This is a genomic window from Lysinibacillus sp. PWR01, assembly GCF_043359455.1.
Lineage (GTDB): Bacteria > Bacillota > Bacilli > Bacillales_A > Planococcaceae > Lysinibacillus > Lysinibacillus fusiformis_F.
This window is the reverse complement of record NZ_JBHERJ010000054.1, coordinates 1-57,671: the sequence shown is the minus strand read 5'-3', so window position 1 is coordinate 57,671 and position 57,671 is coordinate 1. Positions and strand designations below refer to the sequence as shown.

Here is a 57,671-nt window from a genome sequence, read left to right as displayed (position 1 = left end):
CAATTCATTAAAATATACGGATTCGTACCATAGGCGCCTGATGAATAGGCTCCGCTACGCTTCCCTTTATTCTCTAAAACATCGACCCAACGGTTATCCAGTCCATTTTGGACGATGTTTTGATATTCTTCCCCTAATGGAGCTAAAGCTTTTACTAAAATATCTTTCGCTTCATCATAAGTGACCTTCATTTCCACCTCTTTAACAAGTGGCGCAAATAAATCCCACATATGCAATTCGTCTACACCTAATAATTTCTTACGCAACGAAATATAACGCTGCATAGCTGGTAAATGCTTATGAATTGTTTCCACCAGTTGATCATAGACATTTTCTGGAATAAAATTATTAGACATGGCTGCGTGTCGTGCAGATTCATAATGACGAATACGTGCACTCACATTATGCTTCTTCACGTTACCTGTTAGCGTTGCCGAGAACGTATTTTTAAACTTGCCATATGTTTCGTACATAGCTTTAAATGCGCCTTCACGTACTGAGCGATCCTTGCTCTCTAAAAACTTGATATAGTTACCATGCGTAAGTTGTACCTCTTCCCCCTCTTCATTTTTCACATGAGGGAAAACCATATCCGCATTGTTTAACATGCTGAATGTATTCGAAGCTGAACCTGTTACCTCAGACATTTGCGCTAGCAATGCCTCCTGTTCGGCTGGTAATACATGTGGACGTGCCATCGTAATTTCTTTTAATGATTGCTTATATAGTTGTAGGTCTTGATTTTCTGTTAAGTAGCCTTCAATCGTTTCTTCACTTAATGATAAAATTTCTGGCGTTAAATAGGAAAGGCCAGCTGAGATACTCGTTGCCAATGTTTGAATACGGCTGTTCATATCTTGATAAAAGCTATTTGTCGTATCTTGATCATAGCGCATATGAGCATATGTGTAGAGCTTCATTGCACGTTCATATATATGATCATGATACTGCAAAGCTGCTAATAATGCCTCTGCCCCGTTATTTAAAGTACCTGCATAGCTAGGTGCTTGTTTAGCAAGCTCTGCAACCTCCTTCAATTCCTTTTCCCAAGCTGCATCTGTTGCGAAGATATCCTCTAAACGCCATGTTAATTCTTCTGGTACTTCTTTTCTAACCAAAACCTGATTACTGTTACTAGCCATGTATGCCAGCCCCCTTTATATGTGCTTTTTTCCTTTTACTCTCATATTTTCTCAGTATATTGTGGCAATTGCAAATAAATGTACATAGACTTGCTCACAATTATCTAGTGAACCATCTTCATGATTCATTCGCTGAAGAAGTTGTCCATAATTTTGAATAGCTCTTACTGCTTGTTCGGTTATTTCTAGCTGATGCTGACATAAAAAATTTTTAATCTGATGCTTGGTTAATTCAAATGGTTGACGTCCTAATTGTTTACTAAAATACAACAGCATCGTTTGCCATTCACTCGTGAATAAAGAGATAGACGCTCCTTCTTGCACTGGAATACCAATGTATGGCGGCATAGCAGTAAGAGAAAGATTTAATTCATAGCAATTGCGTAAAAATGGATCTTGTGCCCCCTTCTTGTTATGTAAAAGACGACTATACGCAAATTGCCTACAAGTCTGTTTATAGAGCTGCCAATAGCATTGAAATTCTTCTTTGGTAATACGCTTTGGTATATAAAAAGGAAAATGCTGTTGATTGACCGGAATTTTTTGTACTTTGCCTATGAAAGTATGCCCGTGAACATGAAGAAGATTCGTCCAATAAATAAAATGGGCTGTCACCGCGTTGTACGTCAGTAAATAAGGCAAATCTGTTGTCGTTGTTATAAATGCTTTTTGCAGCAATGGGGAGATTCTAATTTTTCTGATGCCGTTGATTGCTTCTTTGCTTTGAGGAGTTTGAAAAAGCCAAATTGCTTGTATATCGTTTTTTTCATAGCCCATTGTTCGTTGATGCCATTTTTCATGAGAGATTGTGCTACATTGAAATTCAACTGCGAAATGCCCCTCATCGATTGTAACGAGCAAATCAGGGCGCTGAGAAAGCTGCTTTAAAAATGGCTCTAGTTCCACCTGATGTCCATTTTTTTTGAACCACTCATATAATTGCATTTTACCTTGTAAATGTAGTTTAGATTCACCTTCTGCGAATAGCTGTGAACATTGATTTTTAGTGAAGTGTGCAAAGTGGGGAATATTATAGTTACCTATTTTCAATTGAACTTGTTCCAAACATTGAGGACAAAAAAATTTCATCTGCCGCCTATATCGCTGTAAAGCTTTCCTCGTATATTGATATGGGAGAAATAGCTGCTGTTGATTGTTATAGGCAATAAGCATATAATCAGCTCCTTTTTAGCCAACTATAATAGAATTGGGTTGCATGAACAAAAATAAAGCCGTTTTTTCTTGAAATTTTAAAAATGCGACCTTATTCAGAAATCCGTGATGTTGAACGCATAAAAAAGGACTGTAGCAAAACTCGATTCTTTTACGAGTTTCACTACAGTCTAAAATAATTAGGTGATTCATTGCTTATGCAAAGTATTTTCGAACTGTTTCAAAGCAATTGAATTCCATAATTTTTTCACCGTACTCCTCTAGACGATGAATTGTAAAATTGGATGGTGTTAAAAATTCCTTGATAACTGCATTTCTATCATGACGATTTAAATCCTCATCTGCGTTTCCGAAATCAACAACTAGATAGTACCAATTTTCATATTTGAATAATGAGGAATCCACTAATTCGTCTGTCATTCGTTTTGCGACAGGGATTAACTCATCAATATCTTTAAATTTATAAACATAAATGTCTGTATCCATAAATAATTCTGACTCATCCATGTCACCAAATTGAGTTAGTTGGCTAAGAAGATCCTCTCCAACTTCATCGAATGGTGCAAACATATCTTTGTGTTCATCAAAATTCGAATGACCATCTAATGTTTCACCGTCTTTTAAAATATGTGCACGTGTGACAATGATTTCTAAGCCAACTTCAGATGCATTGATATGAATCCAAATCGGACCCTCTACATCAAAATAATCCTCCGTGTTTACTTCATCAATCATATCCCAAAAAAGTTGCTCACCCTTTGCTCGATTGTACCAAATTTCTTCACGACTATAGCCGCGATCCTCTATATCATTGTACGTAATAAAGAGCTTGAGTGTATTTTCATTTACACGTTCGATGTCCACTAGACCTCATCTCCCTTCACTGTCATATGTCGAAAAACAGTTTTGTTTCATTAGTATGCTTTTATTCTTTGTTTTTAACCTTCATACTGCATTTGTTTTTCAACCTTTGACCACACTACAGTAAAACCATCGAGTAACCGTAAACATGAATTTTTGTATTCACAGTTGTCTCTAACTCTATTGTATGCTGTTCTGTCATAAAATGAAAAGGATATACACCGTTTCACAGAAGATATTTGAATTATTGAAATTGTAGTAAACTATTTAACTTAAATCAAGTTTAACATACTTTTACGGAAATATATGACTTTTCCCTATTAATTATTATACTTCATATAGAAGGTTTTACAGAAGTAAAACATAAAAAAAAGATGTCACAACATGCATTCCACATCTGTAACATCTATTACATATATTATTCAGAATAGAAAGGTTTAATTCACCATTCGTTGCGCTTCTTGTAATTGATATGCTCGAACTTTTCGAGGTAAGAAACGACGAATTTCATCTTCATTGTAGCCAACCTGTAGACGTTTTTCATCTAAAATGATTGGTCTACGTAATAAGCCAGGATATTCCTGAATTAATTCATATAAACGTTGTAATGGTAAACTTTCAACATCCACATTTAATTTTTGGAATATTTTTGAACGAGTAGAAATAATTTCATCAGTTCCGTCTTCTGTCATACGTAAAATTTTTTTTATTTCACTAATGCTGAGCGGTTCAGAAAATATATTACGTTCTGTATATGGAATTTCGTGCTCCTCTAACCAAGCTTTCGCTTTACGACAAGAGGTACAACTTGGTGATGTAAATAGGGTTACGATCATTCTGACACATCCTTTCATTTCGAATCATTATCTATAAACCAGAACCAGTGTGTTAAATTAGAATTAATGTAATGTAAAATACACAGTACCATTATACAGTACTCCGCTGTATTTGAATATAGTTCCAATAAAAAAAGTCTGAACCTATCCCTAAATATTCTGTCTATTTATACAGCTTTTTAATGTAGTGTATTTTCTTCAAACTTATGTGCTACTACTACCATTCCCACTTTTCAAGCATTTTAAACATCCAAACATCTATCTTACTTGTTCTCATTTAAGAAAAATAAACGAGAAAATTGTCAATTCGACGTGTACACCTCAACAATATTTTAATAAAAAAATTTATATTTATAACAAAATTACATAACAAAAAAAGCATATAATTTTTTCTCGAAAAAAAACACCGTCAAAAGTCTGACTTTACATAAAGAAATCTTTATAATATAATTCTTTGCAATCAAATCAATTTGAACAATTTAAATTGAGAAAAACGCTGACGAAGAGTAGTACATATGCTAATCCACGTATAGAGAGTCTGTGGTTGCTGCAAACAGATCGTGGAGGCATGTGGAATGGACTTCCGAGTTAGCTTTGTGAACGCTTCTTAAAGCTAATAGCAAAGCTCGTCCCTTCACGTTACGAAGCTGAGTGGCCTTTTTAGGCAAGCTGGGTGGTACCGCGGATTCAAACATCATTCGTCCCTTCATTAGAAAAAATCTAATGAGGACGCATGATGTTTTTTTATCTTCATCAAACAGATTAAAAGATGAAGGTAACGCTGCTGACAAATGTCACAGAATTTGAATTCGAGGAGGAAATTTTAATGACAACTATTTTTTCTGGCGTACAGCCTACAGGTATCGTAACTTTAGGGAACTATTTAGGAGCATTCAAGCAATTCCCTGCACTACAAGATGAAGGAAATGCGATTTATTGTATCGTTGATCAACATGCCATAACTGTTGCACAGGACCCAAAAGAATTACGAGAAAGTATTCGTAAGCTAGCTGCTACCTATATTGCTACGGGCATTGACCCTAAAAAATCTACGTTATTCATCCAATCAGAGGTGCCAGCGCATGCTCAGGCAGGATGGATGTTACAATGTGTTGCGTCTATCGGAGAGCTAGAACGCATGACACAATTTAAAGATAAATCACACGGTAAAGAAAGCGTATCTGCTGCTCTTTTAACATACCCACCTTTAATGGCTGCAGACATACTACTTTATAACACAAATATTGTTCCTGTCGGCGATGATCAGAAGCAACATATCGAGCTGACTCGTGACCTAGCAGAACGCTTTAACAAACGCTTTGGTGATGTTTTAACGATTCCAGAAATTCAACTACCAAAAGCAGGCGCTCGTATTAAATCCTTACAAGAGCCAACAAAGAAAATGAGTAAATCAGATCCAAATACGAAAGCGACAATCCGTTTATTAGATACGGCGAAAGAAATTGAGAAAAAAATAAAATCAGCCGTTACAGACTCTGACGGTATCGTTGCATTTGATGTGGAAAATAAACCAGGCGTTTCAAATTTATTGACAATCGAATCGGCTATTTCAGGTATAGCGATTGAAGATTTAGTCAAAAAATATGAGGGAATTGGGTATGGTGGATTCAAGCAAGGTGTAGCAACAGCAGTGATTGAACACCTAACACCTATTCAAGAAAAATTCTATCATTTAGTAGAATCATCCGAATTAGATGTCATTCTAGATGAGGGTGCTGAAAAAGCGAATGCGATTGCCAGTGCTACATTAAAACGTATGGAAGATGCCATGGGTCTTGGTCGCGCACGTCGCTAAACTTACGGCTTGTCTGAGGAGCGATCAAAGCCTAGATCAAGCACAACTGCACAGATGATAATACAGGCTCCTACCGCCATATAAAATTCTGTTGTTTGAAAAATAAACTTGAAAACAACCTTCCATGAATAACCTAGTGTGCGGTAATTTAAATACAATATGAGATTCCCTACTGAGAGGATCATTAAGCCATAACTTACTAAAAATAAAAAGAGACGAAACATCGTAGTGGCATCCTTTCTATTTCTTCTTACTTATCATTTATTCACAAAACTATAAAAAAAGACGTCAGCCATTTAAATTCGGCTGACGTTTTTTATGTTTACATATTAGGCTTCATATTTTTTGAATAGAAGACTTGCGTTGTGACCACCAAAACCAAGAGAATTACTCATTGCGTATTGAATACTTGCTTCTCTTGCTTCGTTTGGAACATAATCTAAATCACATTCAGGATCAGGATCTTTTAAATTAATTGTAGGTGGTAAAATCCCTTCTTTAAGGGCTAATGCTGTGAAAATCGCTTCCACACCACCAGCTGCTCCTAATAAGTGACCCGTCATCGATTTTGTAGAGCTCATTGCAAGCTTATACGCATGCTCACCAAAAGCAGTTTTAACAGCTTGTGTTTCAAATAAATCATTGTATGGCGTACTCGTACCATGAGCATTAATATAATCAACTTGTGATGGCTCTACGCCACCATCTGTTAATGCTTGCGTCATCGCACGTGCTGCACCTTCACCCTCTGGAGCTGGAGCCGTAATGTGATGTGCATCACCTGTTGCACCATAACCTAAAACTTCAGCATAGATTTTGGCACCACGAGCTTTTGCATGTTCATATTCTTCTAAAATAACGATACCTGCACCTTCTCCGATAATAAAGCCATCGCGGTTTTTATCGAATGGGCGACATGCTGCTTGTGGGTCTTGATTTAATGATAAAGCTGTATTGGCACAGAAGCCTGCCACAGCCATTGTTACGATTGGTGATTCAGCACCACCCGAAATCATGACATCTGCATCCCCACGTTCAATTACTTTAAAGGCATCCCCAATAGAGTTTGTACCCGAAGCACATGCCGTTACAGAGCAAGAGTTAATCCCCTTTGCACCAAAGTGAATAGAAACTTGACCCGAAGCCATATCAGGAATCATCATTGGAATAAAGAATGGACTGACACGTCTTGCACCACGCTCTTGGAATGTTAAAAATTGTTGTTCATATGTTTCCATTCCACCGATACCAGAGCCAATCCATACACCTGCACGTGGAGCTAGCTCTTCATCAATTGTTAGCTGTGCATCTTCCATTGCCATAATGGAAGCAGCTAATGCGTATTGTGTGAAACGATCCATTTTACGTGCTTCTTTACGATCAATATATTTTTCAATATCGAAGTCCTTCACTTCTGCTGCGATTTTTGCTGCAAAAAGATCTTTATTTAAACGTGTCAGCTCACCTATGCCAGATTTACCAGCTTTAATGTTTGCCCATGTTTCTTCGATGTTATTTCCTAGTGGTGTAACTGCGCCAATTCCTGTAATTACTACTCGTCGTTTACTCATTGTCTTACTCCCCTCAAGCATTTTTCCTACTTATTTTCCCCATCTCATGGCTACGGCACCCCATGTTAAGCCGCCACCAAAACCTACAAGGACTAATAAATCATCCTCTTTAATCTTACCTGCTTCGAGCTCATCTACCAAGGAAATCCCAATAGATGCTGCTGAAGTATTTCCGTATTTATGAATCGTTTTTGACATTTTTTCTGGTGGTAGCTCTAATCGTTCACGAGCAGATTCCATAATTCGTATATTTGCCTGATGCGGCACTAAAAAATCAACATCTTCTTTTGTTAATCCCGCTTTTTCTAATACATTAACAGCCGATTCACCCATTTGACGCACAGCAAACTTAAACACTTCACGACCATTCATCGCAATTGTGTCTTGCTTCGATAAGTAAAGATTCTTTCCGCCTGTACCGTCTGCACCAAGTTCGAATGATAAAATACCTCTACCTTCAGATACTGGCCCAACGATAGCTGCACTAGCACCATCGCCAAATAATACAGCTGTATTACGATCTTCCCAATCAACGACTTTCGACAGCTTTTCTACACCTACTACTAAGACATATTTATAAGCATTTGCCTCAACAAAATGCTTTGCTGTCACTAAGCTATATATAAATCCTGCACATGCTGCTGCTTGATCCATCGCTGCAGCATTCACTGCTCCGAGTTGTTCCTGAACCATACAAGCTACACTTGGAAAATTTTGATCCTGTGTGACAGTTGCTACAAGAATTAAACCAATTTCCTCAGGCGTAATCCCCGCATTTGCAATAGCTTCTTTTGCAGCAGCTACTGCTAAATCTGAAGTTTCCTGATCATCTGCCGCAAAATGACGTTCTTCAATGCCTGTTCGAGTACGAATCCATTCATCCGAAGTATCCATTATTTTTTCCAAATCAAAATTTGTAACGACCTTCTCAGGAACATATTTGCCTATTCCTATAATACCAGCGTTCATATAGCAACCCCTCAGCTTTCTTACTATCAATTATTAGTAACTGGTCATAATTATAACGCATACAAAAGGAAAGACGCAAGATGATTTAAATTTTATGTGTATGAGGGTGGTGTTGTTTGATTATCGAGGTGAAGGAATTTGATGAAATGAGGGCCTTCTATTTTAGAGGGTTTATTATCCTTGTTGAGCAGTTTCTTTAGTTTTTGGAGCGCTTTTAGTGAACCTAGAGCGGGGTTCACCTATTTTGGAGCGGTTTCTCTCCATTTAGGAGCGGGGCCCTTCTTTTTTGGAGCGCTTTTTATCCTACTTTGAGCGGGGTTCTCCCTTTTTGGAGCGCTTTCTCTCCATCTTTGAGCGGGGTTCTCTCTTTTTAGAGCGCTTTCCATCCATCTTTGAGCGGGGTTCTCCCTTTTTAGAGCGCTTTCTCTCCACCTTTGAGCGGGGTTCTCCCTTTTTAGAGCGCTTTCTCTCCACCTTTGAGCGGGGTTCTCCCTTTTTGGAGCGCTTTCTATCCGTTTAGGAGCGGATTTCCACTATTTCTGAGCGCTTTTCACCAGCTTAGGAGCGCATTCCCCTATTTCAGAACCATTCCTAAATACTTTAACACCACCAAATATAAAATACAAAAACTCATATTTGTTGTGACAAAATCGCCATGTTTCACATAAATGGTTCATTTTTTTTTGATTTATGTTATGATATGATAATGAATATGAGTAAAACCTTATGATGAAAAAAGTTCGGTTGAGGTGAAATTAATGCAATATATCGTAACGTTCATATGGTCATTCCTACTAGTTTCTATGTTAAACTACGTAGTCAGCTCTGTACTTGGTGTACCATTTGATTTCAAAACTGGGGCAATCGTTTCGGTTGTATTCTCCATCCTTATCTTTATTATTGGAGCAATCATTCCAAACGACCCTACACCAGAAGCTGCAGACCATCATTAATTCAGCTAGAAAAAACCTGTTCAGCTTCATGCCGAACAGGTTTTTTCTGTTATTTCTCCACAACACATTGGCCATCACGCATTTTTACATGCAATATCTCCCCTGGTAAAACTTCTCCGCGTAAGAGTTCTTTAGCAACGGCTGTTTCGATATGTCGCTGTACAAAGCGTTTTAGTGGTCTTGCTCCAAACTGGGCATCTGCGCCTTGCTGTACTACCCAATCAATGACTTCTTGCTCGACAGATAAAGTAATTTCTTGCTCTGCCACACGTTGAATCAATTGCTCCACATACTTCCAAGCAATCGCTGTAAAATGTTTAGTAGATAAAGCATGGAAGAAGATGATATCATCCATTCGGTTTAATAGCTCTGGTTTAAAATGTTGTCGTAAGGCCGTCATAACTAAGTCCTCCACAGCGGCATCATTTTCTTTTGCTTCCATTAAATAGCTAGAACCAATATTCGAAGTTAAAATGACCACTGTATTTGTAAAATTCACCATACGTCCCTGACTATCTGTAATGCGACCATCATCTAAAATTTGCAGTAAAATATTCGCCACATCAGGATGAGCTTTTTCAATCTCATCTAGTAGCACCACAGAATAAGGATTTCGGCGAACGGCTTCTGTTAGTTGTCCACCTTCCTCATAGCCTACATAACCTGGAGGAGCACCAACAAGACGGGACACACTATGTTTCTCCATGTATTCACTCATATCAATACGAATAAAGTGATCCTCTGAATCAAATAACTGTGCAGCAAGTGCCTTGGCAAGTTCTGTTTTACCTACACCAGTTGGGCCTAAGAATAAAAAGCTACCAATAGGTCGGTGTGGATCTTTGATGCCTGCACGTGCACGCCATACGGCTTCTGTCACTAATTGAACAGCTGTATCTTGCCCAACCACACGTTCATGCAATGTATCCTTTAAACGTAAGAGTTTTTCACGCTCACCCTCCACTAATTTTGTAACAGGAATTCCTGTCCAACGTGAAACGATCGCAGCGATTTCATCTGCTGTTACCTCTTCACGTAAAATGCGAGATTCTGCACCGTTCTCTAATTCCTTTTCAAGTGCCTGAATGTCTTTTTCAAGTGTCGGAATTTTACCATGACGTAATTCAGCAGCTTTATTTAAATCATATTTACTTTCCGCCTCATCTAAATCACGACGATATTTATCCAATTTTTCCCGTTTTTTCTGGATATCGTGAAGCTTTTCTTTTTCTGCTTCCCATTGTTGTCGCATGCCCTCAGAGGATTTTTTTAACTTTGTTAATTCCTCACGTAATTGCTCTAGACGCTTTTTACTTGCCTCGTCTTTCTCCTTACGTAATGCCTGTTCTTCAATTTCTAGCTGCATAATACGACGAGTGACTGCGTCTAACTCCTGTGGCATGGAATCAATTTCCGTACGTATCATTGCACAAGCCTCATCAATTAAATCAATCGCTTTATCAGGTAAAAAACGCTCTGTAATATATCGATTGGATAGTTCTGCTGCCGCAACAATGGCTCTGTCATGAATACGTACGGCATGATGCAACTCAAAGCGTTCTTTTAAGCCACGTAAAATGGATACTGTATCCTCTATAGAAGGCTCACGCACTAGTACTTGCTGGAATCGGCGTTCTAACGCGGGATCTTTTTCAATGTACATACGATATTCATCTAAAGTAGTAGCACCAATACAGTGTAATTCACCACGTGCTAGCATTGGCTTTAGCATATTTCCTGCATCCATAGCGCCATCTGTTTTTCCTGCGCCTACGATCGTATGAATTTCATCAATAAATAGAATAATTTGTCCTTCTGAATCTTTTACTTCTTTTAGCACACCTTTTAAGCGTTCTTCAAATTGTCCACGATAGCTTGCACCAGCGATTAGCGCACTCATATCCAGTTCATATAGCACACATTCTTTCAAGCCTTCTGGTACATCACCTTTTACAATACGCTGTGCTAAACCTTCAACAATCGCTGTTTTACCAACTCCTGGTTCACCTATTAATACAGGATTATTTTTCGTTTTACGTGTTAAAATACGAATGACATTTCGGATTTCTTCATCACGACCGATAACAGGGTCCATCTTGCCATTTTTCACTTCTTCAATTAAATTACGTCCAAATTGCTCTAATGGTTTTTTATTGTCTGTTTGTTGAAATTGCATAGCTAGCACTCCTTTACTTTCATGTTTCTCATTATTTATATACCCAATCTTATTCATTTAAAAAAGTTTGACCTTTTTTGACTAACTTTATTTTACATCACTCGACAATGCTTAGCAAAGAAATTGCACTAAAATTTTTTCACTTATTATGGAAATCTACGTTATAATAATGATATGTTTCTATGTTTTAGTATCGAAATCCACTATCCTTTTGTAATAATCGCCATTTATTACAAAAAGAAAGCGATGTGTTGGAGATATGGTTTTAATGGATAATATGTTTGAAAAAATTAAGGATCTTTTTCAAAAGCACGGTGTTTTTATCAAAGTGAATAAAGGAAATAAAATTTTTCTAGAGGGAGAACGGGCAAAAGAAATTTATTACATCCAATCAGGTGTTATTTCGATTAGCCAAGAATCCGAAACTGGCAAGGAATTAACCATTCGTATTTGTGGTCCTGACAGTATAATAGGAGAAGGTTCATTATTTTGTAATCTCGTCTATAATTCGATGACTGCCAAAGTTTTAGAACCCTCTACGCTGTATGTTTTGAGTCGTAAATCTTTGGAGCATTTACTAGAAGAGCAGCCGACAATTATGGTGGAATATATGAAGTGGTTGCAAACAGAAAACTTAAAGCATCAAAGTCGTTTGCGCGATTTAGTGTTAAACGGTAAAAAAGGTGCTCTATTTTCAACGCTCATTCGACTTTCCAATACGTATGGTAAACCTTTAGAAAATGGCTCCATTTTTATTGATTTTCAGCTAACCAATACAGAAATTGCGAATTTGTGTGCAACAAGTCGTGAAATGATCAATCGCATGCTGAATGATTTAAAAAAACATGAGATTATCACTTTTGATAAAGGATTTATTACCATTCATGATTTACAATTTTTAAAAAATGAAATTGCCTGTGAAAATTGTCCATTACAAATATGCCGTATCGATTAATTTCGTTACAAGCAAAAACCCTGCTTATTTTTGAATAAGCAGGGTTTAATATTACATTTTAACGTACACCTAATGCCATTTTTGCATAGCGTGACATTTTATCTTTTGACCAAGGTGGATTCCATACAATATTCACATTTGTACTTTTCACTTCAGGAAGTTCACCTAATGCTGTATTTACTTGATCCACAATGACTGGTCCAAGTGGACAGCCCATCGATGTCAAGGTCATTGTAACAGTTGCGACACCTTCATCATCTAAATCCACATCATATACTAAACCTAAGTTGACGATATCAATGCCAAGCTCAGGGTCAATTACATTTTCTAAAGCACCAAACATGCTGTCTTTCATATCTTGATCCATTCGTATTTCTCCTTCCATCATAGTGTTAACCTTATCATAGCAGATGCATCCTGTTATGCCAAATGCTGTGCAAGCCATTCTGTTGCTGCTAGCATACCGTCACGCGGTACGGCATGTCCAGCTCTTTTGTTCACCATGAACTTTAAATAATCAGGGTTTGCTTGATAGTATTCCCGTAATGTTTCATAAAATTTATACGTTTCGTTGAAAGGAACTGTTTTATCTAATTCACCATGCCAAAAGAATACAGGGCGACCTGCGAATTTTTCTGGTGTTAGACTGACATCATATTTAGCAAGGATATCATTAATTTTTTCTACATCTTCCTCTGACATAGGCCAGTTTACTCCGCTTTTAGCAAATTGCTGTAATTGATATTCACCCAATTTAATAAAACCAGGTGCGCCCATACATATTGCAGCTGTTTGTATCCAATCATAAAGCTTCAGACAGCCTGATGTCACGATGCCACCCATTGAAGTACCTGCTATGCCAATATTATGACTAGCTAATAATTTTTTATTCTTTAATTCATCATATAATTGTTGCACTTCATGAATAGAATTTAAAACAATGTCCCAAAAATTTAAGTTCATTTGCATTTCTGTTAGGCCTTCGCTACGCTCACCATGAAATTTTGCATCTGGCAATAGGACACGCACCCCTTTATGCACCAATTGGTATGCATAGTGTAAGTTATGTTCTTTTGCACTCATAAAGCCATGCAAAAAAATCACTACCGGGGTTTCTTCATTCATATTGTCTGTATGTATATGTAATAAAGGAATAGTTCCCCACACTTCTTTTTCTACAAACATTATTGTCACTCCCAACTCTTGTCTCATCTTTATGTTAGCAAACTTTTTTCACTGTGACAAAATTTTGACGAATGTAAGACAAAGAGATACTATTCAAACTATAGGAAAGGGGCAACGAGCTATGAAACCGCATTTAATCGTATTAGACTTAGATGGAACTTTATTAACAGATCAACAACAAATTACAGCAAAAACGAAAAAAACATTATTGCAGGCTAAGGAACAAGGGCATCAAGTGATGATTGCGACGGGGCGCCCATACCGTGCAAGCGATCTTTATTATCATGAGCTTGGGCTCACTACACCCATTGTCAATTTTAATGGCGCATATGTGCATCATCCTAAAAATATCTCTTGGCAACATATGCACACACCGATTGATTTAAGTGTTGTACATGATGTCGTTGATTCTATTAATAGCTATGAGTATGAAAATATTATCGCTGAGGTAAAAGATGATATTTATGTTCACACAGAAGATGATCGTATCTTAAATATTTTTAATATGGGAAATCCCAAAATTACACTTGGGGATTTATACACACATCTCTTAGAAAATCCCACAAGTTTGCTGATTCAGGCAAATGAAGCAAATTCGGTTATTATACGTGATCATTTACAGGCGGTGCATGCTGAAGTCATCGAGCATCGTCGATGGGGCGCACCTCTTCATATTATTGAAATTGTGCGTCGGGGCTTAAATAAAGCTGTTGGTATAGCGCATGTAGCAAAAGATTTAGGTATCCCACGTGAGCGCATCATCGCGTTTGGCGATGAAGACAATGATTTAGAAATGATTGAATATGCTGGACTTGGCGTAGCGATGGGGAACGGTATCTCAAGTCTTAAAAACATTGCTAATGAAATAACTGCAACGAATAATGATGATGGAATTGCAAAAATACTCATTGAACGCTTGAAATTATCATAGTTAAGTAGTAAGTTCAAGTTAACATTCCATTTTTACCAGTTTAACTTTATTCAGTGGTACCCCTTCCATTTATCTAAAGTGAGTATCTACTGAATAAAGTTAAAAAGCTTGAAAAGTAAGTTGAATTTAGGGGGACAAGAGAATGAAGATTTTTACAGATAGTGGATGTGATCTACCGAAGTCTTACTATGAAGAAAATGATGTCGTGCTACTCCCTTTACGAGTGCAATTGAACAACAAAGAATATGAAGATGTGATTTCAATTGATTCCAAAGAGATTTATGATGCGATACGTCAAGGTGCTCAGCCAAAAACATCACAAGTGTCACCTGAGCTGTTTTTGAAGTATTTTGAGGAACTAGCCAAAAATGATGAAGAAGGCATTTATATCGCGTTTTCATCGGAATTATCAGGCACATATAGTACTGCTCAAATGATTCGCAATCAAGTACTTGAGCAGTACCCTTCCTTAAAACTAGTCATTATCGACTCTAAATGCGCCTCATTAGGACATGGCCTTGTCGTGGAAGAAGCTGTTCGACTTCGAAATATGGGCGTATCCTTAGAAGATACGGCATCTAAAATAAATACCCTTGCACCTCAGGTCGAGCATTTATTTACAGTAGAGGATTTAGATTACCTTGCTAAAGGTGGTCGTGTATCCAAAGCCAGTGCATTTTTAGGTGGCCTACTTAGTATTAAACCTATTTTAAATGTAGAAGATGGCAAACTTGTACCGATTGAAAAGTCTCGCGGTCGAAAAAAGGCACTTAATCGTATGTTAGATTTAATGCAGGAGCGTGGCGGCAGCTTTACAAATAAAATCGTAGGTATTAGCCATAGTGATGATGCTGCCTTTGCAAATGAAGCAAAAGCCTCTATCCAGGAGCGTTTTTCACCTCAAGCTGTGCAAATTACTATGATTGGCTCCGCAATTGGTTCACATGTAGGTCCAGGGACTATTGCGATTTTCTTCACAAATAAAAGCTTTGAAGGCTAATAAAAAGCATGTTAGGATGGCTCCTAGCATGCTTTTTTCGTTGTGCTATTATTGTTGGACGTCTTGTTCCTGACGGCGAACTTTTCCTCGTTTAATGATGATGACTACAAAACCAATAAAGATCAACCATACTAAGCCTAAAGCCACCATATAGGGCGTGTTTAAGCCTTCATCATTGCGAACCTGATAAATCTCGACCATTTCTCGGTCTAAAATAACAGGATAAACTTCTTTTTCATTTATACGAACTTTTTCCTCATGTAAAATCCCGTTCAACATTTTCCCTTCACCAAGTTGTTCAGGCGTTAAGTCGACGCGTTGTGTTTTACCAGTATTATTAACCATGATTACCCACTTTTCTTCATCAGAAGTACGTGTAAAGACAAGAAGGCCATTTTCATTTGTAATGACTTCAAAATCACCATTACGCAAAGTAGCTGATTGATTACGTAAAGATTGAACATTTTTAATATAATCAATCAGTTCTTCATCTGTTTTAAAGTTGTAAAACTGGTGTGTATCTGGTTTGGCTTCCCCATTCATAGCAATTTCGGTACCATATTGTACGACAGGAATTCCTGGTAGCATAAATAAAGCACCCATCGCCATTTTTAAGCGTGTAGGTGGGAACATATTTTCATTAGCAGAGTCGAATGTAAAACGATGAGTTTCAAGCGAATCCACCATAATTTGTGTCGGTTTTTCTCCTGTAAAAGGTTCCATTAATTTAGAGGAATCCATATCCACGTTTTTAAACATATTACGATAGATATCTGCCGTTACAGGTGAGAAAGTTGCATCAAAGTCAGCATCACTTTCTTCATTAGCAATGACATAAAGGGACGATTTTGTCTCTTTTAATGCGGCTATCATTGCATTGATAAACGCTGTATCAGCCCCTGCAATATTTGTTAAACGAATACCACCGATGTCATATGTAGAAACAAATTCAGTTACTGCTTGAATAAGTGCCTCTTGCACATCTTTATTCGCTAAATCCCACTGTACTTGTCCATTATTCGTAGATGCAACCCAATCTGCTTTTGAAGCATCCTTTGCCCACTCATGATTTGGACTCACATTTGTAAGTGGAAAATCAACCATAATAGACATATTTTTAGCTTTATAGGCCTCTACAATACTTTGGAATTCTTCCGTTGTTCCAAAATGACGTTCGATTGTAGTATAGCTTGTTGGCATTGAACCATCGTATTTCTCTGTAGAAAAAATAGGTCCAATGGAAACAATCGTATAGCCCATCTCACCGATAAATTTCAGTTTATCCTGTAAACCTGTAAAATCGCCTCCCGCAAATTTCGAAGGGTCCTGCGTATTTGTATCAAAATCGTTTGTGCCCGAGCCATTAAAGAAACGGTCAACGAGTAAATCATAGATGCTCTCTTCTGCTATCGTTCTAGTCGCTGATTCATCCGCATGGGCTACTGGTATAGTAGTTACGAATGAAGTTGCTAATAAAAGTGATGCAGCCGTTGCACTTATCCACTTCTTAAATTTCACTGTTATTCCCTCTCTTTCAAACCAATCATCGTCATTTTACCAAATAACTCAGTCACGTCGCTATCTTTTCCAAAGATTTTGCGAAAATGCGAAATGAATTACGGCAAAAAGGTGTCAATTACGTCTTCATTTTCGGTTACAAAATAAAAGCCGTGAAGCAACTACTACTTCACGACTTTTAAATCATTATGCTAAGAAATCTTGACCCATTGGTAGTTTAAATCCTAGGAACAAAGTGATTAATAAGAATACTGCAAATAAAATCCAAAACATACCTGTTGGTTTATTTTTCTTTTGGCGCACTAATACCATTTCCATCATACCAATTACAAGTATGCCACCTAAGAATTTAAAACCGTAAAGCATACCTTGACCATAGTCCATTGCCTCGATAAATAATGCTCCACCTGTGATGATTATTAATACATAAAACAGACGTAATGTCATATGTAAGCCTTTTGATTGCTTACCCATTAGTGCCGCAATTAAAAAGATAACAATAGCCACTACCCACGTAGTAATATGCAAATGCGTTTGGCTAGTTAAAAAACTCATGTTTGTCCCACCTCATTCTTTTTCTATCAAACTCTATCCTACCATGCGATGGAAAGGGTTTCAAATATTACAATAGTGTTCACATAATTTACATCAATTAAGATTCTACATCGTTAGATCTAACAGCTTTAACTTCTGTTACCTTCCCTTAAAGAAGTAAAAAATCCGCGGAGTATGGACTCCCGCGGATTGATATCATCATTATTCAAAATGGTTGACTAATGTACCGATTCCTTGAATGGATACTTTTACTGTATCTCCAGCTTTTAAGAATTGTGGCGGGTTCATACCTTTGCCAACTCCTGCTGGCGTACCTGTTAAAATAACATCTCCTGGCTCTAATGTCACATGCTTTGATAGGATGGATACTAGTGTTTCAACAGTGAACATCATATCTTTCGTAGAGCCGTTTTGACGTACTTCATCATTAACCTTTGTAACAACTGTTAAGTCTTGTGGATTTGGAATTTCATCCTTTGTCACAAGGTATGGTCCAAGAGGGCAAGTACCGTCTAAGCTTTTACCCAAGAAGAATTGTTTATGTTTCTCTTGTAAATCACGAGCTGTTACATCGTTGGCAATTGTGTAGCCAAATACATAATCAAATGCTAAATTTTTAGGAATGTTTTTGCCACGTTTCCCAATAACGATAGCTAGCTCACCTTCATAATCCATTTTTGAAGAAAGATCAGCATGAATAGAAATTGTTTGTCCATCAGCGGCAATTGCAGTTGGTGATTTTGTAAATACCATTAAATCCGTTGGTGCTGCTTCTGCACCCATTTCCTTCGCATGTTCATCATAGTTTTTACCAATACACATAATATTTTTAGGTGTACGTGGAATTGGTGAAAGCCATTCAATCTCTGTAAATTCACGTTTAAAACTATTAGCATTATCTGATTTTTCTGCTGCCTCTACTAATTTACGAATCTGTTCCACAAAATCAAAGCCTAAAGCAATGCCATCCACGATTGAACTTGAAAAAGAAGGGAGAACTTGAAGTTCATTTTGAATAGCGAGTACGTCCCATACCGCTTCTTCTTTTTTTACTTTTGGTCCAAAGCTTACATGTCCACCTAATTTGAATGATAAAATTTTCATGATTGAAAGAGCTCCTTCTTTTTTCTACATAATACAACAATATGATAGAAATTACCTCATTTTTGCGACAACATTTTTATAAGTTGTTATATCTTCTTAAAATATGCATGTGAAGAGGAATATATTAACGTACTTCCACCTTTTGCTTATATGTTAATTTACGCCATATTGCCTCTAACGGCCCTTGTTTCCACTTAGATAGCCAAATTTCTGCTATGATCATTTGTACAACAATAATGCCAATAGCAATTAATACCCCAGTTTCCACACTTACTTTGCCATACCAGCCAAAACCAAATTGATAGAATAAACAAGTGCCTATAATCGATTGAAGGATATACATCGTTAATGACATGCGCCCAATTTTAGCAAAAGGACTAAGTAGCTTTGGCACAATTGGCATTAAGCAAAGTAACACAATAACCCCGATATAGCCCACCGATAGCATTGGACCCCCTATGTATACCTTTAAATAATCTAGTAAATAAGTTCTTGTAAACATAATAGATAAGCTTTTCATACCAATTCCGATGACCAATCCGGCAATTGCTAATGTCAGCCATAACCACTTCAATTCTTTAGCTCGTTCTACTAAACGCCATTTAGAGGCAGCGGCACCTATTAACATATACGGTAAAATGGTGAACAGTGCGACAAACCACATCTCGATGCCTGCCTGCGTCGATAAATCTGTTAAGCGTTGCATAAAGGCATCTACCCAGTCTCCTGTCCCATAAGCCGTGATGGCCTTCTCTACTGATACGATATCTAAGTAGTCATCTACTTTTGTATTAAAATTAACAATCCCTACCACAAAGAGCATAAAAACTTGCATCAAGCCATTAATGATCAAAGCACTAGCTAATAGCCAGATAGGACTCAAACGTAGTAAAAGCACTAAAAAAACGCCACAAAATGCATACATCATTAATATGTCGCCCCACCAAATTAGCACAGCATGGACAAAACCAAAGGCAAAAAGGATGGACAGTCTACGAAGCCCTAGCGTATAAAAGTTTTGTTCACGACTCTGAGCCTTCTGCCACTGCATAGCCAGTCCATAACCAAATAGCATGGCAAAGAGCGGGTAAAAGCTACCTTGCACATAAATATCTATATTTTTCTGCCACACAATATCCGATGGGGTTGTAAACCATGATGCCAAATCAATATGCGGCATTGGCAAATAAAAGGTATACATATTTACAAGTAAGATACCTACTAAACTAATACCTCGTAAAATATCTAATGTTGCCATTCGTTCCTGCAACATTGTCGGTTTTAACTCCACAAAATAGCCTCCTCTTGACTAGTAGCTATGGTGAAAGCAGGACAAATAAGCCCTACTTTTCCCATAACAAGCTCTTTATGCCTGTATGATCTGTTCATTATCGAATAAATATAATACTTTATCGCTCACCTTGATGTGTAAAATGGATTCAATGGCTTCACTATAAACACGAAGCTGTACGGCATAACGACCTAGTATTTCTTTTGACAGGGCAGGCTCCTGCGCAAAATGAGATTGTATACGATCCGTTTTATAATCCAACAAGACCCAATTACCGTATTCATCCTCAAATAAGCAGTCAATAATCCCTTGCACAATTTGAGCATCGCCATCTTCATCGATTCTACTAATGGTAAATGGCATTTCCCTACGTATTTGACTCGCCCGTTGAAAGCGTTGCCCTATTTCTGTCTCAAAGAAATGATAAATCTTCGCTTGTGGAACCACCATACCCTCTGCCTCTGTTAAAAGCTGCCTTGCGACTAAATCCTCTACAAAGCCCTTTACATCATTGATATGACCAAAACCAAACTGAGGGACATGCTGCATCACTGTGTGCACAGCGGTACCAATTTCAGCACCTGTTAACTGTTGTTCCTGTAAAAAAGCTGGTCGAGGTGCAATGGATGAAGCCTTTTGCTTGGTAGGGGAGGCAAAATAAAATTCGGGTTCCTCCTGACGCTGTAAATTTTCTAATCGCTTTATTTCACTAACAGATGTTTTGGAGCGCTTTCTTGTTGATTTTTGATAGGCATACTGTGCTTGAAAGCGGGTCGTGATTTCAGCCAGCAAGTCCTCATCCTCTGGCATCGCAAGCGCTTGCTGTACTTCATCGCCCATCGCCTGTAACTCATACGAGTAATGCTTTGTATCGATGGCTTGAACCCACCAATGTGATGGATCCTCTAATTTCTTATAAGAATTGGTTGCTACTGCTGCAAAGTCCGCATGCCTTGCCACTGCTGGGCCTATCCAGTCCAAATAGCTATTAGCTCTAGCACGTAAATAGTCTTGAAGCGGTGCATCCAACGGCAAACTTTGTGCGTCCTGCCAGTTGTCGCGTGTTTTCTCCCAGTTCTTCACTGAGCCTACTAAAATCAAACGCTCTTTCGCACGAGTCATCGCAACATATAAGACACGCATTTCTTCTGCGCGCATCTCTAGTTCTTTTTTCTCCTTCAATGCTAAAAACGGTAACGATGTATAGGTGATACGATTTTCGGGATCAATGGCCTTAACAGCTAGTCCAAAATCTTGATCGAATAAATAAGGTTGATGAAAATCCATTTTATTAAACGGACGTCCCATTCCTGCAACAAAGACGACTGGATATTCTAATCCCTTGGAAGAGTGAATTGTCACCAGGCGCACCACATCGTCCTTTTCGCCAATTGATTTGGCAGTGCCTAAATCATCACCACGCGTACGCATACGATCAATAAAACGTAAAAAACGGAATAGTCCACGAAATGCCGTTTTTTCATACATTAACGCACGATCATGTAAAACGCGTAAATTTGCCTGACGCTGTTTGCCATTCGGCATTGCCCCAACCATTTCATAATAATGTGTATCTAAATAAATTTTCCAAATTAAATCAGACAATGATCCACGACGTGCTAAATCTCGCCAATTTTCAAAGGCTAGCATAAAGCGTTGCAGCTTCTCAAATGTAGTGGTTTGCACACCATGTCCTTCACTGCGAATAAATTGTCGTAAAGCATCATAAAAAGGTACCTTTTGATCGGCTAAACGGATTTTCGCCAGCTCATTTTCCGTTAAACCAACAAATGGTGCGCGCAGTACAGAAGCTAATGGGATGTCCTGATAGGGATTATCGACTACCTTCAGGACATTTAACATAATCATCACTTCAAGCGCATCAAAATAGCCTTTAGACGATTCTGCATAGAGTGGAATCCCTGCCAGCTTAAATTCCTCCACTAAATCTGTCGACCATGTCATCGAACGCATTAAAATCACAATATCACTATACTTTAATGGTCGCTCTGTTTTTGTTTTCGTATCGTAAACGGTTGTTCCATCTTCCATCATCTGACGGATACGATCGATAATAAAGCGTGCCTCATATTGTGATTTTTTTAATTCCTCTAGCTCAGCAGCCTCGTTGTTTATTTCTTCCAGTTCTTCTGTTGTTTCCTCTTCCGGTGGTGGATGCATTACGACTAGCTCAACAGGTATTTCTTTATCATCATAAGGCGCAGCGGGCTTTAATGACGCATTGTCGTCATAAAGAATTTCACCAACACGCTCACCCATAATTTGTGCAAAAACGTAGTTTGTCGCATTCAACACTTCTTTTCGACTACGGAAGTTAGCATTTAAATCAATTCGCATCCCCGTTACCTCAGGTGTCTCCACATACTCACTATATTTTCGCATAAAGAGCTTTGGTTCAGCTAATCGGAAACGGTAAATACTTTGTTTTACGTCCCCAACCATAAAAAGGTTGCCATCCTGTTCTTCACCTGTTTTGACAAGTTGTAAGATGGTTTCCTGTAGCATATTGGTATCCTGGTATTCGTCCACCAGCACTTCTTTAAAGCGTTTTTTCATATCTAGTGCAACTGGTGACGGCTGAAGCTCGCCATCTACCTCCACCGTTAAAATTTGAAGTGCATAATGCTCCAAATCTGAAAAGTCAATGATTCCACGTTCTAGCTTGGCTAGTCGGAATTGTTCACTAAAAGTAGTGGTCAATTCCACTAACGTAGCAATCGTCGGTGCCATTAATCTTATTTCCTCAAGTAGGCGTGCAGGCGTACGAACAAAAAACGCCTCTTTGATTTTATTCATCATTTTTTTGGCTGCGTCTCGTTTTTTCTTCGCCAGCTCTTGTAGCTCTACATCTACTAATGCATCCTTTGATACTCGTTTTAATGTAGACCATTTGACCGTTGCAAAATAATCAAATAGCTCCTGCCATGTACCGCTTTGACTAATGCGAATCCCTTCCTGAATCATAGCAAAATCAATTTCTGCCGTTTCAGCATAGGGGGCAGGTCCGTCTGGCTGTAATGTAATCGCCCGCATTTCTGAAATTAATACAAACGCCTCTTCCAGACTATGGCGTACGGTCAATTTGACGTATTGAGATAGCTCTAAATCATCAATCGTCACTTCATCAGCTAAATCATATGCTTGTGGAAGGCTCCATAGCCATTTTTGAGGTTCTGCATGTACACGAGAAGTATCATAAAGTTTACTAATCAGCGTTTCGATGGCTTGATCATCACGATCTGAGGTAAAGCTATCAACAAGACGATAAATAGCCTGTACGTGAGCCTCATCCTCAGAATCGTAGGCATCTTCTAGAACTTCTGCTAAAACATCATCTCTTAATAATGCTATTTCTGCTTCATTGGCAATACGAAAGCCTGGATCTATCTCAAGTAAGTATGCGTATTGCTTCACAATGGCTAAACAGAAGGAATGCAGGGTGGAAATTTGTGCTTTATTCACAAGACTAAGCTGCCGTCTTAAATGGTTGGATGTTGGATTTTCTGCTATCGCCTTTTCTAATGCCTCAGACATACGATGGCGCATTTCAGCGGCTGAAGCATTCGTAAAGGTCACTACCAATAGTTCATCTACATTGATGGGATTTTCAGTAGCAATGACTTTTTCAATCATACGATTAATCAGGACTGCTGTTTTCCCAGACCCTGCCGCAGCCGATACAAGTGTATCTTGACCGCTAGCATAAATCGCCTTCCACTGATCGTCTGTCCATGTGACATCTGCTGGCTTAATAGGAATTGTTTGTACCATGCTATTCTACCTCCTTCCGAATTTTATCAACAATATCATTCGGCTTTGCTTGCATCAATTGACGATAGCTTTGTTTACCATCAGATGGATCAAATTGGCAAACTGCAGCAAATTGACAATAATCACATGCCGTTTTGGCTTTCAATTTATAGGGGCTAATGGCGGTATCACCAGATAAGATACCATTCCCTGCCTCCTGATGTTTACGACGAACGAAATGCTGTAACTTTTTCATATCATTGACAGGAACTATGCGGGATTGTGATTCAGAAGGTGTTCCATCTTTTTTCATATAGACAGGAATGATTTTTGAATGCCCGCTACTTTCCTCCAATTGTTCGTCCATCGATAATATCGCCTCAGCGTTTTCAGACAGTAAACCTTTCATTTTATACTGCTTTAAACGATCCTCTTCTATTTCACTGTCCGTCAAATCCTTATCCAGCTTTAGCATCGGATTATGGACATGGACATACAGTACCCCTGCTGGCTCTGCCTCACCTGATAGCCAGTAAGAGCTATTTTCCATTGCCACATCTAAATACGTTAGGACCTGTAAGGATAATCCGTAATAAACCTCATTTAAATCAAGGTCACGAGCTGAGGATTTATAGTCAACAATCCGCAAATAAGAGCGGTCATCTATCGTTGCACTATCCACTCTATCAATACGCCCACGCATAAACATTTTCTTGCCACCAGTCAAATCAATCTCTAGTGGTGGTAGCTGTTCATGTTGTCCAGGACCAAATGATGCCTCAATCGCAATTGGTTTGAAGTGAGATACATTAGCATGCCGTGTCAATGCCGTCATTGTGCGCTCGACAATTCGAATAAGCTTACGCTGAATATAGCGATAACGGGCACTAGATAATAGGATTTGATGGGAAAAGACTGGTACAATTTGTTCTACTGCTTGACGTGCTAATTGTTTAATTTGCTTTGTTGTTAAACGAATCCATGATAATTGCTGACGATGTGTTTCCTCTGTAATCCACTTTAACGCCTCATGGAATAAGTCACCCATTGCAAAGGTTTCTAGACGATACTCAGCACGTTCTTCTAGACGTAGACCGTATGTAGTGAAATGAGAAAAAGGACATCTGAAGTATTTCTCAATTCGCGACACACTGGATGTTAGCTTCTGACCATATAATTCCTGTGTAATATAGGTTTCAAGTGGTTCAGCCTCATTTTTATGGGTAATTGGATAAAGGACACGGTCGAAAATGAGCGCCCAATATGGATCTTGTTTATAAAATCTTTGTAAAGCTAGCCATTCTGGAGCTAGTTCACGGCTATGTTCAGCTTGACGTATCTGCACCATCAGATGTGCTAATGCGGTACGTGGATGGCGTAAATATGGCAAAACATCTCCGTCTAGTAATTCAATCGGATCGATTACCACTCGTTCTATGGAAACATCACTTAATAAACCCGTCTTTTTGTCATTCCCTATTATTTTCTTAATATAAAGTGAGGATAGCAGTGCCTTGCCTTCCTCATCCGCCGTAGGGTACGTCATATACAATTTGTTAGATGGCGTTGTAATAGCGCGATAGAACAAGAAATTTTCCTGTAATAAACGATTAGTAGAGGTAGGGGCAAGCTCATAGCCAATTTGACTAAACCATTCACGCTCGCTATCTGACAACAAGCCTTCATACTCCATACGAGTTGGATAAACACCATCATTCATCCCTATAACAAAGGCAACTTTGATATTGGATAAACGGGCTAAATCAACAGTAGCCACCATTACCTCATCAAGGGTTGGCGGAATTCTTGAAAATTCTAATGTATCAAAACCTTCATCAAGAATTTTGGCTGCTTCCTCTACAGTCATCTCCTGCTCACCAAACATATAAACGAATTGATCAAGAACAGCAACCCATTCATTCCAAGCTTGTTCATGTTCACTTGCTGCTAATGCGTCACCCCGCTCTAGCTCACGATCTTTCATTGCTTGCAGTTTATCATATACCTGTAATGACTCTATTAGCTCAAATAAAGCAGTCGCAATATCTCTGCCATTCTTCGCGCTATCAAGCTTGTCTTGTAAAAGTTTTAGAGGTTGGCGAATTTCATCCCGAATGGCCTCGATTTCTGCCTGCATTGCACGCTCTTCGTCTGTTTGTACATGCGAATGGAATTCTAGACCTCGATATTTTTTATAAAACCAACGTGCCTCCTCAAACCATCGTTCACCATAGATGCCTTGTGCCAAGCAATAATTTTCTAATCGATCTGCTCGCTCACGCCAAATCGTTAGCTCCGCTTGTAAAGGGAAAAACAAATCTGTTTTCACACTACGAAAAACAGGTTCATATTTCCAGTTCGAGGTCATAACCTCCAAGGCTGAGCGACTTAGCTCTATTAATGGATGATGTAACATCGTCTTTTTTGTATTTGTAAAAATAGGAATTTCATATTGTTGGAAAATACTTGTAATAAGTGGATCATAGAGATCTGCTTGTCTATACAAAAGTACGATATCCTGATAGCGAAAACCGTCTTCCCTTGTCAGTTTTGTTATTTCCCGGGCAATCGCATGTACTTCTGCTCGACGATTTGATGCTTCAAGCACGATTACATCTCCAGAAGTTTTTTTCGTTTGAGGCTCCAAATCAGCAAACTTTGCCTCCACATGCTGTAAATCTTCAGAATGAAATCTTTTAGTATTATAAAAATGGTATGGTAATTCAACATCAATGCCCTCTTCTTTTGCGATATCATGAAGTCGTTGATTCGTTAAAGCTGCTTCATGGAATAGAGCTTGTTCATCAAAGGCCTCATCTATATGATCAAACGGAAGAACAACGGTTACTTGCTGTGTTACCTTTAACAACTCACGAACCAGTTCTAACTCTCGCACAGTGAAAGCAGTGAATCCATCAATATAAATGGTCGCTTGCTTCATCGTTTCAGCATACTTCAATTGCTCCGTTAAAATCGGATAATAGCCCTCGCTGTCAACATATGTCGTACCCAGTCGTTCCTCTAATGCCTGCAAAACGACATGTAAATCGTTTGCTTTCGCTTGCAAGGTATTGGGTGCATCGATCGCCTTCAAAGATTCCGTTACCTCTGCCAAGACTGAGCTATTGACGCTATAGCGACTAAATTCTTTTAAAAGGGTTTCAATCTCCTCCGTAAAGCCACGTTTTCCTGCTGCTTGTCGAAATAAGGAAAACTCACTTTTTTGTTCCTCCAAAAGTTTACGAATAAGCATTCGATAGCCATAGCCATTCACTTCTTTACGAGCAATACCACCCGTTTCTTGTAACACCAACCATGCTAAACGTTTAAACGTCATCACTTGTGCTCGAATCAAGCCCTGTAAACCATGCTTATTCGTCAGCTCATATTCCGTAGAATAAGACATCTGGTCAGGCACTATAATGAAAATCGGATGCCCCAACGGATCTGTCTTAAGCTGCTCAACAATTTCCTGATGAATAAATGCCGATTTCCCTGTTCCCGAACGTCCTGAAACAATACGCAATGCCATATGCTTTCCCCTCCTCATTAACTTGCTGTTTTCGGGTGACTCTTTTAATGAATTAATTATTTTGTACTCTTATTTGAGCGGTTTTTTAATGGATTGATTTCTTCTTATCTGTTTTGGAGCGGTTTCTCCACTTCATTGATCACTTCTCAACTATTTTGGAGTGGTTTCTCCATACTATTGATCACTTCTCGCTTATTTTGGAGCGGTTTCTCCATACTATTGATCACTTCTCGCTTATTTTGGAGCGGTTTCTCTATACAATTGAGCACTTCTCACCTAGTTTGGAGCGGTTTCTCTATACAATTGAGCACTTCTCTCCTAGTTTGGAGCGGTTTCTCTATACAATTGAGCACTTCTCATCTATTTTGGAGCGGCTACTTCATCAAATTGATCGCTTCTCGCTTAACTTGGAGCGGCTTCTCCATACTATTGATCACTTCTCTCCTATTTTGGAGCGGCTTCTCCATCTCATTGATCACTTCTCACTTATTTTGGAGCGGCTTCTCCATACTATTGATCACTTCTCGCTTAATTTGGAGCGGCTTCTCCATACTATTGATCACTTCTCACTTATTTTGGAGCGGCTCCTTCACCTCATTGATCACTTCTCGCTTATTTTGGAGCGGCTTCTCCATACTATTGATCACTTCTCTCCTATTTTGGAGCGGCTTCTCTACCTCATTAATCACTTCTCACCTATTTTGAAGCGGCTTCTCCATCTCATTAATCACTTCTCACCTATTTTGAAGCGGCTTCTCCATCTCATTGATCACTTCTCACCTATTTTAGAGCGGCTTCTCCATCTCATTGATCACTTCTCACTTATTTTGGAGCGGCTTCTCCACTTCATTGATCACTTCTCACCTATTTTGGAGCGGCTCCTTCACCTCATTGATCATTTCTCGCTTATTTTGGAGCGGCTTCTCCATACTATTGATCACTTCTCACCTATTTTGGAGCAGTCCCCCAGCCCCACCAAAAACAACATAAATCATCTATCTTAAATTCTATCGAAAAAAACTAGTAAATACTATCTATCAACCTTCATCTACCTATAAAAAGGTTACACAAAAAAGCAGCCTCTTCAGGTAATGAAAGAGGCTACAGATAATTTACTTAACTGGCATGGTGATCCTGCTTTTTCGTCAAATTTCGCGCTTGCTTTAAATCTCTTTCTACACGTGCATTCAAACGCTTCTCTATCAACTTACCGACCCACCACAAAATAACAATGGCAACAGCTGCAATTATTAATCTGACTGGGCTTGTCAAGAGCGATTTTAAATCATAGCCCAATACACTCATGCCTAAAATCATGACAAACTTTCCTGCCAGCAAAACGATTAAATAAAACTTTTTATGGATATGTGACAACCCCGCTACAATATTGACAATAACAGATGGTGTAAAAGGGAAACAGAGGAGGACAAAAAGAGGGCTGATGCCATTCATATCCACCCATTTAATAAGCTTCTGTACTTTTTTACTACCTGTTAAAAATTGTAACCTTGGATGCTTGCCAAAATGTCGTACAAGTAAGAAAACCGCATAGGAGCCAGCTACAGAGCCTAACCAAGATAATAAAAATCCTAACCATAAGCCAAATGCACTTGCATTCGCCACAACGAATACGACTAAAGGCAGAAATGGTAAAAATGCCTCTAAAAATGGTAGCAGTAAACCAATGATTGGGCCAAACGTTCGATACTGTGCCGCAACCTGTTCAATATTTTCTACAGTAAACCATTCACTCAACTTCGACACCTCTATTTATACTGTAAAATTAAATGAAAAATTGTTAGCCCTTCTGAAGTATTGCGATATTCATGGGGCTGATGCCCTGAGAATACTAGTGTATCCCCTTCATCCAGTAATTCATGCATGTCTCCGGCAGAAATCACTGCTTGTCCTTTGATGACCATTACAGTTTCCTCTACCCCTTCTGTATGGGCTTCACTCCTACTCACTGCCCCTGGCTCCATTTCAACCTTATAAAACTCCCAGCCTCGCTCTGGATTATAGGGAATAATGGAGTAGACACGATAGCGTCCCTCATCTTCATCGACATGTGGTACATCTTTACTGCTATAACGCATGTAATGAGCAGTTGGCGGCTGTAATAATGAAGAGAACGACATACGCATACCAGCAGCGATTTTCCAAATTGTTGAAACAGTCGGATTGGCCTCACCCTTTTCAATTTGTGCAAGCTGTGCTTTACTGACGCCAGTCGCTTTGGCCACATCATCGAGACTTAAATGACGTTGCTGTCTAATTTTCTTTAATTGAAATGCTAAATTTCGACTCATTTGTTCCATTTTTACTCACCAATTTCTATTGTTTATTTTATCAGACATATGTATACTTTAATAAACATCAAGAACTATCAAACAATTCCATCAATAGTATACATGGAAATTATCAAGAAAGGATGACCTATTTATGACAAGTACAACAGAGCTTCATCATGATGATACAACAAGCTCTTCCAACGACAGTTTTTTACAAGGTGTGAAAGATTGCGTACCTACATTACTCGGTTATATTAGTATAGGACTTGCATTTGGGGTTGTAGGTTCCGCTTCAGGGTTGTCGGTCCTTGAAATCGCACTATTAACGATACTGATTTACGCAGGCTCTGCACAATTTATTTTTTGTGCACTGCTTTTAACAAGTAGCCCTGCCTCTGCTATCATTGTAACCATTTTTGTGGTGAATCTACGCCATTTATTAATGAGTTTAACATTAGCCCCTCATTTTACGCGCTACTCTATGCTTAGAAATGTTGGCTTCGGTACATTATTAACGGATGAAACCTTTGGTGTAGCTGTAACAAAGCAAATGCAAACAGGTAAATTATACGGTAAATGGATGGATGGATTAAACTTAACAGCCTACATCTTCTGGATCCTTTCTTGTGTTACGGGTGCCTTTTTAGGACAGTGGGTAGCAAATCCTGAAAAATGGGGTTTAGATTTTGCCTTAATTGCCATGTTTGTTGCACTTTTAGTTTTGCAATTGAGCAGTGTTGGCAAAAGTAAAATCATGCATTATATCAAGTTAATCGGCTATATGGCGGTTATTATGTACGGTCTTTCTTATATAGTTCCTTCCCATGTGGCTGTGCTACTGGCAACCGTGATTGTCGCAACAATTGGGGTGGTGACAGATAAATGACGACAACTTCTTATATGGTCTGGCTTATAATCGGCTGTGCACTTGTAACATGGCTACCGCGTGTCATTCCATTTATCTTTGTACGCAGTGTAACACTCCCTGATGTTGTGCTCAAATGGCTTAGTTTTATTCCTGTTTGTATATTAAGTGCTCTTGTCATTGAAAATTTAATAGATACTGAAAGTGGCAAAATAGTAACGCTTGATTGGCCAGTCTTTGTTACATTTGTTCCCACTCTAATTATTGCCCTTGTCACAAAAAGTTTATCGATTACCGTAGTTGCAGGCGTAATCATTATGGCAGCAGTACGATTTTTCATGTAAAAAGGTCAGTCCCATTGCTTGGACTGACCTTTCTTATTTATTCATTTTACTTGCTAACCAAAAACCTACCGTTAATGAAAACGCGTCGATTACGAAAATAATAGGTGGGGATGTATAGCCTGCATATACAGAGGCAGCGATTAGTGCAATGGCTAATAACAATGCAACATAGCGATTATAGGTAATTCTAGTGAATAATAACACCAGTATGGCTGGTATAAATAACGCCAACATCATTTTCCCAAAAACGTCCATTATACTTCCCTCGGCTCCGCAAGTAATAACCCAATACGGTAATGATCATTGCTATAAATCACATGCTGCGTTAAACGTAATTCATTGTTTCGGTCTAAAACCTCTAAACGACAATGAGCTGCATTTAATTGCAGCGCTTCATATAATTCATTTTCTGTAAAAATGGACACACCATTTACTTTGCGTATACATTCCCCTGCCAGTAAACCCATTTTCTCTGCAGGTGAATCAGGAAGAACCGCTGCGATAATAGCACCTTTCGTACTTGGCGCAACCGCATAATGATCTGTTTTGTCCTGCTGTGCAAAGTAAATAGCAATGATGATACGGATAATTGCACCAACAGCAAGTGTGATGAAACCAATCAATGGTTCAAAATATGCAGCCAGTCCTCCTACTAAAATAAGCTGTCCTAGTAAAAAGACAGGTCGCCCAATTTTAGCATACGTTAATGCTGGTAATTCCTTTCTAGTCAGCTTTGCAAAGCCAATGACAAGAGGAAATAACACGAATGCAAAGCTACTATGACCTATCGTAAACTGTGGCCAGTATGGGAATATAGCTGAAATAGCATCACCTGGAATGACAAAGAAAATAGGTAATACCCATACATTTCTTGAACGATAGACAATTGCCTGCATACCTCGCTTCGTTTTCTCAATGCAAGGTGTTGTAACCTTCATCGCCACACGTCGAATTAATAGTCCTTCTGCAATGACACAAAGGCCCGCAAGAATGGTAATTGTAACAATGGCACCATCCTCTAAATTGACACCAGCTAATGAAATTTTCCACCAAGAAAAGGTCCAATTGTAGTAGGACATTCCCCATATGGCCAGTGTGGCAATGCCCATTGTCACAATAGGTGACATTGCGTTCATGACATATAAGACAAGTGCTACTATAGAAACTGCTGTTAAAATGATTAAAAATTCTTTTGGTACAGTAAGCCCTGCTCCAATACCGATAAGAGAAATAATTAGTGCATAGAGCCACCCATCTTTCCATTGTCCGATTAACTCCGTCCAGCCCCAAATAATTCGTCTATTAAAGTATTTACGCTCCTGTTTTACACGACGATAACCTAACATAATAGCAAATATTATGACTATATACAGTAATGGGTTGAGTAAAAAGCGGCCAATCGCTGTTACAATTTCTATTAAAATCTCACTAACCATACGAACACCCGCCATTTCTATCTTGAATACTATGAATTTATTGTATCAAACGACTACACGCTTGCGTAGTACAAACTCATAGAAAGCTTTATATTATGGTATTTTTGTTCTCTCAGCCAGTTTTATTGTTCAATTGTGTGCAGTAAAAAACTAGTGGCCATTTGGAATTGCTGGTCATTTTGACGATCGGCTTTAAAATCTTTTAACGTTTCATTTAAACTATTAAAGAAAGTTGTATCCATATAAAATTCATCTTCTGCTAGCTTTAATTTTTTCTGTTTGCGATAAAGGTTCACAGCCTCTGCGGTTGTTTCATCCAAATAGCCATCTAAACGATCTATTTGATAGCCTAGCTTCTGTAAGGCATTTTGTGAATAGGAAATCTCCTCACTCATATCACCCACTTTAAACTTACCTGTTAGTGGATGAAGTTGAAAAGCAAATAATTCATTTTGTTCAATCATTAAACTTGCTTCAATGCCCTGCCCATGAATCCATTCGCGTTTTGGTGTTAGCCATTTATTGGTTGATAATTTAAGTTCACCACCATTGGAAAGCTCCCAAGATTCTTGTACAGTCCCTTTTCCAAAGCTTTTAACCCCAACAAGTGAAGCGCGTCCCCAGCCCTTTAAAGCACCGCTTAATACTTCACTAGCAGATGCACTACCTTGATTTTGTAACACCACAATGGGAATTTTATTCATCGTTTCTATATATTTTTCATCGAAGCCTTTTGTTTGTGTTTTTAATGGTTCCATAGCACCTTCCGCATTTTGCATATATGCAAATACTTTGCCATTGTCCAATACTGTGCTCAGTAGCGCTGCGACGCTATGTAAATAACCACCTGGATTATCCCGTACATCGATCACAATTCCTTCCACATCTTTACGAAGCAATTTACTCGTTTCTGCCACCCATTCATTGGCCGTTTTTTCACCGAATAATGAGATTACCACATAGCCAATGTCTGTATCCTCTACCTTCACAACCTCACTAGTAACCGTTTTATTAGAAATTGCTGCGCGCTCCATCGTCATCTTAATATGCTTATCTTCACTTGGACGATACACAACAATGGTTACTTTCGTTCCCTTTTCACCTTGAATTAAATGCATTAATTCACTCATCGTTTTTCCATCTATTCGTACCCCGTCAACTTGTACAATTTCATCAAGTGAACGCATCCCTGCTTTCTCTGCTGGTGATGAACGAACAGGTGACACAACGATAAACTTCCCTTTATTTTCCGTTAGTTCAATACCTATGCCTACTCGTTCCTCAGCCAACATTTGCCGATGTTGCTCAGCCTCTTCCTTGGAGTAATACGTGCTATAAGGATCTTTAATGGCATCAGCCATACCACGAAGAGCCCCCTCCACCAATGCATCCTTTTTTGTACTATATACTGATTTTTCTTCAATGATTGTCATTGCCTCACCAATAGTATCAACCTCCGTAACAGGCTCCTTTTTATCGCCAATATTAAACCAATCAAAGTAAATACCACTGCCCACCACCAAACTACTAAGTAGGACTCCGACACCGGCTGTTAATTTGCGCAAATCTTCCCTCCTCCGTCTCTTTTACTGTATGACTCTATTTTTTCAAACATACAAAATTACCTTTCAAATTTATGAAGAGAGAATATTGCATATTACTCACGCATGTTGTTGTTGTTGATTCGAGGGTATTCACTTTAGTTCCGCGGATATTCACCTTGACTTCGCGAGTATTCACCTTGGCTTCGCGGGTATTCACCTTGGCTTCGCAGGTATTCATCCTTGCTCCGCGGGTATTCATCCTTGCTCCGCGGGTATTCATCCTTGCTCCGCGGGTATTCACCTTGCTTCCGCGGGTATTTACCCTGCCTTCATGGAAAATAAAAAAATCTGCTCGTTTCTACTATAGAAAACGAGCAGATTTTTGATGAATCAATCTAGTGCATCTACATAATCATTTAACATATCCACGTCCATTGGTCCTCTGATTGCACGTTGGATATAGCCGTTGGAATCAATAAAATAAGTGGTTGGAATCGTGATGACTTGATAATTTAAGCCAGCCTCATTGTCTGGGTCCAATAAGATGGGAAACGTGAGCTCAAAGCTATCTCTAAATGTCATCACAGTGTCCACTTTGGCATCGGCGGTCACATCACGTTCGGCATCTGTTAAATTGACCGCTATGATTTCAACGTTTTTTTCTTTAGCATATTCATCGTAGAAGCTTTGCATATGCGGCATTTCAGCCTTACAAGGTGGGCACCATGTAGCCCAGAAATTTAGTACAACTTTTTTTCCACGCAAATCACTTAATGTGATATCTTCCCCGTCTAAGCTTGTTAAAGTAAAATCAGGCGGGATATCTCCTTTTCCTAAGCCCGTTTCTAGCTCCTCCATATCCTTACCAAGAGCTGATTTTTCAATGGCACGTTCTTCGTCAATTTGTTGTTTTACATATGTACCAATCATCGCAACCACTAATAACACAACAATCAGTAGCCCAATATTTTTTTTCATTCTTTACCTCCCACATTGATTCGTTCATGCTGAATGGTTAATCCCAAACAAAGTAGTATTACACTAACAGCCACAGCTGTTTGCCATATACCAAGTGGCTGTAAGATAGCCACTATTAAATAGCTAACTGTATAGAGGAATAAAGCTTGTTTCATCGCTGCTAATTTCCATAATATGACGAGCGTGACTACACTTAGCACAACTAATGTTATAACTTCACTCGATGTGTTATTGTCACTGAGTAGCACAACAAGCATTTGATAAATGGATTGCGTTAAAATAATGGCCCAGCTACAGGCTGTCATATCTTCTCCCTCAAGCTGTAGCCTATTTCTCCTTCTCCATATTTGCAAGGATGCTACGATGACGCCAAGATAAACACCAATTGTTCCGCCATTAAAATAAAGCACCGTAATTGGATTGCTTACAACAGTCTTGAAATCAGTTACAAGCAAGCTCAGCTTCCAAACAATGATAAACGTAAAAATGGCATCACTATATAGCTCAGACCACTTTTTAGAAAATTGTAGGCGCAAGATAAGCCATACAATAAAAAAGGTAATAAGTAAAGCGACTGCCGTAGCTGGTAAAGTTAATGTACGGATCGAGTACCACTCTGTATTGATCACCCCAACGAAACCTCCTCCGAAAGCATAGCATAGAACCTTTTTAAAATTAGAATATTTCACACTGTTTTAAGAAAATCTTCAGAAATAACAACAATTAAAATACCCCACTATGTATAGAATCATCATAACATCAAACAGAATCTTATAATAGCAATGAAACTTTTATTGGAATATTTCGTAAAATGATAAAAAGGGGGGAGGAATTATGCTTTCAAAGCGACTTATACTATGGATCGCCGCTATTTTTCTCGGCATAAGTATACTGATGCTGTATACAGAATATCGAACGAAGAATTTGCTACAAGATTTTTTACCTAATAAAGATCTTGAAGAAATATTAAATAAAATGACGATATGGGAAGTTGACAATGGTACCAATAAAACTTTAACCATTATCAATCGTGACGATCCACGATTAGATGATATGCGTTTAGCCTTAAGCACTTGGGAAGTAAAAAGAACCTTATTAAATAACAAACAAGCTGATGTTGTCTATCAATTGGATATTACTTATTATGACCATACATTAAAAATATTGTTCTTCCAAAATGGCTTATTGGCTATTGATGGGCAAACCTATAAGCTGGTGAATGGTGAAACACTAGATGAAATATTAAAAGCTATACACTAGAAAACGCTAGTGTATAGCTTTTTATTTTTACAATGGAATATATTTCAGTGGATTAACGCTGCCGACTGCTTGTCCTTTCCAAGCACCAATATGCACTTCAAAGTGTAAGTGTGGACCAGTAGAGCGACCTGTACTACCCATCGCTGCTATTTGATCACCTTGTGATACTTCTTGTCCTACACTAACATTAAACGCACTTAAATGTGCATAAACAGTTGTATAAATTTGTCCATCGATAGAATGCGTCAGAATGACAACATTACCATACGAACTAAGTGGTGCAGCGTAAGAAACAACGCCATCTGCTGCTGCCCATATTGGTGTTCCTGTTGCATTTGCAAGGTCAACACCATAATGGAATTCAGGGCCTGCTCCAAGATTTCGCCAACCATATGGTGATGTTAAGCGACCATTCGTCGGTTTAATCCAAGTCCCATTTGATTGAGGCGCATGGACTGTACCACCAGATGATCCGCCACCATTGTTGGCAGCAGCTGCCGCGGCCGCCGCTGCGGCTGCTTTACGTTTCGCCTCTTGCTGACGCGCAATTTCAGCCAAACGATTTTGTTCAGCAATAATTTGATCTTGTAATTCCTGACTTACTTCCAAAGCTTCTGAGTACTCTTTTTCAAGTAATACCTTTTCTGATTTCAGTTTTTCTTGCTCTTTTTCTAATTGGTCGACTAGTTTATTTTTCTCAGCTTTTTGGCTATCTAATGATGCTTTTAATCGTTCAAGCTCAGCTTTTTTGTCTTCCAAGTTTTTACGTTTTTCTTCTATAATTTGCTTTTGCTCTTCTAATTTTTGTTTATCATCTTTTTGATCTTGGATAATTTGTCGATCTGCTTCCAATAATGCATTAACTGCAGAGAAACGATCAATAAAGTCTACAAAACTATTAGAGCCTAGCAATACATCTAAATAACTAACAGAGCCTCCTGCTTGAATTGCACGTGCGCGTTCTTGTAACAATAAATCGCGCTCTTCAATTTTATGCAAAAGCTCTTCGATAGACGCTTCTAACTTTTTAATTTCCTCATTTGTTGCCCGAATATCTGCTTGTACCTTTTTAATATTACTATTGGTTTTGTCGATTTCAGCGTTCAATGCTTGAATTTGATCTAAGATTTTTTGTTGCTTATCTTGATTAGCTGTAATGGCATTTGATTTATTGCTAATAGATGAATTTAACTGGTTCTTCTTTGTTTCAACTTGTTTCTTTTCTTCTTTTAAATCCGATAAACTTGTTGCATATGCTGATGGAGTTTGGATAAAAAGAATTAGAGCAGACGCTGCTGCAAGTGTTTTCAATGTTTTTTTCGCCTTACTTTTCACCGATTGAACTCCCCTTCGACTATTCTTTTTCTTTTTCACAAATATCCGTTGTGACTAAATTTTTAAAAACTTACGAACTGACATGAAGCTTCCCCAAATACCAATAAGTACACCAATAAGTAACAGAAGACCGCTTACCTGATACACAAGTGGAGAAAAATCTAGTAATTGAATAAGCTCACCTTGTAAACGTGGTGCAATAATTTTATATATATTGTGGTAAAGGGTTGTGACAACCGCAATCGGAATAATTGAACCTAAAATTCCGAGCCACATACCTTCTAATAAGAATGGGATACGCACGAATGAATTCGTAGCCCCTACAAGTTTCATAATTTCTATTTCATCACGACGAGCAATAATCGTTATACGGATAGTATTCGAAATTAAGAAAATCGCTGTAAATAATAACCCTAAAATAAGTACGATTCCTACATTACGACTAATATTTAAGAAGTTAAATAGTTTTTCAACTTTTCCTTCGCCATACATCACGTCATATGTATATTCATATTTATCAATGGCTTTCGCAACTTTTGCTGTTTGCTGTGGATCAGCAGCTTTTACATAAATTACATTACGTAAAGGGTTACTTTGTTCAAATAGTTTAAAATCATCACCGAAGTCTTTTACTAGCTTGGATAACTCGTCTTCCTTAGTGGAATAAGTCATCTCGGAGACACCAGGCAATTTTTTGACTTTTTCAATGAGTGCTTTTTCTGCAGCTTCATCTGCTGTCTCATCAATTAACACTTTAATTTCGACATCGTTTTCTAAATCCGTTGCTACTTTATTTAAATTCATCATAATAAGCGCAAAAACGCCTACTAGTATGAGCGTAACAGTTACGGCACTGACGGACGCAATGGTCATCCAGCTATTTCGACCAAGTGATTTAATACTTTCACGGAAGTGGCGCTTTACTGTACTAAATTTCATAGCCGTAATCACCTCCGTGTTCATCACGGACAATTAAGCCGCCTTCAATTGCGATTACACGACGACGAATCGTATTCACAATTTCACGGTTGTGGGTCGCCATTACAATGGTTGTCCCACGTGCATTAATTTCCTCAAATAAATTCATGATTTCCCATGATGTTTCAGGATCAAGGTTCCCTGTAGGTTCGTCAGCAATCACCACTTTGGGAACATTGACGATCGAACGAGCAATCGATACCCGTTGCTGCTCTCCGCCTGAAAGCTCATTTGGAAACATTCTTGCTTTATGCTTCAATCCAACTAGTTCTAACACTTCCATAACCCGACGTCGGATTTCATCTGGCTTTTCCTCAATTACTTCAAGCGCAAACGCTACGTTCTCATAAACGTTCAAACGAGGTAGTAATTTGAAGTCTTGGAAAACTACGCCAAGTTGACGACGCAAAAAAGGGACCTTCTTATTTTTTAAAGTTGCTAAATCAATACCATTGACAATGATTTGTCCTGATGTTGCCTTTTCTTCACGGTACATCAATTTAATAAAAGTAGATTTACCTGCCCCACTTGGACCGACTACATACACAAATTCGCCTTGCTTTATATTAACGGAAATACCATTTGTCGCAACAACACCGTTTGGGTATTTCTTTGTCACATTTTTCATTTCTATCATGATTAAACCACCTAAAACTCTCATCTATGTAAGAGGTATTTCTTTTACTATTATAGCACTCTATTTCTGTTTTTTTATTACAGTTTCATTTCAATCCGTGGCAGTTCCTTCTATTTCGTTCTTTCCTTGCCATTATCCATAAGAAAATGACAAAAATAAAAACAAGATTCGCCTATATATGCAAGGTCGAATCCTGTTTGATAAGAAAAAAGCACTCAAGCCTAAATTAGCTTGAATGCTTCTCCTGTTAAATTTGTTGTTCATCCGTTGTTGTGTAACGCACTAAAACGGCACCTGTTTTCGATTCACCTTCGATAAATAGGCGATTCGCATTTTCTACTTCTTTGTCAAAACGGACTACTTTGGATAAGAATTGATCTTGTGACTCCATTTTGGAAACATCCTGAATACCCACATCCACTTTGCCAAAATTTGTTACCACTTTGCCGCTCAATGAAATTGTTCGCGGGACATATAATTCCACGGCTCCAGCAACTGTCTGAGCTTTAATTTTAGAGGAGTTTGTTGAGCATGTTGTTACGACTACATGTCCATTGACTGACTTAGCTTCAACTTCATCAAGAGCACCATCCAAATAAACACGTCCATTCAATGTTTCAGCCTCTAAATCCTTACCTCGAACATTCGTTAATTCAATGGAACCGTTAGAAGAATCCACTTCCGCTTTCCCGAAATTAAACTTCGTTCCTTTAATGGCGCCGTTTAACGTTTTTACTTTTAATTCTTCAAATCCTGTATCCTGTAATGAAACACTACCATTCATTAGACGCACAGATAATTTTTCAAGTTTATCCTTAGGTACTAACACCTTCACATTGACTTGAACAAGTTTTAATTGGCTCAAAATACGAAGAGATTGCGCTTCCTCTTTCACAACAAATTGCTCTAAAAAGTGATTGCGTGTTTCTTCTTCACTATCGTTCATCAAAGGTGCCTTCACCTTACAGATCACTTGAATAGTGTCGCCTTCACCAGATTCCAATGAGAAGTTACCATTTGGTAATTCAACGATAATATTGTCTACATCGGCGGCAGCAACTTCTTCTGTATGTGTAAACTCAATTTTATCTCCAAATGGAGAAGCTACATCAAATTCCTTCACTTTTTTAACAGCTGTATTCATCATATCCATAAAAAGAGAACCGATTTGCGTTAAATCCTTACGAAAATCTTGCATTTCATCTTGGAAGTATTTCATAAAATCATCTTTTTTCTTGTCACCATCTTTTTGTTTTTCTTCAAATAGTGACTCTTTTTCAGTTGAAAAGGATTGCGTCTCTTTCGACACATCATTCATAACATGTTGAGTAGACTTGCCAGGTTGCTCTAATGCTTCTAATAATGTAATCGCCTCTTGTGCCGAAATTGTTCCTTTTTCTACAAGTTCTAAAATTCGTTGACGTTCATTTTGCATAAATAAATAGCCTCCCTCAGTTCGTTATACTATTTATACGATTCATCATGTGAAAAGTTTCACTGCAAAATTGAATAAATTGGGTCTTTTCAAGACAAAATCATTGGTATTTTACCTATTTCAAATTATATCACTTGTTTATTAGATCGGTTTTTCTTTGAATAGAGCGGAGGCCGCACTTTTTGGATCACTTCCGAACTCTGTTTGAGCGGGTTCTTCTATTTTTAGATCACTTCCGGCCTCTGTTTGAGCGGGAACCTCACTTTTTAGATCGCTTCTGACCCCTGTTTGAGCGGGTTCTTCTCCTTTTAGATCACTTCCGACCTCTGTTTGAGCGGGGTCCTCACTTTTTAGATCACTTCTTACCTCTGTTTGAGCGGGTTCTTCTCCTTTTAGATCACTTCCGGCCTCTGTTTGAGCGGGAACCTCACCTTTTAGATCACTTCTTACCTCTGTTTGAGCGTGTTCCTCTACTTTTAGATCACTTCCGACCTCTGTTTGAGCGGGAACCTCACTTTTTAGATCACTTCTGACCCCTGATTGAGCGGATTCCTCCACTTTAAGATCATCTTTCAATCTGGATTGAGCGGCTTTCTCCACTTTAAGATCACCTTTCAATCCAGATCAATCATTTCCAAACGAATGTAAATCCATTAAGATTTAGAAGCTTCTGCTAGCAATGCATCCATTCTCATACGATCTCGTTCCAGAATTGGTTTTAAGTATTTTCCTGTGTAGGAGCCAGCAACTTCTACTACCTCTTCAGGTGTACCAGTTGCAACGATTGTGCCACCTTTGTCTCCACCTTCTGGACCTAAGTCGATGATATAATCAGCTGTTTTAATCACATCTAAGTTATGCTCAATAACTAACACAGAATCATCGTTTTCAACAAGACGCTGTAACACGACAAGTAATCGAGCAATATCATCGGCATGTAATCCTGTCGTTGGTTCATCCAAAATATAGAACGATTTCCCTGTAGAACGTCGATGTAATTCAGAGGCTAGTTTTACACGCTGTGCCTCCCCACCCGATAAGGTTGTCGCTGGTTGTCCTAATTTCATATAGCCCAAGCCCACATCGACAATCGTTTGTAGTTTACGTTGAATCTTTGGAATATTTTCAAAGAACACTACTGCATTTTCAATCGTCATATCGAGAATATCAGCAATACTCTTATCTTTATACTTCACTTCAAGTGTTTCACGGTTATAACGTTTGCCGTGACATACTTCACATGGTACATAAACATCTGGAAGGAAATGCATTTCAATCTTAATAATGCCATCCCCACGACATGCTTCACAGCGACCACCCTTGACATTAAAGCTAAAGCGTCCTTTTTTATAGCCTCGTACCTTGGCTTCATTTGTTGCCGCAAAAACATCACGAATATCATCAAAAACACCTGTATATGTTGCTGGGTTTGAACGAGGTGTACGCCCAATTGGTGATTGATCAATATCGATTACTTTTTCAAGCTCATCAATGCCCGTCACTTCTTTATGTTCGCCAGGTTTGACCTTTGAACGATTCAACTTCTGTGCCAATGATTTATATAAAATTTCATTAATCAATGTAGATTTCCCAGAACCAGACACCCCTGTCACTGCAACAAATAAGCCAAGTGGAACATCTACTTTGACATTACGTAAATTATTTTCCTTAGCACCTTTAATGGAGAGCTTTCGCCCATTTGGTTGGCGTCTTTCAATTGGCAATGGAATAAACTTTCTACCGCTTAAATATTGTCCTGTTAAGGATTTTTCATTATTCATAACTTCCTGTGGTGTACCGGCTGCCACAATTTGACCGCCATGGACACCTGCTCCAGGTCCTACATCGATAAGATAATCGGCAGCAAGCATTGTATCTTCATCGTGCTCTACGACAATCAACGTATTCCCAATATCACGCATATTTTGTAACGTGCTAATCAGACGGTCATTATCCCGTTGATGCAAACCAATCGAAGGCTCATCTAAAATATAAAGGACCCCCGTTAATCGTGAACCAATTTGCGTAGCAAGACGAATACGTTGCGCCTCCCCACCAGATAATGTACCTGCTGAACGACTCAATGTTAAATAGTCTAAACCAACATTAACAAGGAAGCCCAATCGTTCTTCAATTTCTCGTAAAACCAATCGTGCTATTTGCATATCCTTTTCAGTGAGATCAAGTTCTTTGAAGAATGTGTCCGCTTCCTGAATCGAATATTGTGTAACCTCACCAATATGCTTATCGGCTACTTTCACTGCTAACGTTTCAGGCTTTAAACGATAACCTTTACATGAAGGACAAGCTTGCTGTGCCATGTATTTTTCCATTTGCTCACGAACATAATCGGATGTTGTCTCTTTAAAACGTCGCTCAACATTGCGCACAACACCTTCAAATTCAATCATTTGATCTCGCACATTACCAAATTCATTTTCATAATGGAAATGTATTTTGTCTTTCCCAGAGCCATATAAAACCTTATCCATCTTTTCCTTTGGCAAATCCTTCACAGGTACATCCATTGGGATATCATAATGATCACATACAGCTTTCAGCAATTGTGGGTAGTACTGCGAGCTAGTTGGTTCCCATGGTGCAATGGCATGCTCTAATAAGGAACGATCCCAATCAGGTACCACTAAATCTAAATCCACCTCTTGCGTTGAACCTAAGCCATCACAGCTTGGACAAGCACCAAATGGACTATTAAATGAAAACATACGAGGCTCTAACTCACCTATAGAAAATCCACATAATGGGCAGGCATGATGCTCACTAAATAGTAACTCTTCATGTTCCATCACATCGACAAGCACACGTCCATCTGCCAGACGCAAGGCCGTTTCTAACGAATCACTCAGACGAGCAGCAATCCCTTCCTTCATGACAACACGGTCCACCACTACTTCGATTGAATGCTTTTTATTTTTATCAAGTTCGATAGCATCATCTAAATCACGTAATTCCCCATCAATTCGGACACGAACAAAACCCTGCTTTTTTAAATCTTCTAGCAATTTAACATGGGTTCCCTTACGTCCAGAAACCATTGGTGCAAGAAGTTGCATTTTTGTTCTCTCTGGATAAGTTAATAAACGGTCCACCATTTGCTCAATCGTTTGGGAAGTGATTTCTATGCCATGATTTGGACAAATCGGTTTACCAATGCGTGCATAAAGTAAACGTAAGTAGTCATAGATCTCCGTTACTGTACCTACAGTAGATCGTGGGTTACGACTTGTCGTTTTTTGGTCAATGGAAATAGCAGGCGATAAACCTTCTATGGCATCAACATCTGGCTTATCCATTTGCCCAAGAAATTGGCGGGCATAGGCGGAAAGGGACTCAACGTAACGACGTTGGCCCTCCGCGTAAATTGTGTCAAATGCTAGAGAAGACTTTCCTGAGCCTGATAAACCTGTTAATACAACTAATTGGTCACGTGGAATTGTGACATTGATATTTTTTAAATTATGAGCACGTGCGCCTTGCACGACAATTTCAGTATTTTTCACAAGTCATTCACCCTTCTACCTTCAATTCAAATATTGTATCTCGCAACTCAGCCGCACGTTCAAAATCAAGCACTTTTGCTGCTTCCTTCATTTCTACTTCTAGGGAAGCTAAGAGCTGTTCTCTTTCCGCCTTTGTTAGCTTTTTGCCTTTTGTTGCCTTTGTTACATAGGATTCCTCTTCCTCTGCTACTTGTGTTGCACGAATCACATCTGGGATTTTCTTAATGATCGTTTGTGGTGTTATGCCATGCTCCTCGTTATAAGCCATTTGTAACGCACGGCGACGTTTCGTTTCATCAATCGCCTTTTTCATCGAGTCTGTTACATGATCTGCATACATAATGACATGACCATTCGCATTACGAGCAGCACGACCAATCGTTTGAATCAATGAACGCTCTGAACGTAAAAATCCTTCTTTATCAGCATCTAAAATTGCAACAAGGGACACCTCAGGAATATCAAGACCTTCACGCAATAGATTAATACCAATTAGTACGTCATACGTTCCTTTTCGTAGTTCACGGATAATCTCTATACGTTCTAGTGTCTTAATTTCTGAATGTAAGTATTCGACTTTTAAGCCCATTTCCTTCAAGTAGGCCGATAAATCCTCGGACATTTTCTTCGTTAACGTTGTCACTAAAACCCGTTCATTTTGTGCAATTCGATCTTGAATTTCATCGATTAAATTATCGATTTGCCCTTCAATAGGTCGCACCTCAATTAACGGATCCAATAATCCAGTAGGTCGAATAATTTGCTCAACCATTTCGGGTGTGTGCTCCAGCTCATACGGACCTGGTGTGGCTGATACATAAATGGCTTGATGCACTCTTTTTTCGTATTCTTCAAAACGTAGTGGACGGTTATCAAGTGCTGATGGCAAACGGAAACCATGTTCTACAAGTACACCTTTACGTGCTTGGTCACCATTGTACATACCACGAACCTGAGGCAATGTGACGTGACTTTCATCGACTACAAGCAAAAAGTCATCTGGGAAATAATCTAGCAATGTATAGGGAGTGGCACCTGCTCCACGCAATGTTAAATGACGTGAATAGTTTTCAATCCCTGAGCAAAAGCCCATTTCACGCATCATCTCTAAATCATAACGTGTACGTTGTTCTAAACGCTGAGCCTCTAGTAATTTATCTTCTGATCGTAATAAGGCAAGTCGTTCCTCTAATTCTTTTTCAATGTTTTCAATTGCTTTACGCATTTTTTCTTCTCGTGTAACGAAGTGAGATGCTGGGAAAATAGCAACATGCTCTCGATCCGATAAAATTTCTCCCGTAAGTGCATCTACCTCACGAATGCGATCAATTTCATCACCGAAAAATTCCACGCGAATACAATGCTCATCACGAGAGGCTGGGAAGATTTCTACTACATCTCCACGTACCCGAAATGTTCCGCGTGTAAAACTAATATCATTTCGCTCATACTGAACGTCTACAAGCTTGCGCAGTAGCTGATTACGTTCTATTTCCATACCTGTGCGAATGGAAACAACCATTTCTCGATATTCTTCAGGGGAACCTAAACCATAAATGCAGGACACAGATGCAATAATAATGACATCCTCACGCTCAAACAATGCAGAAGTAGCAGAGTGACGCAGCTTATCAATTTCATCGTTAATGCTAGAATCTTTTTCTATATAGGTATCTGTCTGCGGTACATAAGCTTCTGGTTGGTAGTAATCATAGTAGCTGACAAAGTATTCAACAGCGTTATTTGGGAAGAACTCTTTAAATTCACTATATAACTGGCCAGCTAACGTTTTATTATGTGCCATGATTAGTGTTGGTTTTTTGACCTGCTGGATGACATTAGAAATGGTAAACGTTTTACCTGTTCCCGTAGCACCAAGTAATGTTTGATGACGTTTGCCTGCATTCACACCCTCCACTAATTCCGCAATGGCCTGTGGCTGATCCCCATTAGGCTGATATGGCGCTTGTAAATCAAATGTTTGCACTCATGTCCCCGTCCTTTCCTTCCAATTTGTACATATATTTTAGCATAGCAATATTAAAATTTCGAACATTTAACGAACGAATGTTTGTAAAATTTTTTTTCATCTCTAAAATTTGTAATGAATAACCATACGGCCAATTTAACTTGTCACTCTTATAATAGCCGTTTTATCAGGTTTTCAAGCTTCATGAGGTTCCTTATTTAGGAGTGACGGTTATTGCTTTTGGAGCGGCTTTCACTCTTTTAGGAGCGGAGTCCTGTGCTTTTGGAGCGGTTATCATGCGGTTACGAGCGGGGGGCGTCACTTTTAGAGCGGTTATCTCACCTTTATGAGCGGGTTCCGTCTCTTTCGGAGCGACTCATTCCTTTTTATGAGCGGGTTCCCATGCCTTTGGAGCGACTCTCTCTTTTTGGAGCGGATTCCATCATTTTCGGACCAACTCTTCCACTTTTAGGAGCGGGGCACATACCTTTAGAGCGGCTCTCTCTCTTTTTGGAGCGGGAACCTTCACTTTCGGAGCGACTCTCACTTTTTTATGAGCAGAGTCTCAAACTGTTCGAATGAAAACATACACTCTTCACATCCCCACAACTATTTTCAAAGTCAAAAAAATCCCGCTCTCCAATAGATGTGGAGAGCGGGTTCGTCAATATGATTCATCTTCTGTTTGCTGTAAGGAAATTAGTTCGGATGCGTATTGATAAAATGCGTTTTCATCTTTTTCATCGAGTGCTCTATCTATCAGAACCATGAGCTGCTCTTGCCGATGCATACGCTGGATACGATTTAAAAACAAATCTAAATAAATCTCGTTTAATAATTTCTCTGCCTCATCAACTTTTTTCGACTGACCAACGGCTTTTAGAAAATCTGTATACGAATAATATTTATCCAACGATCTCACCTCGATCCTTTTCTAAATTATATGAAAATTGAAATTAAAAAGCAATGCTTACGAATCGAAAATATCTTGGATAAGCTCTAAATCACGTGACATTTAGAGCAAATTCTCTAAGCATTTCGTGCTTTTCTGAACGATTTTCAACTTTTTCATCTAATTTATGAAAGTCATTTTCTGTTCTACACTACCGTTATTACTAGAAAAAAGGAGGCACTCCCTATATGACAACTAATTTTGTAAACGGCTACTTAATTTCATTCAACACTTATTTACTGCAGCCCATTCAGCATGACTCCAAAGTATTCACACATGTGATTGATAAGCATAATGAGCTGATTGTTACGCGCAAACCGATGCATGTCCTTCGAAAATCCTGTATCTCATTAGGCTCCACCTATGAAGCCGCAAAACAATCGGCTAAGCGTTTTTTCGGCAATCAACACAAGTTACCAGTCGTTGTGGCCTTTGATTACGGTTATCCCTGTATTTTTCTACCAACTTATTCACCGAGCTCCATTCACAATATATGGATTGGGCTTCATGCAATTATCAATATTACACCTAGTGAAATGGGGTGTACTGTAACGTTAAAAAATAATAAACAAATTGAACTACCTATTCGATATGCATCCATTAGTAAACAATTTCTTAACGCATCTATGCTATATAAATACTACATGAATGAACGAAAACAGCTTAGCCAAGATGCACCCTATCATCCGCCCTTTTAACAAAAAAATCCCCAAGAGCATCTCACTCTTGGGGAATCTGTGTATTAATTTATTTTTGAACGTAAATAAGCATTAATAAATGGATCTAAATCGCCATCCATCACTGCTCCCACATTACCTGTCTCTTCATTTGTACGATGATCCTTTACCATCGAGTATGGGTGGAAAACATACGAACGAATTTGAGAGCCCCAGCCTATTTCTTTTTGTTCACCACGTATTTCATCTAGCTGTGCCTGCTGTTTATCAAGCTCTAGTTGATATAGCTTCCCTTTTAACATCGTCATCGCTTTTTCACGGTTTTTAATCTGTGAACGTTCAGCTTGACATTGTACGACCGTACCAGTAGGGATATGCGTAATACGAACAGCAGAATCTGTCGTATTAATATGCTGACCACCCGCACCTGTTGCACGATACGTATCAATTTTTAAATCCTCTGTACGAATATCGATTTCAATATTGTCGTCAAACTCTGGCATAACATCGCAGGAAACGAAAGACGTATGACGGCGGCCAGACGAATCAAATGGAGAAATACGTACTAGACGATGCACACCCTTTTCTGCTTGTAAATAACCAAAAGCATTGTGACCTTTAATCGACAATGTTACAGATTTAATCCCAGCTTCATCTCCAGGCAGATAGTCCACCGTTTCCACTTTAAATCCACGCTTTTCCGCCCATCGCGTATACATACGTAAAAGCATGGAACCCCAATCCTGTGATTCCGTACCACCAGCTCCAGGATGCAGCTCTAAAATGGCATTGTTTTGATCATATGGACCACTTAACAGCAGTTGCAGCTCAAAATCAGCTATCTTTTGTTGGAATTCTGCTAGTTCTTTGCCTAGCTCTTCTTGTAATTCTTCGTCTGATTCTTCACGTAAAAGCTCCATTGTCATATCTAAATTTTCATGTGTTTCCACTAAATCCTTATATTCATTGGCAATGGCTTTTAAGGCATTGCCTTCATTGATAACCACCTGTGCACCTTGCTGATCATCCCAAAAGCCTGGCTCTAGCATCATTTCATCTAGCTCCTGAATACGTGCCTCTTTGTTTTCTAAGTCAAAGAGACCCCCTAAAGTCCACCAATTTTTTGGCTGTAGTGTCTAACACATTGCGTACATCTGCTAATTCAATCATCGTTAAATCCTCCGAACGTTAGTCATGGAGCTAACACTTCATTCACAAAGCCCCGTATCTTTTTATTATAACGTTTTTACAAAGGAAAACATACTATCTAGCAGATGTTTTATGGTATTAAGTCAACTATCTTGCGTCTCGTCCTCCACCATATTCTTGGCAAGACGTTGAAACACTTTCACACGATCATACTGAACAAGTAAATATTTTGTTCGTTTCTCTAGTCTATATTTTAATAAAAAAGCTCTTTGAATTCGAGACTCTAACGCATTAACACTGACATCCACAATAAATTCTTTGCCATTCATAAAAGTGACCTTCGTCCTCTTTTTATCCACAGCGTTATATTCATCAATATGATGGACAGCGAACCAGATACATTCGGGATGTAGAGGAGATCTACTAGGGAACCATAGAATATTACATCGTTCATCCACCACTATAGGATTTTTATTAAGCTTGCCTAGGATCATTTTTGAACCATCGAATGCTCCTCTTAAACTAGAACCAAAATAACGCAGATTAAAGTCCAATAATTTCGTGGGTGGTAGCGTAGATATATACTCATTATTTTTCTCATACACCTGCGTACATAAATTTCCAAAGGAATCATACACAGGCATATACATCATTGTTTCACTATTCATAATATCTTTTTTATGCATCTATAGTCCCCCTTTATACATTTTATGTTGCTTCCAGTCATAATAAAAAGGAATATACCAATATCCGTACATTCCCGATATTTTCAACGAGTAAGATTGCTTGAAATTTTTTTCAACACACCTACCCATTTCTCCAAGAGACCTTCTTGAAAATCCCGATCCTCCTTAAGTCTTTGTCTTATAATTAATAATTTAGGATAATAATAGGACAAACAACTTGTACTATATGCCTATTATTACAGCTATTGTATACCCATATTTTTCAATTGTCTATAAATTCTGACTTTTTTACGCTAAAATTTCTTCAATTTTGAGTTATTTTAAAAAGAAAAAATCATTTTAACACGTAGTTAAAATGATTTTTTCACCTAGATATTATTGAGCCGTACCATGACAATTTTTAAATTTCTTGCCGCTTCCACATGGACATAAATCATTACGGCCAATGTTTTCAGCCTTACGAACTGGTTGCTTTTTCGGAGCAGAGCCACCTTCTTCTTTCGGATTAACAGCCTGCCCCTTCGCCACCTCTTCACGCTCAAGATTGTTGCGGATTTCTGCTTTCATCGCATATTTCGCTACATCCTCACGAATAGAGGCTACCATATCCTCAAACATCGCAAAGCCTTCTTGTTGATATTCACGAAGCGGATCGTTTTGACCATATGCACGAAGATGGATACCTTGACGTAGTTGATCCATTGCATCAATATGATCGATCCATTTTGTATCGATTGATCGTAATAAAATGACCTTTTCAAACTCACGCATACGCTCTGGTGTCAGTTCTACCTCTTTTTCATTATAACGAACATGAACTGCATCAGAAATCAACTGATTAATATCTTCAACAGACTTGCCTTGGAAATCAGATACTTTAAGTTGACCTTCCTCTAAAAGATTGGCCGCTACAAAGTCTTCAATTGCCTTTAAGTTCCAATCCTTCTGTTCACCTTGAGTATATAGGCTAACAATATTATCAATTGTTTCTTGAATCATAGACTCAACAAGCACACGCATATTTTCTGTTTCCAGCACATCATAACGCTCTTTATAAATAATCTCACGTTGCTGACGTAAAACATCGTCATATTGTAATAATCGTTTACGCGCATCAAAGTTATTACCTTCGACACGTTTCTGCGCTGATTCTACAGCTCTCGACACCACTTTAGATTGCAATGGCTGGGAATCATCCATACCTAAGCGCATCATCATAGACTTCATATTGTCAGAGCCAAAACGACGCATTAAATCATCCTCTAGGGATAGATAGAATTGTGTAACCCCAGGATTCCCTTGACGACCAGAACGTCCACGAAGCTGATTGTCAATACGACGGGATTCATGTCGCTCTGTACCGATTACCGCTAAACCACCAATTTCGAGTACGCCTTCACCAGGTTTAATATCTGTACCACGACCAGCCATGTTTGTTGCAATTGTCACGGCACCCTTTGAACCAGCATTGGCAATGATTTCAGCTTCACGTTCATGGTTTTTCGCATTTAATACATTATGTGGAATTTTATACTTATCCAATAATCTTGAAATAATTTCAGACGTTTCAATGGCAACTGTACCTACAAGTACTGGTTGACCCGCTTGATGTCGCTCTGCAATATCCGCAGCTACCGCTTTATATTTTCCTTCCATAGTGGCAAAAATTAAGTCAGCACGGTCATCACGAGCAATCGGTTTATTCGTAGGAATAGCCACAACGTTCATATTATAAATGTTACGGAATTCCTCTTCCTCTGTTTTCGCTGTACCTGTCATCCCTGCTAACTTTTGATACATACGGAAATAGTTTTGGAAGGTAATTGTCGCCATTGTCATCGATTCATTTTGAATCTCTACGCCTTCCTTGGCTTCAATTGCCTGGTGTAAACCGTCAGAATAACGACGCCCTTTCATCAAACGACCTGTAAAACCGTCAACGATAACGATCTCGCCTTCCTGCACAACATAATCTACATCATTATGCATACTCACATGTGCTTTTAATGATTGATTAATGGCATGGTTTAAACGAACATGTGTCAAATCAAATAGATTATCGATGCCGAATGCTTTTTCTGCCTTCTCTACACCTGCATCTGTTAACGTAACACCTTTTGTTGATTCTTCATACGTATAATCTGTCTCTGCATTTAACATACGTACAAATGCATTGGACTGTTTATAAAGCTGTGCTGATTTCCCAGCTTGACCCGAAATAATTAATGGCGTACGCGCTTCATCAATTAAGATTGAGTCGACCTCATCGATCACCGCATAATGCAATGGACGTTGTACACGTTCTTCTTTATACAGCACCATATTATCACGTAAGTAGTCAAAGCCTAGCTCATTGTTTGTACTATACGTAATATCAGCCTCATAAGCAGTACGTTTTTCATCTTTTGAGAGGCTATTTAAATTAAGCCCAACAGATAAGCCTAAGAAATTATAAAGTTGTCCCATTTCAGCAGCATCACGACTCGCTAGGTATTCGTTGACCGTTACAACATGTACACCTTTACCAGTGATGGCATTCAAATAAACAGCCATTGTCGCTGTTAATGTTTTACCTTCCCCGGTCTTCATCTCTGCGATATTCCCCTCATCAAGAGCAGCAGCCCCCATGATTTGAACGCGGAATGGGTACATCTCTAATACACGTTTTGCCGCTTCTCGACAAACAGCAAAAGCTTCGCCACGAATCGACTCTAAATGTTCGCCATCAGCATAGCGTTTTTTAAATTCATCTGTTTTCGCTTGTAATTGATCATCTGAAAGCTGTTCCATTTGAGAAGCGAATCCCTCAACTTGGTCAGCGATTTTTTCTAATTTTTTTAGCTCACGTTTATTGAAATCAAATAATTTATTTAATAGGTTTGCCATGAATGTTTTTCACTTCCTATATAGATTCAACTTTCATTTTACCATTGTGTAACAGTTTCATGCAAACTGTCACCCCGGCTACATATGATTGTCATACAAAAAAAGACCCTCGCCATCGCGAGAGCCTTTGTCATCATGAAGTTTTAAGTTGTTTCAATTAAGCCATATTTTCCATCTTTACGTTTATACACAATATTTGTGCCGTTCGATTCAGCATCTGTAAAGACATAGAAATCATGTCCAAGCATATTCATTTGTAGAACTGCCTCTTCTTGATCCATAGGTTTTAAATCAAATTGCTTTGTACGAACAATTGAATATTCTTCTTCCTCTGATACTGCATCAGCGGCTGCTTGAGTAGTAGCAAAATAAAGGCCTGCACCTTCACGCTCGCGGAATTTACGGTTTACTTTTGTTTTATGCTTGCGAATCTGACGCTCTAATTTATCAACAATTAGATCAACAGCAGCATACATATCATTATGACGCTCTTCAGCACGAAGAGTTAGGTTCTTCATTGGAATAGTAACTTCCACTTTCGTTTGTTTGTCATTGTAAACCTTTAAATTGACATTAGCGTTGGCATTAACATCTTCGTTAAAATAGCGTTCAACTTTATCGATTTTGTTCTCAACATACTCTCGAATAGCTGGAGTTACCTCAATATTTTCACCACGAATGTTAAAGTTTAACATGTAAACTCCTCCTTTATAACTGCTATACTATCTATTTCTACACAAGTGTGTGAAATTCCTCTAAAATCATTCTTTTTTTTACAAAAAATTTTTATAAATTTTATAAATTATTATTTTGTTTTTTCGCTTCAGCTGCTTCCTTTTTGCGTCGAAGCTTTAGTTCTTCAACAATCAAATCTTCCACGGGTCCTTGATTATTGAAATAGATGCCGTATTGCTTGCCGTTCCCAAATGGACGACTCCAAATCACTTCTCCATAAGCGCGAACTTCTTGTGTATCAAGCACAAAATGGATATCTAATGGTGGAGGGTTTATACCTAAATCTACTTCCGTAAACATCTTTAACCCACGTGGACTAATATCCAACAAGTCAGCCATAGCCGTTTGTCCATGGTTGACCTTTCCATTCTCATAAATAGCAAAAGTTATTTGAATAGGCTCCTCAAATTTAAATCGGAAACCTTCTTGACGCTTAAAAATCATATTCCCACCCCAGTACTCTTTTAAACATGTTTATTGCTTTGATTATGCCATGATGCCCAACTAACAGCCACAGGGAATAAGTAACATATTTTACCGATCAATAGCCTAATTTATGACTATTTATCAATAATTTCTAGATAATTACTCTGTCACAAAGAAAAGAGACCATCTTTTGATGATGGTCTCTAATTGTGTCTAAATTTGTCCGCTGTTTCCCTGACCAAATTGCTGTTGTCGATTAATGCGAATAACTTCCTTCCACGTATCGCGAAATTCCGTCACAAATCCTTCTACTTCCTGGATAATCGCAATATCATTTTGAATATTGGCCTCTACTAAACGACTTTTCATATATTCATAGAGGGCTAACATATTTTTTGAAACTTCAATATCCATATTTAATGTTGACATTAATTCTGCAATAATAGCTTGTGATTTTTGAAGATTCGTATTTTTCTCTTCAATTGAACCTTCTTCAATCGCCACTTTTGCTTTCCCTAAAAACTTTAAAGAACCATTATATAACATTAAAGTTAAGTCACTAGGGGAAGCAGTCGTTACACTATTTTGTTTATACGTATTAAAAGCAGCTGCATTGTTAATAGCCATTAGTAAAACTCTCCTCTATTTATGCATTTTCATTTTTTTTGGTCGTAATACTTACCATCCATCACACGAACCGAAGAATAAGGATTAATATAATGTTCTTCGTTCTTCTTCGAGGACTGCATATTTTTCATATCTTTTTTTAAACTGGCCATCACAAGCTTCAATCGCTCTTGAATGCCTTGATCTAATTCTAGTAGCACCCTATGAGAGCTGTTATCTTTACTTAAAAGAACACTTTCTTCATGCATTTTTGCAATGACTTTACCTCGCTCATCTAACTCCGCATCGACTTTTTCCATATACGTACTTCTCTCTTCACCGATCGGCACATGGCTCAGTAGTTGAAATATCTTTGCTGACAACTGTAACAACTGTTGTTCTAATTCTTTCATCATACATTCACTCCCGGGCTAATTACGAAAACGTACTCATTAGCATTGAAGATTGACTATTTGCTTTATTAATCATCGCTTCCATCACACCGAATTGCTGCCAATAACGACTCTCAATTGATTGTAATTTCGTTTGCCAATCAGTCAAGCGTTGATTCACATCTTTTAAATTTTTACCTAATTCATATTGCGCTTCAGTCATCGTCGCGCGACCTGCTTGTTCATCGATATTCTTTTCCATTGTGTCCAATTCCTTACGAATTTTACGCAAGTAGCCTTCTGACGCACCTTCTCCCGTCAACAATTGAACAACTGCATCTGGATCTTCTTGTAATGCCTCTCGTAATTCCGCTTCATTAATTTCTAATGCTCCACCCGCAGTCCAGTCGCTCGAAGAAGAAATACCGATATTCTGCAATGAATTATATTTTGGGTTTATGATACTAGAATCTTTATGATACTGTAACTCACGCAAGGCAGATAAGCCACTTTGAATGATTGAATCGCCTCTTAACATCCCGCTTTTCGCCTTTTCTTCCCATAGCTTAATTTCATTTTCTTTCATTGCTTGCTTTTGAAGAGTAGTCAATGGTTTGAAATCACGATATACTTCCTCTGTTCGTTTAGTATTCAAATCTTTAATTAAACCATTATACGTATTCACAAAATCTTTAATACGGTCTACTATTTCATCTACATTTGTTGTAGCCGACATTGTAACTGGCGCAGTTGTTACAGAAGGAGTTGGTGCACTTGCATTTAAGTCACTCACTGATGATTCGGCTACATCATACGTTTGCTTGTTCATTTGTAAATTCGACTTTGCTGCCTGTGCATTTGCTAGTTTGGTACTTTCGTCATTAAACGTCGTTTGTGCAGATTGTACATCCTTTAACGACGTAAACGCTTCTGCACTACCACCAAAAATCGCTTGTTGTTCCGCTGTTAAACTATTAAAGTCACTTGTATCTGACAGTAGTTGTTGATTCTCGGTGGATAAGTTATCAAATAATTCCCCTGCTGTTGATCCTCCTACTATAAGCGAACGCTTGTCAGTCAAGTTTGTACTAGCCATATCTTTAGAATTTTGATATATTTGAATATTATCATCAAGCTCTTTTGTTAAATTTTGCATCCGGGTATTTAAATCCCCACCGCTAATTGCTCCAAAATACGTTGTTTCTAAATTATTCAATGTAGTATTCAAGGCATTTAAAGCATTATCACGCTTTTTTGTTTCCTCTTCTAACAATCTGCTATGTGCTTTATCTTCATTGAATTTTTTGTTTAAAGTTACATTAAAACCATTCAGCGTAAAGTTATTTGTAGTACGTTCTGTCGCAATCCCATTTACTTCAAAAAGTGCATTCGTACCACCCGTCGCTAAATCACCCGATGTTTTTCCTAAAAGCGAAGTAAATCCTAATTTGCCAAATACGTCTGCACCGTCTGTCACTTGTACTTCCGCACCTGATTTATTATCACCTGTATTTTTCGCGGTAATCGACAAACGACCGTTTTCAAATATTGCTGAAACACCTGCAGCACTGCTATTAATTTTACTTACAAATTCATTAATCGTCATAGTCGAATCAATTTTAATCTCGGTAGCCTTCTCCGCTAACTCACCATCTGCTTGAATTGACTTCAAAGAAATCGAATTACCTGTGATGCCTAGCGTACTTAATTTCGTACTACCTACAGCACTCACTTGTTTATCACCAATTCCACGTGCGGCTGTTGCTAAATGAGACACACTTTCAATAGACAACGAACCTACCGCAGCACTTGTCGCTTTTACGCCAACTAAGTCTACATTTGAACTTGTTGCTGCTTTAGCATTTAAGCTTTTTAAAATAAAGTTATCAGCAATATAATTATCAAAAGTTGTTAATTTCTTATTCATTTCACGGTATGCATCACGTTGCCATTCGTATTTTTGTTTTTGCTGCTCTAACTTATCCATCGGCACACGTTGAGCCACCATTAGCTTTTCTACCATTCCATCAATATCCATACCAGATGCTAATCCACCAATTCGCATTGCTGCCATACAATCTCCTCCAAACGTTTACTCGTTAAATTTTCTTATCTACAAATAATCCCAATAATTTTTGCATTTCATAAAAAACATCTAAAATTTTCTTCGCAGGAATCTCACGAACGACTTCCTCTGTTTCTGAGTCAACTAGCGTTGCATAATATTTCCCTAAGCCTTCATGGAGTTTAAATCTCAACTCACTGTTATTAATTTTGAAAATCTCATTTAATGAATCGACTGCTTTTTCTAGATTGTTAACTGGTACTTCTTGTTCTTGTTGTTGTTCTTGTTCTTTTTGAATTTGTGCTTTCGCCTCTTCCTTTATAGCTATTCTTTCCTCTGATACTTTCGCTACTTGCACTTCTACTGGTCTATTTGTTAATTGTGTCATTGATACACTACTTCCATCGATACGCATCTATACTCCTCCCTCGTCATATCCTTATTATTGTTTATATCGGTCATTAATTCGCTAATTTTACGTTTCATTGCCTGTTAGCAAAAAATTATTATTTGTACCTTAGTTATGCCGAATCTGCAATAGCTTCTCCGTATACGCCACTTCGACTTTCAATTGGTCAAACTGTTCTTGAATCGTTCTTTGTTCATATGGTGGTCATTCTTTTGTCTGTATTTTTTCAGCAATTGCTCTCATCTTATATAACTTTTACTTCTACTTGTGCAAATAACGTATCACGTTCCCATACCCATTGTAACTGCGCTTCTAAAAATGCCCGCTCCTCTTCCCCACTCGTCAAAAGATCTTCCCCTTCCTAAAAAACATACTAACATTAGTAGTACAAACCAAGGCCATGGTTTGTGCTACTATTTTTTATTGTAGAAGTGAAGAAAAGTCGACCAGCCTCTGGGACCATTTGTGAGTCCGTATATAAAACCGGCTAACTTCATACCCTTAGAGAAATCAGTTTAGTATGTTGGGTCCTAAGAGATCGTGTATAAGAAAGTGGAATCAATAAGGTACTGTGAAGGCTTCTATGGTTGGTCAAAAGGAGAAGAATGAGATGAAACATGTCATTGCGTTAGATGTCAGTAAAGGAAAAAGTATTGTTGCGATTTATGATGGTCACCGCCAATGTGAATTCGAAGGTGTGCTACTTCATACACGCGGTGATTTTGAGCGATTAAACGAACGAATAGTAGAGATGTC

Annotated in this window: 50 protein-coding genes and 1 other annotated feature (1 of these 51 running past the window's edge); of the genes, 10 read left to right on the top strand and 40 right to left on the bottom strand. The window is 38.5% G+C overall.

The window, feature by feature from the left end; genetic code table 11:
- From pepF to spxA, 4 genes are all read right to left on the bottom strand, one after another.
- Window positions 1-1,142 carry the 5' portion of an oligoendopeptidase F gene (pepF, locus tag ACEVFT_RS11365; RefSeq protein WP_393949813.1) on the bottom strand. 676 nt of this gene lie to the left of the window's left edge, so 1,142 of the gene's 1,818 nt are visible here — the first part of the coding sequence; its start codon is at window positions 1,140-1,142; its stop codon lies off the left edge, out of view.
- A 51-nt stretch (window positions 1,143-1,193) separates the two neighbouring features.
- Window positions 1,194-2,315, bottom strand: a complete 1,122-nt coding sequence (locus ACEVFT_RS11360) for a competence protein CoiA (protein ID WP_393949812.1) — start codon at window positions 2,313-2,315, stop codon at window positions 1,194-1,196.
- A 195-nt stretch (window positions 2,316-2,510) separates the two neighbouring features.
- On the bottom strand, window positions 2,511-3,179 hold the full coding sequence (gene mecA, locus ACEVFT_RS11355) for an adaptor protein MecA (protein WP_004227456.1): 669 nt from the start codon (window positions 3,177-3,179) through the stop codon (window positions 2,511-2,513).
- A 434-nt stretch (window positions 3,180-3,613) separates the two neighbouring features.
- The gene (gene spxA / locus ACEVFT_RS11350) at window positions 3,614-4,009 is read right to left on the bottom strand and encodes a transcriptional regulator SpxA (protein ID WP_025116803.1); all 396 of its coding nucleotides are present in this window, start codon (window positions 4,007-4,009) and stop codon (window positions 3,614-3,616) included.
- 490 nt (window positions 4,010-4,499) lie between these two features.
- Window positions 4,500-4,721, top strand: a binding site (T-box leader).
- A 117-nt stretch (window positions 4,722-4,838) separates the two neighbouring features.
- Here spxA and trpS point away from each other — a divergent pair.
- Window positions 4,839-5,828 (top strand): tryptophan--tRNA ligase, encoded by a 990-nt coding sequence (gene trpS, locus ACEVFT_RS11345; protein ID WP_342442507.1) that lies wholly within the window; start codon window positions 4,839-4,841, stop codon window positions 5,826-5,828.
- Between the two features lie 2 nt (window positions 5,829-5,830).
- Here trpS and ACEVFT_RS11340 read toward each other — a convergent pair whose 3' ends face one another.
- The 3 genes from ACEVFT_RS11340 to ACEVFT_RS11330 all read right to left on the bottom strand — a co-directional run bounded on the left by ACEVFT_RS11340 (window position 5,831) and on the right by ACEVFT_RS11330 (window position 8,368).
- Window positions 5,831-6,052 (bottom strand): YuzI family membrane protein, encoded by a 222-nt coding sequence (locus ACEVFT_RS11340; RefSeq protein ID WP_016994330.1) that lies wholly within the window; start codon window positions 6,050-6,052, stop codon window positions 5,831-5,833.
- Window positions 6,053-6,157: 105 nt separating this feature from the next.
- Window positions 6,158-7,399, bottom strand: coding sequence for a beta-ketoacyl-ACP synthase II (fabF, locus tag ACEVFT_RS11335; RefSeq protein WP_342442506.1), 1,242 nt, complete (start codon window positions 7,397-7,399; stop codon window positions 6,158-6,160).
- A 30-nt stretch (window positions 7,400-7,429) separates the two neighbouring features.
- Window positions 7,430-8,368, bottom strand: a complete 939-nt coding sequence (locus ACEVFT_RS11330; RefSeq protein ID WP_205441364.1) for a beta-ketoacyl-ACP synthase III — start codon at window positions 8,366-8,368, stop codon at window positions 7,430-7,432.
- A 758-nt stretch (window positions 8,369-9,126) separates the two neighbouring features.
- Here ACEVFT_RS11330 and ACEVFT_RS11325 point away from each other — a divergent pair.
- Window positions 9,127-9,321, top strand: coding sequence for a YjzD family protein (locus tag ACEVFT_RS11325; RefSeq protein ID WP_004227469.1), 195 nt, complete (start codon window positions 9,127-9,129; stop codon window positions 9,319-9,321).
- A 49-nt stretch (window positions 9,322-9,370) separates the two neighbouring features.
- Here the strand turns inward: ACEVFT_RS11325 and ACEVFT_RS11320 are convergent, their stop codons facing one another.
- On the bottom strand, window positions 9,371-11,497 hold the full coding sequence (locus ACEVFT_RS11320) for an ATP-dependent Clp protease ATP-binding subunit (RefSeq protein WP_393949807.1): 2,127 nt from the start codon (window positions 11,495-11,497) through the stop codon (window positions 9,371-9,373).
- A gap of 268 nt (window positions 11,498-11,765) precedes the next feature.
- Here ACEVFT_RS11320 and ACEVFT_RS11315 point away from each other — a divergent pair, with 268 nt between their 5' ends.
- Window positions 11,766-12,452: a Crp/Fnr family transcriptional regulator gene (locus tag ACEVFT_RS11315; protein ID WP_205441358.1), complete on the top strand. Its 687-nt coding sequence runs from the start codon at window positions 11,766-11,768 to the stop codon at window positions 12,450-12,452.
- Window positions 12,453-12,510: 58 nt separating this feature from the next.
- Here ACEVFT_RS11315 and ACEVFT_RS11310 read toward each other — a convergent pair whose 3' ends face one another.
- Together ACEVFT_RS11310 and ACEVFT_RS11305 are read right to left on the bottom strand one after the other, a co-directional pair.
- Entirely contained in the window at window positions 12,511-12,819 is a 309-nt protein-coding gene (locus tag ACEVFT_RS11310) for a metal-sulfur cluster assembly factor (protein WP_036120908.1), read from the bottom strand.
- Window positions 12,820-12,872: 53 nt separating this feature from the next.
- Entirely contained in the window at window positions 12,873-13,637 is a 765-nt protein-coding gene (locus ACEVFT_RS11305; protein WP_393949802.1) for a prolyl oligopeptidase family serine peptidase, read from the bottom strand.
- A gap of 121 nt (window positions 13,638-13,758) precedes the next feature.
- On the opposite strand from ACEVFT_RS11305, the gene ACEVFT_RS11300 reads away from it, so the two are divergent.
- The gene (locus ACEVFT_RS11300) at window positions 13,759-14,568 is read left to right on the top strand and encodes a Cof-type HAD-IIB family hydrolase (protein ID WP_342533960.1); all 810 of its coding nucleotides are present in this window, start codon (window positions 13,759-13,761) and stop codon (window positions 14,566-14,568) included.
- Window positions 14,569-14,710: 142 nt separating this feature from the next.
- Window positions 14,711-15,568, top strand: a complete 858-nt coding sequence (locus ACEVFT_RS11295; protein ID WP_393949800.1) for a DegV family protein — start codon at window positions 14,711-14,713, stop codon at window positions 15,566-15,568.
- Window positions 15,569-15,616: 48 nt separating this feature from the next.
- Here ACEVFT_RS11295 and ACEVFT_RS11290 read toward each other — a convergent pair whose 3' ends face one another.
- The 6 genes from ACEVFT_RS11290 to addB all read right to left on the bottom strand — a co-directional run bounded on the left by ACEVFT_RS11290 (window position 15,617) and on the right by addB (window position 27,339).
- Window positions 15,617-17,086, bottom strand: a complete 1,470-nt coding sequence (locus tag ACEVFT_RS11290) for an alpha-amylase family glycosyl hydrolase (RefSeq protein ID WP_205441350.1) — start codon at window positions 17,084-17,086, stop codon at window positions 15,617-15,619.
- A gap of 186 nt (window positions 17,087-17,272) precedes the next feature.
- Entirely contained in the window at window positions 17,273-17,641 is a 369-nt protein-coding gene (locus ACEVFT_RS11285; RefSeq protein WP_205441348.1) for a YisL family protein, read from the bottom strand.
- A gap of 201 nt (window positions 17,642-17,842) precedes the next feature.
- Window positions 17,843-18,745 carry a fumarylacetoacetate hydrolase family protein gene (locus tag ACEVFT_RS11280; protein WP_393949797.1) on the bottom strand — a complete coding sequence of 301 codons (903 nt, stop codon included), beginning with the start codon at window positions 18,743-18,745 and terminating at the stop codon, window positions 17,843-17,845.
- 124 nt (window positions 18,746-18,869) lie between these two features.
- On the bottom strand, window positions 18,870-20,036 hold the full coding sequence (locus ACEVFT_RS11275; RefSeq protein WP_205441344.1) for a DUF418 domain-containing protein: 1,167 nt from the start codon (window positions 20,034-20,036) through the stop codon (window positions 18,870-18,872).
- Between the two features lie 75 nt (window positions 20,037-20,111).
- Window positions 20,112-23,828 carry a helicase-exonuclease AddAB subunit AddA gene (addA, locus tag ACEVFT_RS11270; RefSeq protein ID WP_393949794.1) on the bottom strand — a complete coding sequence of 1,239 codons (3,717 nt, stop codon included), beginning with the start codon at window positions 23,826-23,828 and terminating at the stop codon, window positions 20,112-20,114.
- A 1-nt stretch (window position 23,829) separates the two neighbouring features.
- Window positions 23,830-27,339, bottom strand: coding sequence for a helicase-exonuclease AddAB subunit AddB (gene addB, locus ACEVFT_RS11265; protein WP_393949793.1), 3,510 nt, complete (start codon window positions 27,337-27,339; stop codon window positions 23,830-23,832).
- 155 nt (window positions 27,340-27,494) lie between these two features.
- On the opposite strand from addB, the gene ACEVFT_RS11260 reads away from it, so the two are divergent.
- Window positions 27,495-28,343, top strand: a complete 849-nt coding sequence (locus ACEVFT_RS11260) for a hypothetical protein (protein ID WP_393949791.1) — start codon at window positions 27,495-27,497, stop codon at window positions 28,341-28,343.
- A gap of 112 nt (window positions 28,344-28,455) precedes the next feature.
- Here ACEVFT_RS11260 and ACEVFT_RS11255 read toward each other — a convergent pair whose 3' ends face one another.
- Both ACEVFT_RS11255 and ACEVFT_RS11250 read right to left on the bottom strand, forming a co-directional pair.
- A complete protein-coding gene (locus tag ACEVFT_RS11255; RefSeq protein ID WP_081977475.1) occupies window positions 28,456-29,094 on the bottom strand; it encodes a TVP38/TMEM64 family protein in 639 nt (212 codons plus the stop codon).
- Window positions 29,095-29,105: 11 nt separating this feature from the next.
- Complete coding sequence (locus ACEVFT_RS11250) at window positions 29,106-29,657, bottom strand: helix-turn-helix domain-containing protein (RefSeq protein WP_048392043.1); 552 nt, start codon at window positions 29,655-29,657, stop codon at window positions 29,106-29,108.
- Window positions 29,658-29,781: 124 nt separating this feature from the next.
- Between ACEVFT_RS11250 and ACEVFT_RS11245 the strand changes: the two genes are divergently transcribed.
- Together ACEVFT_RS11245 and ACEVFT_RS11240 are read left to right on the top strand one after the other, a co-directional pair.
- A complete protein-coding gene (locus ACEVFT_RS11245) occupies window positions 29,782-30,516 on the top strand; it encodes an AzlC family ABC transporter permease (protein ID WP_342442493.1) in 735 nt (244 codons plus the stop codon).
- Window positions 30,513-30,839, top strand: coding sequence for an AzlD domain-containing protein (locus ACEVFT_RS11240; RefSeq protein ID WP_205441334.1), 327 nt, complete (start codon window positions 30,513-30,515; stop codon window positions 30,837-30,839). The genes ACEVFT_RS11245 and ACEVFT_RS11240 overlap by 4 nt, the downstream gene beginning before the upstream one ends.
- Window positions 30,840-30,872: 33 nt before the next feature.
- Here the strand turns inward: ACEVFT_RS11240 and ACEVFT_RS11235 are convergent, their stop codons facing one another.
- The 5 genes from ACEVFT_RS11235 to ACEVFT_RS11215 all read right to left on the bottom strand — a co-directional run bounded on the left by ACEVFT_RS11235 (window position 30,873) and on the right by ACEVFT_RS11215 (window position 35,426).
- Window positions 30,873-31,094, bottom strand: a complete 222-nt coding sequence (locus tag ACEVFT_RS11235; protein ID WP_016991517.1) for a DUF2198 family protein — start codon at window positions 31,092-31,094, stop codon at window positions 30,873-30,875.
- Complete coding sequence (locus ACEVFT_RS11230; protein WP_393949788.1) at window positions 31,094-32,275, bottom strand: PDZ domain-containing protein; 1,182 nt, start codon at window positions 32,273-32,275, stop codon at window positions 31,094-31,096. The genes ACEVFT_RS11235 and ACEVFT_RS11230 overlap by 1 nt, the downstream gene beginning before the upstream one ends.
- Window positions 32,276-32,397: 122 nt before the next feature.
- Window positions 32,398-33,840 (bottom strand): S41 family peptidase, encoded by a 1,443-nt coding sequence (locus ACEVFT_RS11225; RefSeq protein WP_205441331.1) that lies wholly within the window; start codon window positions 33,838-33,840, stop codon window positions 32,398-32,400.
- 369 nt (window positions 33,841-34,209) lie between these two features.
- Window positions 34,210-34,797 carry a peroxiredoxin family protein gene (locus ACEVFT_RS11220; RefSeq protein WP_393949785.1) on the bottom strand — a complete coding sequence of 196 codons (588 nt, stop codon included), beginning with the start codon at window positions 34,795-34,797 and terminating at the stop codon, window positions 34,210-34,212.
- Window positions 34,794-35,426: a hypothetical protein gene (locus ACEVFT_RS11215; protein WP_393949783.1), complete on the bottom strand. Its 633-nt coding sequence runs from the start codon at window positions 35,424-35,426 to the stop codon at window positions 34,794-34,796. Before ACEVFT_RS11215 ends, ACEVFT_RS11220 begins: the two co-directional genes overlap by 4 nt.
- A 205-nt stretch (window positions 35,427-35,631) precedes the next feature.
- Between ACEVFT_RS11215 and ACEVFT_RS11210 the strand changes: the two genes are divergently transcribed.
- Window positions 35,632-36,057: a hypothetical protein gene (locus ACEVFT_RS11210; protein WP_393949780.1), complete on the top strand. Its 426-nt coding sequence runs from the start codon at window positions 35,632-35,634 to the stop codon at window positions 36,055-36,057.
- A gap of 27 nt (window positions 36,058-36,084) precedes the next feature.
- Here the strand turns inward: ACEVFT_RS11210 and ACEVFT_RS11205 are convergent, their stop codons facing one another.
- The 8 genes from ACEVFT_RS11205 to ACEVFT_RS11170 all read right to left on the bottom strand — a co-directional run bounded on the left by ACEVFT_RS11205 (window position 36,085) and on the right by ACEVFT_RS11170 (window position 46,845).
- A complete protein-coding gene (locus tag ACEVFT_RS11205) occupies window positions 36,085-37,392 on the bottom strand; it encodes a murein hydrolase activator EnvC family protein (RefSeq protein ID WP_393949778.1) in 1,308 nt (435 codons plus the stop codon).
- Between the two features lie 54 nt (window positions 37,393-37,446).
- Window positions 37,447-38,331, bottom strand: a complete 885-nt coding sequence (ftsX, locus tag ACEVFT_RS11200) for a permease-like cell division protein FtsX (protein ID WP_205441322.1) — start codon at window positions 38,329-38,331, stop codon at window positions 37,447-37,449.
- Window positions 38,321-39,007, bottom strand: coding sequence for a cell division ATP-binding protein FtsE (gene ftsE / locus ACEVFT_RS11195; RefSeq protein ID WP_205441319.1), 687 nt, complete (start codon window positions 39,005-39,007; stop codon window positions 38,321-38,323). Before ftsE ends, ftsX begins: the two co-directional genes overlap by 11 nt.
- A 247-nt stretch (window positions 39,008-39,254) precedes the next feature.
- A complete protein-coding gene (locus ACEVFT_RS11190; protein WP_393949775.1) occupies window positions 39,255-40,442 on the bottom strand; it encodes a DUF4097 family beta strand repeat-containing protein in 1,188 nt (395 codons plus the stop codon).
- Between the two features lie 141 nt (window positions 40,443-40,583).
- Complete coding sequence (locus tag ACEVFT_RS11185) at window positions 40,584-41,060, bottom strand: hypothetical protein (protein ID WP_393949773.1); 477 nt, start codon at window positions 41,058-41,060, stop codon at window positions 40,584-40,586.
- 35 nt (window positions 41,061-41,095) lie between these two features.
- On the bottom strand, window positions 41,096-43,963 hold the full coding sequence (gene uvrA / locus ACEVFT_RS11180) for an excinuclease ABC subunit UvrA (RefSeq protein WP_393949771.1): 2,868 nt from the start codon (window positions 43,961-43,963) through the stop codon (window positions 41,096-41,098).
- Window positions 43,964-43,970: 7 nt separating this feature from the next.
- Window positions 43,971-45,950, bottom strand: a complete 1,980-nt coding sequence (uvrB, locus tag ACEVFT_RS11175) for an excinuclease ABC subunit UvrB (RefSeq protein ID WP_393949769.1) — start codon at window positions 45,948-45,950, stop codon at window positions 43,971-43,973.
- Between the two features lie 646 nt (window positions 45,951-46,596).
- Complete coding sequence (locus ACEVFT_RS11170) at window positions 46,597-46,845, bottom strand: IDEAL domain-containing protein (protein WP_205441309.1); 249 nt, start codon at window positions 46,843-46,845, stop codon at window positions 46,597-46,599.
- A 227-nt stretch (window positions 46,846-47,072) separates the two neighbouring features.
- On the opposite strand from ACEVFT_RS11170, the gene ACEVFT_RS11165 reads away from it, so the two are divergent.
- Window positions 47,073-47,582 (top strand): competence protein ComK, encoded by a 510-nt coding sequence (locus ACEVFT_RS11165; protein WP_205441307.1) that lies wholly within the window; start codon window positions 47,073-47,075, stop codon window positions 47,580-47,582.
- A 44-nt stretch (window positions 47,583-47,626) separates the two neighbouring features.
- Here the strand turns inward: ACEVFT_RS11165 and prfB are convergent.
- The 9 genes from prfB to ACEVFT_RS11120 form a co-directional block, all read right to left on the bottom strand.
- A protein-coding gene (gene prfB / locus ACEVFT_RS11160) for a peptide chain release factor 2 (protein WP_393949766.1) occupies window positions 47,627-48,731 on the bottom strand; the annotation gives its coding sequence in 2 pieces (ribosomal slippage) (window positions 47,627-48,655 and window positions 48,657-48,731; 1,104 coding nt in all).
- Window positions 48,732-48,853: 122 nt separating this feature from the next.
- On the bottom strand, window positions 48,854-49,396 hold the full coding sequence (locus ACEVFT_RS11155) for a competence protein ComK (RefSeq protein ID WP_205441305.1): 543 nt from the start codon (window positions 49,394-49,396) through the stop codon (window positions 48,854-48,856).
- Between the two features lie 375 nt (window positions 49,397-49,771).
- Complete coding sequence (gene secA, locus ACEVFT_RS11150; RefSeq protein ID WP_393949763.1) at window positions 49,772-52,282, bottom strand: preprotein translocase subunit SecA; 2,511 nt, start codon at window positions 52,280-52,282, stop codon at window positions 49,772-49,774.
- A gap of 143 nt (window positions 52,283-52,425) precedes the next feature.
- The gene (gene hpf, locus ACEVFT_RS11145) at window positions 52,426-52,977 is read right to left on the bottom strand and encodes a ribosome hibernation-promoting factor, HPF/YfiA family (RefSeq protein WP_004227537.1); all 552 of its coding nucleotides are present in this window, start codon (window positions 52,975-52,977) and stop codon (window positions 52,426-52,428) included.
- Between the two features lie 100 nt (window positions 52,978-53,077).
- Window positions 53,078-53,461, bottom strand: a complete 384-nt coding sequence (locus ACEVFT_RS11140; protein ID WP_205441292.1) for a PilZ domain-containing protein — start codon at window positions 53,459-53,461, stop codon at window positions 53,078-53,080.
- Window positions 53,462-53,656: 195 nt separating this feature from the next.
- Window positions 53,657-54,070 (bottom strand): flagellar export chaperone FliS, encoded by a 414-nt coding sequence (fliS, locus tag ACEVFT_RS11135; RefSeq protein WP_205441290.1) that lies wholly within the window; start codon window positions 54,068-54,070, stop codon window positions 53,657-53,659.
- Between the two features lie 29 nt (window positions 54,071-54,099).
- Window positions 54,100-54,462, bottom strand: coding sequence for a flagellar protein FliT (fliT, locus tag ACEVFT_RS11130; RefSeq protein WP_205447245.1), 363 nt, complete (start codon window positions 54,460-54,462; stop codon window positions 54,100-54,102).
- A gap of 22 nt (window positions 54,463-54,484) precedes the next feature.
- Window positions 54,485-56,515, bottom strand: a complete 2,031-nt coding sequence (gene fliD, locus ACEVFT_RS11125; RefSeq protein WP_205441288.1) for a flagellar filament capping protein FliD — start codon at window positions 56,513-56,515, stop codon at window positions 54,485-54,487.
- Between the two features lie 25 nt (window positions 56,516-56,540).
- Window positions 56,541-56,921: a flagellar protein FlaG gene (locus ACEVFT_RS11120; RefSeq protein ID WP_243456003.1), complete on the bottom strand. Its 381-nt coding sequence runs from the start codon at window positions 56,919-56,921 to the stop codon at window positions 56,541-56,543.
- Window positions 56,922-57,671: the final 750 nt, after the last annotated feature.

Excerpts from the sequence above, each read along its gene's own strand:
- ACEVFT_RS11360 (WP_393949812.1), bottom strand. The coding sequence starts at position 2,315 with ATGCTTATTGCCTATAACAATCAACAGCAGCTATTTCTCCCATATCAA.
- trpS (WP_342442507.1), top strand. The coding sequence starts at position 4,839 with ATGACAACTATTTTTTCTGGCGTACAGCCTACAGGTATCGTAACTTTA.
- ACEVFT_RS11340 (WP_016994330.1), bottom strand. The coding sequence starts at position 6,052 with ATGTTTCGTCTCTTTTTATTTTTAGTAAGTTATGGCTTAATGATCCTC.
- fabF (WP_342442506.1), bottom strand. The coding sequence starts at position 7,399 with ATGAGTAAACGACGAGTAGTAATTACAGGAATTGGCGCAGTTACACCA.
- ACEVFT_RS11330 (WP_205441364.1), bottom strand. The coding sequence starts at position 8,368 with ATGAACGCTGGTATTATAGGAATAGGCAAATATGTTCCTGAGAAGGTC.
- ACEVFT_RS11325 (WP_004227469.1), top strand. The coding sequence starts at position 9,127 with ATGCAATATATCGTAACGTTCATATGGTCATTCCTACTAGTTTCTATG.
- ACEVFT_RS11320 (WP_393949807.1), bottom strand. The coding sequence starts at position 11,497 with ATGCAATTTCAACAAACAGACAATAAAAAACCATTAGAGCAATTTGGA.
- ACEVFT_RS11315 (WP_205441358.1), top strand. The coding sequence starts at position 11,766 with ATGGATAATATGTTTGAAAAAATTAAGGATCTTTTTCAAAAGCACGGT.
- ACEVFT_RS11310 (WP_036120908.1), bottom strand. The coding sequence starts at position 12,819 with ATGGATCAAGATATGAAAGACAGCATGTTTGGTGCTTTAGAAAATGTA.
- ACEVFT_RS11305 (WP_393949802.1), bottom strand. The coding sequence starts at position 13,637 with ATGTTTGTAGAAAAAGAAGTGTGGGGAACTATTCCTTTATTACATATA.
- ACEVFT_RS11300 (WP_342533960.1), top strand. The coding sequence starts at position 13,759 with ATGAAACCGCATTTAATCGTATTAGACTTAGATGGAACTTTATTAACA.
- ACEVFT_RS11295 (WP_393949800.1), top strand. The coding sequence starts at position 14,711 with ATGAAGATTTTTACAGATAGTGGATGTGATCTACCGAAGTCTTACTAT.
- ACEVFT_RS11285 (WP_205441348.1), bottom strand. The coding sequence starts at position 17,641 with ATGAGTTTTTTAACTAGCCAAACGCATTTGCATATTACTACGTGGGTA.
- ACEVFT_RS11280 (WP_393949797.1), bottom strand. The coding sequence starts at position 18,745 with ATGAAAATTTTATCATTCAAATTAGGTGGACATGTAAGCTTTGGACCA.
- addA (WP_393949794.1), bottom strand. The coding sequence starts at position 23,828 with ATGGTACAAACAATTCCTATTAAGCCAGCAGATGTCACATGGACAGAC.
- addB (WP_393949793.1), bottom strand. The coding sequence starts at position 27,339 with ATGGCATTGCGTATTGTTTCAGGACGTTCGGGAACAGGGAAATCGGCA.
- ACEVFT_RS11250 (WP_048392043.1), bottom strand. The coding sequence starts at position 29,657 with ATGGAACAAATGAGTCGAAATTTAGCATTTCAATTAAAGAAAATTAGA.
- ACEVFT_RS11245 (WP_342442493.1), top strand. The coding sequence starts at position 29,782 with ATGACAAGTACAACAGAGCTTCATCATGATGATACAACAAGCTCTTCC.
- ACEVFT_RS11240 (WP_205441334.1), top strand. The coding sequence starts at position 30,513 with ATGACGACAACTTCTTATATGGTCTGGCTTATAATCGGCTGTGCACTT.
- ACEVFT_RS11235 (WP_016991517.1), bottom strand. The coding sequence starts at position 31,094 with ATGGACGTTTTTGGGAAAATGATGTTGGCGTTATTTATACCAGCCATA.
- ACEVFT_RS11230 (WP_393949788.1), bottom strand. The coding sequence starts at position 32,275 with ATGGTTAGTGAGATTTTAATAGAAATTGTAACAGCGATTGGCCGCTTT.
- ACEVFT_RS11220 (WP_393949785.1), bottom strand. The coding sequence starts at position 34,797 with ATGAAAAAAAATATTGGGCTACTGATTGTTGTGTTATTAGTGGTTGCG.
- ACEVFT_RS11210 (WP_393949780.1), top strand. The coding sequence starts at position 35,632 with ATGCTTTCAAAGCGACTTATACTATGGATCGCCGCTATTTTTCTCGGC.
- ftsX (WP_205441322.1), bottom strand. The coding sequence starts at position 38,331 with ATGAAATTTAGTACAGTAAAGCGCCACTTCCGTGAAAGTATTAAATCA.
- ftsE (WP_205441319.1), bottom strand. The coding sequence starts at position 39,007 with ATGATAGAAATGAAAAATGTGACAAAGAAATACCCAAACGGTGTTGTT.
- ACEVFT_RS11190 (WP_393949775.1), bottom strand. The coding sequence starts at position 40,442 with ATGCAAAATGAACGTCAACGAATTTTAGAACTTGTAGAAAAAGGAACA.
- ACEVFT_RS11165 (WP_205441307.1), top strand. The coding sequence starts at position 47,073 with ATGACAACTAATTTTGTAAACGGCTACTTAATTTCATTCAACACTTAT.
- ACEVFT_RS11155 (WP_205441305.1), bottom strand. The coding sequence starts at position 49,396 with ATGCATAAAAAAGATATTATGAATAGTGAAACAATGATGTATATGCCT.
- secA (WP_393949763.1), bottom strand. The coding sequence starts at position 52,282 with ATGGCAAACCTATTAAATAAATTATTTGATTTCAATAAACGTGAGCTA.
- hpf (WP_004227537.1), bottom strand. The coding sequence starts at position 52,977 with ATGTTAAACTTTAACATTCGTGGTGAAAATATTGAGGTAACTCCAGCT.
- ACEVFT_RS11140 (WP_205441292.1), bottom strand. The coding sequence starts at position 53,461 with ATGATTTTTAAGCGTCAAGAAGGTTTCCGATTTAAATTTGAGGAGCCT.
- fliS (WP_205441290.1), bottom strand. The coding sequence starts at position 54,070 with ATGGCTATTAACAATGCAGCTGCTTTTAATACGTATAAACAAAATAGT.
- fliT (WP_205447245.1), bottom strand. The coding sequence starts at position 54,462 with ATGAAAGAATTAGAACAACAGTTGTTACAGTTGTCAGCAAAGATATTT.
- fliD (WP_205441288.1), bottom strand. The coding sequence starts at position 56,515 with ATGGCAGCAATGCGAATTGGTGGATTAGCATCTGGTATGGATATTGAT.
- ACEVFT_RS11120 (WP_243456003.1), bottom strand. The coding sequence starts at position 56,921 with ATGCGTATCGATGGAAGTAGTGTATCAATGACACAATTAACAAATAGA.